Origin of the sequence: Streptomyces sp. NPDC050147 (assembly GCF_040660195.1) — a bacterium.
In the GTDB taxonomy this organism is placed as follows: domain Bacteria; phylum Actinomycetota; class Actinomycetes; order Streptomycetales; family Streptomycetaceae; genus Streptomyces.
In genome coordinates this window covers 1-57,671 of record NZ_JBFALJ010000011.1, presented here as the reverse complement: position 1 = coordinate 57,671, position 57,671 = coordinate 1, and the positions used below count along the sequence as shown (strand labels likewise).

45 protein-coding genes (1 of these 45 running past the window's edge) are annotated in these 57,671 nt (G+C 70.2%); 29 read left to right on the top strand and 16 right to left on the bottom strand.

Annotated elements, in window-relative coordinates; all coding sequences use genetic code 11:
* Positions 1-417: the 5' portion of a phosphatase PAP2 family protein gene (locus AB0I94_RS18515; RefSeq protein ID WP_363310630.1), read on the bottom strand. The gene continues 324 nt to the left of window position 1, outside the view; 417 of the gene's 741 nt are visible here — the first part of the coding sequence; it begins with the start codon at positions 415-417; its stop codon lies beyond the left edge, outside the window.
* Between the two features lie 379 nt (positions 418-796).
* A complete protein-coding gene (gabT, locus tag AB0I94_RS18510; RefSeq protein WP_363310629.1) occupies positions 797-2,131 on the bottom strand; it encodes a 4-aminobutyrate--2-oxoglutarate transaminase in 1,335 nt (444 codons plus the stop codon).
* 301 nt (positions 2,132-2,432) lie between these two features.
* Here gabT and AB0I94_RS18505 point away from each other — a divergent pair, with 301 nt between their 5' ends.
* The 10 genes from AB0I94_RS18505 (at position 2,433) to AB0I94_RS18460 (ending at position 18,013) form a co-directional block, all read left to right on the top strand.
* Positions 2,433-4,619 (top strand): ATP-binding protein, encoded by a 2,187-nt coding sequence (locus AB0I94_RS18505; protein WP_363310628.1) that lies wholly within the window; start codon positions 2,433-2,435, stop codon positions 4,617-4,619.
* A gap of 222 nt (positions 4,620-4,841) precedes the next feature.
* A complete protein-coding gene (locus AB0I94_RS18500) occupies positions 4,842-6,428 on the top strand; it encodes a PucR family transcriptional regulator (protein WP_363310627.1) in 1,587 nt (528 codons plus the stop codon).
* Between the two features lie 145 nt (positions 6,429-6,573).
* Positions 6,574-8,019 carry an aldehyde dehydrogenase family protein gene (locus AB0I94_RS18495; protein WP_363310626.1) on the top strand — a complete coding sequence of 482 codons (1,446 nt, stop codon included), beginning with the start codon at positions 6,574-6,576 and terminating at the stop codon, positions 8,017-8,019.
* Between the two features lie 235 nt (positions 8,020-8,254).
* Entirely contained in the window at positions 8,255-10,201 is a 1,947-nt protein-coding gene (locus AB0I94_RS18490; RefSeq protein WP_363310625.1) for an acyl-CoA dehydrogenase family protein, read from the top strand.
* A 110-nt stretch (positions 10,202-10,311) separates the two neighbouring features.
* The gene (gene dxr, locus AB0I94_RS18485) at positions 10,312-11,568 is read left to right on the top strand and encodes a 1-deoxy-D-xylulose-5-phosphate reductoisomerase (protein WP_363310624.1); all 1,257 of its coding nucleotides are present in this window, start codon (positions 10,312-10,314) and stop codon (positions 11,566-11,568) included.
* Positions 11,565-12,866, top strand: coding sequence for a site-2 protease family protein (locus AB0I94_RS18480; RefSeq protein WP_363310623.1), 1,302 nt, complete (start codon positions 11,565-11,567; stop codon positions 12,864-12,866). The genes dxr and AB0I94_RS18480 overlap by 4 nt, the downstream gene beginning before the upstream one ends.
* A 163-nt stretch (positions 12,867-13,029) precedes the next feature.
* Positions 13,030-14,187: a flavodoxin-dependent (E)-4-hydroxy-3-methylbut-2-enyl-diphosphate synthase gene (ispG, locus tag AB0I94_RS18475; protein WP_363310622.1), complete on the top strand. Its 1,158-nt coding sequence runs from the start codon at positions 13,030-13,032 to the stop codon at positions 14,185-14,187.
* A gap of 571 nt (positions 14,188-14,758) precedes the next feature.
* Positions 14,759-15,607: a GNAT family N-acetyltransferase gene (locus tag AB0I94_RS18470; RefSeq protein ID WP_363310621.1), complete on the top strand. Its 849-nt coding sequence runs from the start codon at positions 14,759-14,761 to the stop codon at positions 15,605-15,607.
* Between the two features lie 60 nt (positions 15,608-15,667).
* Positions 15,668-16,213: a GNAT family N-acetyltransferase gene (locus AB0I94_RS18465; RefSeq protein ID WP_363310620.1), complete on the top strand. Its 546-nt coding sequence runs from the start codon at positions 15,668-15,670 to the stop codon at positions 16,211-16,213.
* Between the two features lie 105 nt (positions 16,214-16,318).
* A complete protein-coding gene (locus AB0I94_RS18460; protein ID WP_363310619.1) occupies positions 16,319-18,013 on the top strand; it encodes a proline--tRNA ligase in 1,695 nt (564 codons plus the stop codon).
* A 178-nt stretch (positions 18,014-18,191) separates the two neighbouring features.
* Here the strand turns inward: AB0I94_RS18460 and AB0I94_RS18455 are convergent, their stop codons facing one another.
* Genes AB0I94_RS18455 through AB0I94_RS18445 form a run of 3 tightly spaced genes read right to left on the bottom strand, consistent with a single transcriptional unit; the run spans position 18,192 to position 20,146 of the window.
* A complete protein-coding gene (locus tag AB0I94_RS18455; protein ID WP_363310618.1) occupies positions 18,192-19,085 on the bottom strand; it encodes an aminoglycoside phosphotransferase family protein in 894 nt (297 codons plus the stop codon).
* Between the two features lie 54 nt (positions 19,086-19,139).
* Positions 19,140-19,598 carry a ferritin-like domain-containing protein gene (locus AB0I94_RS18450; protein ID WP_363310617.1) on the bottom strand — a complete coding sequence of 153 codons (459 nt, stop codon included), beginning with the start codon at positions 19,596-19,598 and terminating at the stop codon, positions 19,140-19,142.
* Positions 19,595-20,146: a hypothetical protein gene (locus tag AB0I94_RS18445; RefSeq protein ID WP_363310615.1), complete on the bottom strand. Its 552-nt coding sequence runs from the start codon at positions 20,144-20,146 to the stop codon at positions 19,595-19,597. Before AB0I94_RS18445 ends, AB0I94_RS18450 begins: the two co-directional genes overlap by 4 nt.
* A gap of 259 nt (positions 20,147-20,405) precedes the next feature.
* Here AB0I94_RS18445 and rimP point away from each other — a divergent pair, with 259 nt between their 5' ends.
* The 9 genes from rimP to AB0I94_RS18400 all read left to right on the top strand — a co-directional run bounded on the left by rimP (position 20,406) and on the right by AB0I94_RS18400 (position 32,750).
* Positions 20,406-20,906, top strand: a complete 501-nt coding sequence (gene rimP / locus AB0I94_RS18440) for a ribosome maturation factor RimP (protein WP_363310614.1) — start codon at positions 20,406-20,408, stop codon at positions 20,904-20,906.
* Positions 20,907-20,908: 2 nt separating this feature from the next.
* Positions 20,909-21,907, top strand: coding sequence for a transcription termination factor NusA (gene nusA, locus AB0I94_RS18435; protein WP_363310613.1), 999 nt, complete (start codon positions 20,909-20,911; stop codon positions 21,905-21,907).
* Between the two features lie 123 nt (positions 21,908-22,030).
* Positions 22,031-22,321, top strand: coding sequence for a YlxR family protein (locus tag AB0I94_RS18430; protein ID WP_351165619.1), 291 nt, complete (start codon positions 22,031-22,033; stop codon positions 22,319-22,321).
* 145 nt (positions 22,322-22,466) lie between these two features.
* Positions 22,467-25,658: a translation initiation factor IF-2 gene (gene infB, locus AB0I94_RS18425; protein WP_363310612.1), complete on the top strand. Its 3,192-nt coding sequence runs from the start codon at positions 22,467-22,469 to the stop codon at positions 25,656-25,658.
* 139 nt (positions 25,659-25,797) lie between these two features.
* Complete coding sequence (locus tag AB0I94_RS18420) at positions 25,798-26,091, top strand: DUF503 domain-containing protein (RefSeq protein WP_363310789.1); 294 nt, start codon at positions 25,798-25,800, stop codon at positions 26,089-26,091.
* A 32-nt stretch (positions 26,092-26,123) separates the two neighbouring features.
* Positions 26,124-26,588, top strand: coding sequence for a 30S ribosome-binding factor RbfA (gene rbfA / locus AB0I94_RS18415; protein WP_363310611.1), 465 nt, complete (start codon positions 26,124-26,126; stop codon positions 26,586-26,588).
* Entirely contained in the window at positions 26,585-27,493 is a 909-nt protein-coding gene (gene truB / locus AB0I94_RS18410; RefSeq protein WP_363310610.1) for a tRNA pseudouridine(55) synthase TruB, read from the top strand. The genes rbfA and truB overlap by 4 nt, the downstream gene beginning before the upstream one ends.
* A gap of 283 nt (positions 27,494-27,776) precedes the next feature.
* A complete protein-coding gene (locus AB0I94_RS18405) occupies positions 27,777-31,679 on the top strand; it encodes a trypsin-like peptidase domain-containing protein (protein ID WP_363310609.1) in 3,903 nt (1,300 codons plus the stop codon).
* Positions 31,680-31,802: 123 nt separating this feature from the next.
* Complete coding sequence (locus AB0I94_RS18400; protein ID WP_363310608.1) at positions 31,803-32,750, top strand: bifunctional riboflavin kinase/FAD synthetase; 948 nt, start codon at positions 31,803-31,805, stop codon at positions 32,748-32,750.
* 24 nt (positions 32,751-32,774) lie between these two features.
* Here the strand turns inward: AB0I94_RS18400 and AB0I94_RS18395 are convergent, their stop codons facing one another.
* Positions 32,775-32,975 (bottom strand): hypothetical protein, encoded by a 201-nt coding sequence (locus tag AB0I94_RS18395; protein WP_363310607.1) that lies wholly within the window; start codon positions 32,973-32,975, stop codon positions 32,775-32,777.
* A 249-nt stretch (positions 32,976-33,224) separates the two neighbouring features.
* On the opposite strand from AB0I94_RS18395, the gene AB0I94_RS18390 reads away from it, so the two are divergent.
* The gene (locus AB0I94_RS18390; protein WP_363310803.1) at positions 33,225-33,449 is read left to right on the top strand and encodes a hypothetical protein; all 225 of its coding nucleotides are present in this window, start codon (positions 33,225-33,227) and stop codon (positions 33,447-33,449) included.
* Between the two features lie 84 nt (positions 33,450-33,533).
* Here AB0I94_RS18390 and AB0I94_RS18385 read toward each other — a convergent pair whose 3' ends face one another.
* The 8 genes from AB0I94_RS18385 to AB0I94_RS18350 all read right to left on the bottom strand — a co-directional run bounded on the left by AB0I94_RS18385 (position 33,534) and on the right by AB0I94_RS18350 (position 44,887).
* A complete protein-coding gene (locus tag AB0I94_RS18385; RefSeq protein ID WP_363310606.1) occupies positions 33,534-33,731 on the bottom strand; it encodes a hypothetical protein in 198 nt (65 codons plus the stop codon).
* Between the two features lie 174 nt (positions 33,732-33,905).
* A complete protein-coding gene (locus AB0I94_RS18380; protein WP_363310605.1) occupies positions 33,906-34,922 on the bottom strand; it encodes an ABC transporter ATP-binding protein in 1,017 nt (338 codons plus the stop codon).
* A gap of 35 nt (positions 34,923-34,957) precedes the next feature.
* A complete protein-coding gene (locus AB0I94_RS18375) occupies positions 34,958-35,983 on the bottom strand; it encodes an ABC transporter ATP-binding protein (protein WP_363310604.1) in 1,026 nt (341 codons plus the stop codon).
* 29 nt (positions 35,984-36,012) lie between these two features.
* Entirely contained in the window at positions 36,013-36,951 is a 939-nt protein-coding gene (locus tag AB0I94_RS18370; protein ID WP_363310603.1) for an ABC transporter permease, read from the bottom strand.
* Positions 36,948-38,030 carry an ABC transporter permease gene (locus AB0I94_RS18365; protein WP_363310601.1) on the bottom strand — a complete coding sequence of 361 codons (1,083 nt, stop codon included), beginning with the start codon at positions 38,028-38,030 and terminating at the stop codon, positions 36,948-36,950. Before AB0I94_RS18365 ends, AB0I94_RS18370 begins: the two co-directional genes overlap by 4 nt.
* 3 nt (positions 38,031-38,033) lie before the next feature.
* On the bottom strand, positions 38,034-39,935 hold the full coding sequence (locus tag AB0I94_RS18360) for an ABC transporter substrate-binding protein (RefSeq protein WP_363310600.1): 1,902 nt from the start codon (positions 39,933-39,935) through the stop codon (positions 38,034-38,036).
* A gap of 639 nt (positions 39,936-40,574) precedes the next feature.
* Complete coding sequence (locus AB0I94_RS18355; protein WP_363310599.1) at positions 40,575-44,096, bottom strand: SCO5717 family growth-regulating ATPase; 3,522 nt, start codon at positions 44,094-44,096, stop codon at positions 40,575-40,577.
* Positions 44,097-44,554: 458 nt separating this feature from the next.
* Complete coding sequence (locus AB0I94_RS18350; RefSeq protein WP_363310598.1) at positions 44,555-44,887, bottom strand: DUF397 domain-containing protein; 333 nt, start codon at positions 44,885-44,887, stop codon at positions 44,555-44,557.
* A 321-nt stretch (positions 44,888-45,208) separates the two neighbouring features.
* Here AB0I94_RS18350 and AB0I94_RS18345 point away from each other — a divergent pair, with 321 nt between their 5' ends.
* The 6 genes from AB0I94_RS18345 (at position 45,209) to AB0I94_RS18320 (ending at position 52,610) form a co-directional block, all read left to right on the top strand.
* Positions 45,209-46,807 (top strand): PQQ-binding-like beta-propeller repeat protein, encoded by a 1,599-nt coding sequence (locus AB0I94_RS18345; protein WP_363310597.1) that lies wholly within the window; start codon positions 45,209-45,211, stop codon positions 46,805-46,807.
* A 305-nt stretch (positions 46,808-47,112) separates the two neighbouring features.
* Positions 47,113-47,400 carry a 30S ribosomal protein S15 gene (gene rpsO, locus AB0I94_RS18340; RefSeq protein ID WP_160507553.1) on the top strand — a complete coding sequence of 96 codons (288 nt, stop codon included), beginning with the start codon at positions 47,113-47,115 and terminating at the stop codon, positions 47,398-47,400.
* 359 nt (positions 47,401-47,759) lie between these two features.
* Positions 47,760-49,979 (top strand): polyribonucleotide nucleotidyltransferase, encoded by a 2,220-nt coding sequence (locus AB0I94_RS18335; RefSeq protein ID WP_363310596.1) that lies wholly within the window; start codon positions 47,760-47,762, stop codon positions 49,977-49,979.
* Positions 49,976-51,355, top strand: coding sequence for a pitrilysin family protein (locus AB0I94_RS18330; protein WP_363310595.1), 1,380 nt, complete (start codon positions 49,976-49,978; stop codon positions 51,353-51,355). The genes AB0I94_RS18335 and AB0I94_RS18330 overlap by 4 nt, the downstream gene beginning before the upstream one ends.
* A 30-nt stretch (positions 51,356-51,385) precedes the next feature.
* The gene (gene dapB / locus AB0I94_RS18325; RefSeq protein ID WP_363310594.1) at positions 51,386-52,138 is read left to right on the top strand and encodes a 4-hydroxy-tetrahydrodipicolinate reductase; all 753 of its coding nucleotides are present in this window, start codon (positions 51,386-51,388) and stop codon (positions 52,136-52,138) included.
* Between the two features lie 19 nt (positions 52,139-52,157).
* Positions 52,158-52,610 carry a hypothetical protein gene (locus AB0I94_RS18320; protein WP_363310593.1) on the top strand — a complete coding sequence of 151 codons (453 nt, stop codon included), beginning with the start codon at positions 52,158-52,160 and terminating at the stop codon, positions 52,608-52,610.
* Between the two features lie 9 nt (positions 52,611-52,619).
* Here AB0I94_RS18320 and AB0I94_RS18315 read toward each other — a convergent pair whose 3' ends face one another.
* Together AB0I94_RS18315 and AB0I94_RS18310 are read right to left on the bottom strand one after the other, a co-directional pair.
* The gene (locus tag AB0I94_RS18315; protein WP_363310592.1) at positions 52,620-53,180 is read right to left on the bottom strand and encodes a hypothetical protein; all 561 of its coding nucleotides are present in this window, start codon (positions 53,178-53,180) and stop codon (positions 52,620-52,622) included.
* Positions 53,181-53,323: 143 nt separating this feature from the next.
* Complete coding sequence (locus AB0I94_RS18310) at positions 53,324-53,563, bottom strand: hypothetical protein (protein ID WP_363310591.1); 240 nt, start codon at positions 53,561-53,563, stop codon at positions 53,324-53,326.
* Between the two features lie 200 nt (positions 53,564-53,763).
* On the opposite strand from AB0I94_RS18310, the gene thyX reads away from it, so the two are divergent.
* From thyX to AB0I94_RS18295, 3 genes are all read left to right on the top strand, one after another.
* On the top strand, positions 53,764-54,504 hold the full coding sequence (gene thyX / locus AB0I94_RS18305; protein WP_363310590.1) for an FAD-dependent thymidylate synthase: 741 nt from the start codon (positions 53,764-53,766) through the stop codon (positions 54,502-54,504).
* 190 nt (positions 54,505-54,694) lie between these two features.
* Positions 54,695-55,594: a 4-hydroxy-tetrahydrodipicolinate synthase gene (gene dapA / locus AB0I94_RS18300; RefSeq protein ID WP_363310589.1), complete on the top strand. Its 900-nt coding sequence runs from the start codon at positions 54,695-54,697 to the stop codon at positions 55,592-55,594.
* Between the two features lie 135 nt (positions 55,595-55,729).
* Complete coding sequence (locus AB0I94_RS18295; RefSeq protein WP_363310588.1) at positions 55,730-57,415, top strand: ribonuclease J; 1,686 nt, start codon at positions 55,730-55,732, stop codon at positions 57,413-57,415.
* Positions 57,416-57,671: the final 256 nt, after the last annotated feature.

Here is a 57,671-nt window from a genome sequence, read left to right as displayed (position 1 = left end):
GTAGCCGCTGCCGTCCATGCCGGGCGGACCGGTGCGGCCGATGAGTTCCTTGAGCGGGATCACGAGCACCGGGACCACCGTCATGGCCACGGCGGCGACGGCCGGGGCCAGCCACCAGCGGAACGTACCGGCCCGGTGGCCGCGCCAGGCCGCGTAGGCGATGGCGGCGGCGAGGAACGGCACGGCGACGGCGACCCCGCCCAGATCGGCGAGGAGTTCGGCGGCGCCGTCCGGCAGGCGGCTTCCGGTGATCCAGGGGCCGAGCCGCTCGTCCGCGTCGCGGAGGGGGCCGTCGGCGATCACTTGCCAGGTGATGAGCGCGAAGAGCAGCGCGCAGAGGCAGAAGAGGAGAGTGGTCGGCCGCCCCGGAACAGGGGGGGTAGTTCCGAGGCGGCCGTCCTGACCGGTGTGCCGCACGCCCCGGGGGGTTTGGAGCGGGCGGCCATCCGATCGGTGAGGAGTTCCAGAGCCAGTGACTCCGGGTGTGTGCGCGAGGGCACGACCAAGACGGGGCTGGGGAGGCTCCGTCCCGGTGTCGCCCACAGTCCCCTGTGGGCGGGGTGTTTCTCTCATCTGCAGAAACCGTACGTCAGCCGGTGGCGGCCCGACAGACGGAATGGCAACCCGGCATGGGTCCCGCACACGTTCTTCACATGCCCTGACGGTCACCCCAGGTCACGGCTCTCGCACCGTGCGCCGTACATACACGTCAGGGCATGTACGGATACATGCGGAGCCGGGATCTTCCCTGTATGGGGTGATCCCGGCTCCTTCAGGTGCTGTACGCCGTAGGCGGTCAGATGCGCGAGAAGGCCGCCTCGATGATGTCCAGGCCCTCGTTCAGGAGGTCGTCGCCGATGACCAGCGGCGGCAGGAAGCGCAGGACGTTGCCGTACGTGCCACAGGTGAGGACGAGCAGGCCCTCCGCCTGGCAGGCCTTGGCGAGCGCGGCCGTCGCCTCGGGGTTCGGCTCCTTGGTGGCGCGGTCCTTGACCAGCTCGATGGCGATCATCGCGCCACGGCCGCGGACGTCGCCGACGATGTCGTACTTCTCCGCGATGGCGTTGAGGCGGGCCTTCATCGTGGCCTCGATCGCCTTCGCCTTGCCGTTGAGGTCGAGCTCCTTCATGGTCTCGATGGCGCCGAGCGCACCGGCGCAGGCCACCGGGTTGCCGCCGTAGGTGCCGCCGAGGCCGCCGGAGTGCGGGGCGTCCATGATCTCGGCGCGGCCGGTGACGGCGGCGAGCGGCAGACCGCCCGCGATGCCCTTGGCGGTCGTGATCAGGTCGGGGACGATGCCCTCGTCCTCGCACGCGAACCACTGACCCGTGCGGCAGAAGCCGGACTGGATCTCGTCCGCGACGAAGACGATGCCGTTGTCGTTGGCGAACTTCACGATCGCCGGCAGGAAGCCCTTCGCGGGCTCGATGAAGCCGCCCTCGCCGAGGACCGGCTCGATGATGATCGCGGCGACGTTCTCCGCGCCGACCTGCTTGCTGATCTGGTCGATGGCCTGCTTGGCGGCCTCGGGTCCGGCGTTCTCCTCGCCCGTCGGCCAGCGGTAGCCGTACGCCACCGGGACGCGGTAGACCTCGGGCGCGAACGGACCGAAGCCGTTCTTGTACGGCATGTTCTTGCTGGTCAGGGCCATCGTGAGGTTGGTCCGACCGTGGTAGCCGTGGTCGAAGACGACGACGGCCTGGCGCTTGGTGTGCGCACGGGCGATCTTGACGGCGTTCTCGACGGCCTCGGCGCCGGAGTTGAAGAGCGCGGACTTCTTCTCGTGGTCACCCGGGGTCAGCTCCGCGAGCTGCTCGGCGACGGCGACGTACCCCTCGTACGGAGTGACCATGAAACAGGTGTGCGTGAAGTCGGCGAGCTGTGCGGTCGCACGGCGTACGACGGCCTCGGCGCTGGCACCGACGGACGTCACGGCGATGCCGGAACCGAAGTCGATGAAGCGGTTGCCGTCGACGTCCTCGATGATGCCGCCACCCGCGCGCGCCGCGAAGACAGGCAGCACGGAACCCACGCCACCGGCGACCGTGGCGGTACGGCGGGCCTGCAGTTCCTGAGACTTCGGCCCGGGAATGGCGGTGACGACGCGGCGCTCCTGCGGAAGTGCGGTCATGGGGTGCTCCTGGGGGTGGGGCGAGGCGGACGCTCGATGCTTGTTTTCGTTGCTGCTTTCTTTCGCAGGTTAGGGGCGGAGGAAGGGGGCGGGCATGCTCCACGGGGGAGTTGTTCGGCGTGGCGGTTGTCCGTGGTGGACATAGAGGGGGTGGGCGGGGTGCGGCTTTCGTCCCGGTCGTGGGGCCGGGCCGGGCAGGGTGTTGCCGCGGGCCCCGGGCGCGTATTCGGTGAACTGCCCCTGTGGGGGCACTAGATTGACGGCTGAACCGACAGACCGGCAGGTCAGGGGGGCAAGGGCCATGGACTCCGAAGGCACGCACGACGCTCGCGGTACGCACGCCACACCGGTGCCGCGTCCGGCAGGGCCTTCAGGCTCCGCCGGGCAGCGGGGCGTGCCGTCCGGCCACGCCGGTTCCGCCGGGGTGCCCGTCACTCCGCCCCGGCCCGTGCGGGCGCCGGGGACCGCCTCCGGTGAGGTGCCGCCGCAGCCGGACGGTTCCTCCTTCCTGTCCTGGCTGCGTACGCCGCGGCCGGGCGCGCAGCCGGGGGTGTGGCGGTTCGGGCATGTGCCGAGGCCTGAGCAGGAGCCGGAGGTCACCCCCGTGCGTCAGCTCTTCAGCGGGGCGCTGATCGCGCTGCTCGTGGGGTGGCTGATCTGGTCGCTGCTGTGGAACGGCTATCTCGGCGGCTGGTGGGTCCTGCCGTTGGAGCTGTTCCTGCCCGACGAGTGGGTCTACTCGGACGACCGGGTGGGCAACGCGGTCGTCTGGTACAGCTACTACACCCTCATCGTGCTCGCCATCATGACGGGAGTCGGCAAGCTCGGCCGCTGGGACGAGATCTGGCGCCGCTACGTCGCCCCCCGCTTCCGCCGCCCCGCCCCGCTGCAAGCGCCCCCCACCCCCGCCGAGGACCCCGCCCAGTGGCCCCAGCTGAGGGAAGCCGGGGCGGACGCCGCCGCCGAGCGGCTCGCCGCCGACGCTCGGGCCGGGCTCATGCGGGACGTCGACCATGCCCGGATCACACGGGCCTGGCGGTCCGTGCGAGCGGGGCGCAACAGCCTCTCCGCGTTCAGCGAGTCCGTCGTGCGGGACGGGGCCGCCGCTTGCGCCCACCCCTCCGGGGACCGGGACCTGCCCGCGCGCGCCGCCCGTCACGACCTCGCCACGGCTCAGGTGCGGCTCGGGACGACGGTCGATGATCCGCGTAATCCCTATGCCTACCGGGGGACGGGGCTCGGGGTCGGGCCCGAGCTGCTCGGGACCTCGCTGCTCGCCGTGGGGCCCGCCGGGTCCGGCAAGACGAGCGGTGTGGTGTGGCCGGTCGCCGAGTCGCTGTGCCTGGGCGCGCTCGCGGGGCGGGCCGCCGTGGTCGTGGTCGGGGCCGCGGGCGCCGGGCTCGGACCCGCCGACGACTACGACGTGGTGGTGCGGATCGGACACCCCGACTCCGTGTACGACCTCGATCTGTACGGCGGCACGAACGACCCGGACGAAGCGGCCGCCGTCCTCGCCGAAGCCCTCGTGGGCGACCTCGTCGACCCGCACCCCGGAGCCGACAGCCGCCGCTCGACGACCGTGCTCGCCCAACTGCTCGGCCCCTACCACGCGGTGCACCGGCGCTTCCCCTCCGTGCCCGAGCTGCGCGCCCTGCTCGACGGCGCCCCCGGCCCGCTCGGCGCGCTGCGTACGGCGCTCCAGGAGTCGGGGCAGGAGGCGATGTTGCGGGAACTCGACGCCCGCGAGCGGCAGTTGGGCCACCCCGGCGACCCGGGGGCCGTCATCGCCGACCGCATCGCGCTGCTCGACCGCCCGGCCTTCGCCTCCTTCTTCGACACCTCGGGTCAGAGCACACCCTTCTCGCTGCGGGCCCTGGACCATCCCGTACGCGTCCGCGTCGATCTCCCCGAGCGCGGTCACGCCGACGCGTCGCGGATCCTCGCCCGGCTGATGCTTGCCCAGTTCATGGCGAGCGCCGCCGCCCGCGAGGACCGCTCACTGTTCGCCTGTCTCGTCCTCGACGACGCGACGGGGACGGTCACCCCGGAGTCCGTACGCCGACTGCAGCGGCTGCGGTCCGCGAACGCCGGAGTCGTGCTGACCCTGCGTACGCTCGACGACGCGCCCCGTCCACTGCGCACCCCGCTGCTCGGTTCGGTCGGCTGCCGCATGGCGCTGTCCGGGCTCACCCCGTGGGACGGGCAGGACTTCGCCGAGGTCTGGGGCAAGGAGTGGATCGAGGCGCGGGACGTCACCGACCGGCAGATCATCGCCGAGACCCCGCTCGGCAAGACGGTGCACATGCTCCGCCGGGTGATCACCGGCAACGCCCCGACCGCGCGCGCCGTGACCGTCCGCCAGGTCGAGCGCGAGCGGTGGTCCGCCTCCGAGCTCGCTCACGCCGTGCCCGCCGGGCACGCCGTGCTCTCCCTGACCGACGTACGGGGCGAGCACGCGCCGCCGCTCCTGGTGGACCTTCGCAGTTAGGGGGCCGGCCGCGGGGAGCGGGGCAGGGGTGTGCGTACGGGGTGTTCGGTCCCGTACGTACCGTACGGTGAGGCAGAATCGGCACAGGTCGTTCATACGTAGCGGCCAAAAGATCCACATCTTGTCCGGGATTCCATGGCCGACCGGGACGCGTGCCTTGTCCGCCGCTGCCAGGTCTGCCGGACCTGCCGTCCTGACCTGCTGACCAGACCTGAAGGTCCCATGCCGCCCACGCTCGCCTCCCTCGTCCACCACTCCGCGCTCAAGCTCACCGTGCGCGCGGGTGAGGAACATCTGGACGCGCCCGTGCGCTGGGCGCACGCCAGTGAGCTCACCGACCCCGTGCCCTACATGGAGGGCGGCGAACTTCTCCTGATCACCGCGCTCAAGCTGGACGCGGAGGACCCGGAGGCCATGAGCCGGTACGTGAAGCGGCTCGCGGCGGCGGGCGTCGTCGGGCTCGGGTTCGCGGTCGGGGTGCACTACAAGGACATTCCGGAGGCCCTGGTCGCCGCAGCCGCGGACGAAGGGCTTCCGCTTCTGGAGGTGCCGCGCCGCACCCCGTTCCTCGCCATCAGCAAGGCCGTCTCCGCGGCGATCGCCGCCGACCAGTACCGCGCGGTGACGGCGGGCTTCGCCGCCCAGCGCGAGTTGACCAAGCAGGCCCTGAGCGACGGCCCCGAAGGGCTGCTCGGCGCCCTCGCCGCACAGGTCGACGGCTGGGCCGCGCTGTACGACGCGTCGGGCGCCGTCGTCGCCACGGCCCCCGAGTGGGCGACCCGCCGGGCCGCCCGGCTCACCTCCGACGTGGAGCGGCTGCGCGACCGGGCGGCCCCCGCGAGCGCGGTCGTCGCGGGCGCCGAGGACCGGGTGGAGCTGCACTCGATCGGCACGGGACGCCGGCCCCGCGCCGCGCTCGCCGTCGGCACCGCATCCACCCTCGGCACCGCCGAGCGGTACGCCCTGCACTCCGCCATAGCGCTGCTCACCCTCACCACGGAGCGCAACCGCTCGCTGCAGGCCGCCGAGGCCCGGGTCGGCTCCGCGGTGCTCCGGATGCTGCTCGCCGGGGAGCCGGACCACGCCCGCACGGTGGCGGGGGAGTTGTACGGGAGCCTGCTCGACGCGCCGTTCCGTCTGGTGGTGGCGGAGGTGCCCGCCCCCGCCCCGGAGGACGGCGACCCCTTCGCCGAGCTCACCGACGCCGTCGAGTCGGCCGCGGCGCGCGCCGGCGAGGCACTCCTGGTCGTCCCCTACGGCGAGCGGCTCGTGCTGCTCGTCGTGGACGGCGGCGCGGGCGCGGCGGCCTGCGTCGCCTACGCGCGGACGCTGGAGGCAGGACGCTCCGAGGCGGCGGAGAGCGGTGCGGGCGACGGTGCGACCCTCCTCCTCGGTCTCTCCGCGCCCGCAGGACCGATCGCGGCGGCCACCGCGTACAAGCAGGCCGACCAGGCGCTGTCCATCGCCCGGCGCCGTGGCCGCGCGATGGTCGAACACGAGGACCTCGCGGCGGGCTCGGTCCTGCCGCTGCTCGCCGACGACGCGGTGCGGGCGTTCGCCGACGGTCTGCTGCGCGCCCTGTACGAACACGACGCCACCGGCCGGGGCGACCTGATCGCCTCCCTGCGTGCCTGGCTCTCGCGCCACGGCCAGTGGGACGCGGCCGCGGCCGACCTGGGCGTCCACCGCCACACCCTGCGCTACCGCATGCGCAGGGTCGAGGAGATCCTCGGCCGCTCCCTGGACGACCCGGACGTCCGGATGGAGCTGTGGCTTTCGCTCAAGGCGACTTCGAGCGGTACGGAGTAGCCGCGCGCGAAACGCGCCCCTGCCAAAGAGGCGCGGGGGCCCCCGTCAGTACTCCGCGTCGGACAAACGTCGTCCACCCTTACCGCCCCTACGGTGGGGAACGTACCCCCCAAGACACACCTTCGCGGAAGGGCCGGGAATCGACATGACTTCCATCCACGCCTTCTGGCTCGCCGGTCGCCAGACCACCGGTGAGACCACTCTCGACGTCACCTCGCCCTGGGACGGGCGGATCGTCGGCAAGGCGGCCGTCCCGACCGACGCCCAGGTCGAGGAGGCCGTCGCCGCCGCGTACGCCGTGCGCGACGAGTTCGCCGCGACCCCGGCACACGTGCGGGCCGCCGCCCTCGACCACGTGAGCCGCAGGCTCGTCGAGCGGACGGAGGGGATCGCCCAGCTCATCTCCGCCGAGAACGGCAAGCCGATCAAGTGGGCCCGTGGCGAGGTCGGCCGTGCCGTCTCCGTCTTCCGGTTCGCCGCCGAGGAAGCCCGCAGGTTCAACGGCGGCGAGGCCCAGCGCCTCGACACCGACGCCGGTGGCCAGGGGCGTCTCGCCTTCACCCGGCGCTTCTCCAAGGGTGTCGTCCTGGGCATCGCGCCGTTCAACTTCCCGCTGAACCTCTGCGCCCACAAGATCGCCCCGGCCATCGCGTCCGGCACGCCGATCATCCTCAAGCCGGCGCCCGCGACCCCCCTCTCCGGTCTCCTCATCGGCGAGCTGCTCGCCGAGACGGAACTGCCCGCCGGGTCCTGGTCGGTCCTGCCGGTCGCGAACGAGAAGATGCCCGCCCTCGTCCAGGACGAGCGCCTTCCCGTCATCTCCTTCACCGGCTCCGAGAAGGTCGGCTACGCGATCATGGACTCGGTGCCGCGCAAGCACTGCACCCTGGAGCTGGGCGGAAACGGCGCCGCCGTCGTCCTGTCCGACTTCTCCTCCGACGAGGACCTCGACTGGGCCGCCTCGCGCATCGCGACCTTCTCCAACTACCAGGGCGGCCAGTCCTGCATCTCGGTGCAGCGCGTCATCGCCGACGCCTCCGTGTACGACCGGCTCGTGCCGCGCGTCCTCAAGGCCATCGAGGGTCAGGTCACCGGCGACCCGTCCGACCCGAAGACCGACGTCGGCCCGCTCGTCAACGAGGACGCCGCCAAGCGCGTGGAGTCCTGGGTCGACGAGGCCGTCCAGGCGGGTGCGCAGCTGCTCGCCGGCGGCAAGCGTGACGGCGCCTCGTACGCGCCGACCGTCCTCGCCGACGTACCGGCCGACGCCACGATCGCCTGCGAGGAGGTCTTCGGACCCGTCCTCACGCTCAAGAAGGTGGACGGCGAGGCGGAGGCGTTCGCCGCCGTCAACGACTCCAAGTACGGCCTTCAGGCGGGCGTCTTCACGCACGACCTGCAGACCGCCTTCCGCGCGCACCGCGCCCTTGAGGTCGGCGGCGTGGTCATCGGCGACGCCCCCTCCTACCGCGCCGACCAGATGCCGTACGGCGGCGTCAAGCAGTCCGGCGTGGGCCGCGAGGGCGTCCGCTTCGCGATGGACGACTACACGTACGAGCGCGTCATGGTCCTGACGGGCCTCGCCCTCTGACCTGAAACGCCGAGGACCACGGCCGGAGCCCACTGTGCGGGGGCTCCGGCCGTTCTCGTGTCCGCGGGCCGCACGGACCCCGATGCGGCCGAACGCTGCGCGAAGACTGGTGGGCGCGGGACGAATCGGGTACATACGATCCATACGATCGAGTAGCACCAGTCAGTAACCGACCGGGTCAAGATCGGGTCAACCGGAGCCGATCGGCCCCCTGCGCGGCGAGGTGAGCTCCTCAATGTCCGCACCAACCCCACCCCCTTCCGGGGCGTCCGTCAGTGAACGCGAGGCCCGGCAGGTCGCCGAGGCCGCCCGCGAACAGGACTGGCGCAAGCCGAGCTTCGCCAAGGAACTCTTCCTCGGCCGCTTCCGGCTCGACCTGATCCACCCCCATCCCATGCCCGCGGACGAGGACGCCCGGCGCGGCGAGGAGTTCCTCGCCAAGCTCCGCGACTTCTGCGAGACGAAGATCGACTCGGCCCGCATCGAGCGTGACGCGAAGATCCCCGACGAAGTGATCAACGGGCTCAAGGAGCTCGGCGCGCTCGGCATGAAGATCGACACGCAGTACGGCGGGCTCGGGCTCACGCAGGTCTACTACAACAAGGCCCTGGCCCTCGTCGGCTCCGCGAACCCGTCCATCGGCGCGCTGCTCTCCGCCCACCAGTCGATCGGCGTGCCCCAGCCGCTCAAGCAGTTCGGCACCCAGGAGCAGAAGGACGCGTTCCTGCCGCGCTGCGCCCGCACGGACATCAGCGCGTTCCTCCTGACCGAGCCGGACGTCGGCTCCGACCCCGCGCGCCTGGCCACCACGGCGGTGCCGGACGGCGACTCGTACGTCCTGGACGGCGTGAAGCTCTGGACCACGAACGGCGTCGTCGCCGACCTGCTGGTCGTCATGGCGCGCGTGCCGAAATCGGAGGGCCACAAGGGCGGCATCACGGCCTTCGTGGTGGAGGCCGCGGCTACGGGCGTCACCGTCGAGAACCGCAACGCCTTCATGGGCCTGCGCGGCCTGGAGAACGGCGTGACCCGCTTCCACCAGGTCCGCGTTCCGGCGGCGCACCGCATCGGCCCGGAGGGCGCGGGCCTGAAGATCGCCCTGACCACCCTCAACACCGGACGCCTCTCGCTGCCCGCGATGTGTGTCGGCGCCGGCAAGTGGTGCCTGAAGATCGCCCGCGAGTGGTCGGGCGCGCGGGAGCAGTGGGGCAAGCCCGTCGCGCTGCACGAGGCGGTCGGCGCGAAGATCTCCTTCATCGCGGCGACGACCTTCGCCCTGGAGGCCGTACTCGACCTCTCCTCCCAGATGGCCGACGAGAACCGCAACGACATCCGCATCGAGGCCGCGCTCGCCAAGCTGTACGGCTCCGAGATGGGCTGCCTGATGGCCGACGAGCTGGTGCAGATCCGCGGCGGCCGCGGCTTCGAGACCGCCGAGTCCCTCGCCGCCCGCGGCGAACGCGCGGTCCCGGCGGAACAGGTCCTGCGCGACCTGCGCATCAACCGCATCTTCGAGGGCTCGACCGAGATCATGCACCTGCTCATCGCGCGCGAGGCGGTGGACGCGCACCTGAAGGTGGCGGGCGACCTCATCGACCCGGACAAGTCCCTGACCGACAAGGCGAAGGCGGGCGCGAAGGCAGGCGGCTTCTACGCCCGCTGGCTGCCCAAACTGGTCGCGGGGCCCGGCCAACTGCCGCGCTCGTACGCGGAGTTCCACCCCAGTGGCCACGCGGACCTCTCCCCGCACCTGCGCTACGTGGAACGCAATGCCCGCAAGCTGGCCCGCTCGACCTTCTACGCGATGTCGCGCTGGCAGGGAAAGATGGAGACCAAACAGGGCTTCCTGGGGCGCGTGGTCGACATCGGCGCCGAACTCTTCGCGATGAGCGCGGCGTGCGTACGCGCCGAGCTGCTGCGCACGACGGAGGACCACGGCCGCGAGGCCTACCAGCTGGCCGACACGTTCTGCCGCCAGTCCCGCATCCGCGTCGACGAGCTGTTCGACCGCCTGTGGACCAACACGGACGACGTCGACCGCAAGGTGGTCAAGGGTGTCCTGAACGGCATGTACACCTGGCTGGAGTCGGGCATCGTCGACCCCAGCGGCGAAGGCCCCTGGATCGCCGACGCGACACCGGGCCCGACCCAACGGGAGAACGTCCACCGCCCGATCCGTTGACACGCTTTCCGGGGCGTTCCCTCCCGCGGGAGCGCCCCGGAACGCGTTTGAGGCCCACCGGATCGGGGCGCAGTGTCTCCTCACGCCGCCGCCCAGGCAAGAATGGGGGGATGAGCGACAGTCCAGCCCCCCTCGCCGACCCGCATCTCGTCTTCGACCCCGTCGTGACGGACGGTCCTCGGGACATCGTCATCCTCGGCTCGACCGGCTCGATCGGCACCCAGGCCATCGACCTCGTCCTGCGCAACCCCCGTCGCTTCCGCGTCACCGCGCTGTCCGCCGCGGGCGGCCGTGTCGGACTCCTCGCCGAGCAGGCGAGGAAGCTGCGGGTGCGGACCGTGGCCGTGGCCCGCGAGGAGGTCGTACCGGCGCTGCGCGAGGCGCTTGCGGGTCAGTACGGCGGCGAGCCGCTGCCCGAGATCCTCGCCGGGCCCGAGGCGGCCACGCGGCTCGCCGCGTCCGACTGCCACACGGTCCTGAACGGCATCACGGGGTCCATCGGGCTCGCTCCCACCCTGGCCGCGCTCGAGGCGGGCCGCACCCTCGCGCTCGCCAACAAGGAGTCGCTGATCGTCGGCGGGCCCCTGGTCAAGGCGCTCGCCAAGCCGGGGCAGATCATCCCCGTCGACTCCGAGCACGCCGCCCTCTTCCAGGCGCTCGCGGCGGGCACCCGCGGCGATGTGCGCAAGCTGGTCGTCACGGCCTCCGGTGGCCCGTTCCGGGGCCGTACGAAGGCCGACCTGGCGAACGTCACACCGGACGACGCCCTCGCGCACCCCACCTGGGCCATGGGCCCGGTCATCACGGTCAACTCCGCGACGCTCGTCAACAAGGGCCTGGAGGTCATCGAGGCGCACCTCCTCTACGACATCCCCTTCGAGCGCATCGAGGTCGTCGTCCACCCGCAGTCCTACGTGCACTCCATGGTCGAGTTCACCGACGGATCGACGCTGGCCCAGGCCACGCCGCCCGACATGAGCGGCCCGATCGCCATCGGCATCGGCTGGCCCGAGCGGGTGCCGGACGCCGCGCCGGCCTTCGACTGGACGAAGGCGTCGAGCTGGGAGTTCTTCCCCCTCGACGACGACGCGTTTCCGTCGGTCGGGCTCGCCCGGCACGTGGGGAAGCTCGCGGGCACGGCCCCGGCGGTGTTCAATGCCGCCAACGAGGAGTGCGTGGACGCGTTCTTGAACGGCGCCCTGCCGTTCAACGGGATCATGGAGACCGTCACGAAGGTCGTCGCCGAACACGGCACACCGTCCGCGGGAACTTCCCTGACCGTCGCGGACGTCCTCGAAGCGGAGACCTGGGCGCGCGCCCGGGCCCGTGAACTGACGGCGAAGGCGACCGCGGAGGCCCGCGCATGACGACCTTGATGATGATCCTCGGCATAGTCGTCTTCGCGGTCGGGCTGCTGTTCTCGATCGCCTGGCACGAGCTGGGCCACCTGTCGACCGCCAAGCTGTTCGGCATCCGCGTGCCGCAGTACATGGTCGGCTTTGGTCCGACGATCTTCTCGCGCAAGAAGGGCGACACCGAGTACGGCATCAAGGCCATCCCCCTCGGTGGATACATCCGCATGATCGGCATGTTCCCGCCGGGCCCGGACGGCCGCCTGGAGGCACGCTCGACGTCCCCCTGGCGCGGCATGATCGAGGACGCGCGGTCGGCGGCCTTCGAGGAGCTGAGGCCCGGCGACGAGACCCGCCTCTTCTACACGCGCAAGCCGTGGAAGCGCGTGATCGTGATGTTCGCGGGCCCGTTCATGAACCTGATCCTCGCCGTGGCGATCTTCCTCGGCGTGATGATGACCTTCGGCATCAGCACGCAGACGACGTCCGTCGGCAAGGTGTCCGACTGCGTCATCCAGCAGAGCGAGAACCGCTCCAAGTGCGAGAAGGGCGACACCCCCGCGCCCGCCAAGGCGGCGGGTCTGCGGGCGGGCGACAAGATCGTGGCCTTCCAGGGGCAGCCCGTCGGCGACTGGTCCGCGCTCCAGGGCAAGATCCGCGAGACGATCGGCCCGGCCACCCTCACCGTCGAGCGCGACGGCAAGCAGGTGGACCTGCACGCCAACCTCATCAAGAACCAGGTCAGCAAGACCGACGGCGAGGGCGGCTACGTGGAGGGGAAGTACGTCTACGCGGGCTTCCTCGGCTTCACCCCGGCCACCGGCATCGTCCAGCAGGGCTTCGGCGACTCCGTGAGCCGCATGGGCGACATGATGGAGAACGGCGTCGAGTCGCTCATCGCGCTGCCGTCCAAGATCCCGGACCTGTGGGACGCGGCCTTCGGTGACGGCGACCGCAAGCAGGACTCCCCGATGGGCGTCGTCGGCGCGGCCCGCGTGGGCGGCGAGGTCTTCACGCTGGACATCCCGCCGGAGAACCAGATCGCGATGATGCTGTTCCTGGTGGCGGGCTTCAACCTCTCGCTGTTCCTGTTCAACATGCTGCCGCTGCTGCCACTGGACGGCGGGCACATCGCGGGGGCTCTGTGGGAGTCGGTCCGTCGCAAGGCGGCCAGGCTCCTGAAGCGGCCCGACCCGGGCCCCTTCGACGTCGCGAAGCTGATGCCCGTCGCCTACGTGGTGGCCGGGATCTTCATCTGCTTCACGATCCTCGTCCTGATCGCGGATGTGGTGAATCCGGTGAGAATTTCCTGACAATGCGGAGTTTGCGGCGGCCGGGCACTCTATGTGTCCGGCCGCCCACCATTGGGTGGACTTGGGGACGGGATGTGTCCGGGCCCGGTGGGGTGCCGTAATCTCGAAGCCTGGAGCCCGCCGATCTCGGGACCTTGATCCACACCTTGGGGATGCACGCCAGATGACTGCCGTTTCTCTCGGAATCCCGTCCGTACCGACCAAGCTCGCCGACCGCCGTGTCAGCCGCAAGATCCAGGTCGGTACGGTCGCCGTCGGCGGGGACGCACCGGTGTCGGTGCAGTCGATGACGACGACGCGTACGTCCGACATCGGGGCGACGCTGCAGCAGATCGCCGAACTCACGGCGTCCGGCTGCCAGATCGTGCGGGTGGCGTGTCCGACGCAGGACGACGCGGACGCCCTCGCGACGATCGCGCGCAAGTCGCAGATCCCCGTCATCGCCGACATCCACTTCCAGCCGAAGTACGTCTTCGCCGCGATCGACGCCGGTTGCGCCGCTGTCCGTGTGAACCCGGGCAACATCAAGCAGTTCGACGACAAGGTCAAGGAGATCGCGCGCGCCGCGAACGACGCCGGCACCCCGATCCGGATCGGCGTGAACGCCGGCTCCCTGGACGCGCGCCTCCTCAAGAAGTACGGCAAGGCCACCCCCGAAGCGCTGGTCGAGTCGGCGCTGTGGGAGGCGTCGCTCTTCGAGGAGCACGGCTTCAGGGACATCAAGATCTCGGTCAAGCACAACGACCCGGTGGTCATGGTCAACGCCTACCGCCAGCTCGCCGCGGCGTGCGACTACCCGCTGCACCTCGGCGTGACGGAGGCCGGTCCGGCCTTCCAGGGCACGATCAAGTCGGCGGTCGCCTTCGGCGCGCTGCTCTCCGAGGGCATCGGCGACACGATCCGCGTCTCCCTCTCGGCCCCTCCGGCGGAGGAGGTCAAGGTCGGCATGCAGATCCTGGAGTCCCTGAACCTCAAGCAGCGCCGCCTGGAGATCGTCTCCTGCCCGTCCTGCGGCCGCGCCCAGGTCGACGTCTACAAGCTGGCCGAAGAGGTCACCGCGGGCCTGGACGGCATGGAGGTCCCCCTCCGCGTCGCCGTCATGGGCTGCGTCGTGAACGGCCCCGGCGAGGCCCGCGAGGCCGACCTCGGCGTCGCCTCCGGCAACGGCAAGGGCCAGATCTTCGTCAAGGGCGAGGTCATCAAGACCGTGCCCGAGTCGAAGATCGTGGAGACCCTCATCGAAGAGGCGCTGAAGATCGCGGAGCAGATGGAGAAGGACGGAATCCCCTCCGGGGAACCGACGGTGGCCGTCGCAGGCTGACCCACGTCACGCGGGCCCCGCCACCGGGTTGGTGGCGGGGCCCACGTGCGTGTGGGGGCCCTGCGCGCCCGCGCCATGCCCGCGGTCGCCATGACGCGCCTGCGTCTTTGCCTCCGGGGGTGGGTAGCGTGGCCTGCCTGTTGTGCGGGGGCGGCGGCTGTGCCTTTGCCCGCGGACCGGCGCCGCCCTGAACCGCCGCTTCGCGGCGGCTGTCTCCCTCCCGCCCACGCGATCGCCCAGGGGCAAACCCGGCCCTACGGCACGGGGTGATACGGGGCAATCGAGCGGGTGGGCGGGAGACCCTGCCGCGAAGCGGCGAAGAAGTGTCGAGCCCCCACCGGCCCGCGGAGGAGAAGACGCCCCAGACGCCCCGGCCCGAGCCGCCTCTACGGCACGGGATGGTGCGGGGCAATCGGGCGGGTGGGCGGGAGACCCTGCCGCGAAGCGGCGAACAAGCCCGGCCCGCCGCAGGGGGAGGAGACAAAGCCCCCTCCAAGCCACCCCACGGCACAAGGCGCCCCCGCCAGGTACAGTGCGGAGATCAGCAGACCGTATGGTGAGGCCCCCGCACGTGTTGACTCAGACCACCACCAGGGTCCTCGAACCGAGTGACCTGGACGCCGCACTCGCCGTGCTCGACCGTGAGCCGGTGGCCAACGCCTTCGTGACCTCGCGGGTGCGCGTCGCGGGCCTCGACCCGTGGCGGCTCGGTGGCGAGATGTGGGGCTGGTACCAGGACGGAATGCTGGAATCGCTCTGCTACGCGGGCGCCAACCTCGTCCCGATCTGCGCGACCCCGCGAGCGGTCCGCGCCTTCGCCGACCGCGCCCGCAGGGCAGGCCGCCGCTGCTCCTCCATCGTCGGCCCCGCCGAATCCACCGCCCAGCTGTGGCGGCTCCTCGAACCGTCCTGGGGACCCGCCCGCGAGGTCCGCACCCAGCAGCCCCTGATGGTCACCGACCGGCTGCCACGGGACATCGCCCCCGACCCTCACGTCCGTCGCGTCCGCAAGGACGAGATGGAGACGATCATGCCCGCGTGCGTGGCGATGTTCACCGAGGAGGTCGGCATCTCGCCGCTCGCCGGCGACGGCGGCCTGCTCTACCAGGCGCGGGTCGCCGAACTCGTCGGCGCGGGAAGGTCCTTCGCGCGCCTCGACCGCGAGGGCAAGGTCATCTTCAAGGCCGAGATCGGCGCGGCCACCGCACATGCCTGCCAGGTGCAGGGCGTCTGGGTGGCCCCCGAGTACCGCGGGCAGGGCTACGCGGCACCCGGCATGGCGGCCGTCCTGCGCTACGCCCTCGCGGACGTCGCCCCCGTGGTCAGCCTCTACGTCAACGACTTCAACACCGCGGCCAGGGCGGCGTACCGGCGGGTGGGGTTCCAGGAGGTCGGGGCGTTCATGAGCGTCCTGTTCTAGCTCCCCGCGTCTCGCACCGCACTCCTCACGCACCCCCGTCCGCGCGTTAAAGTTCGGCGCATGACTGACGACGTCGTGATCGGGCCGCTGGACCTCGCCACGCACGTGGACGAAGCGCTGCGGGTGCAGGCCCACGCCTTCGGGCTCAGCGACGACGAGGTGACCGTGCGGCGGCAGATCGTGCTGCGGCACATCACCTACCCCGGCGCCCGAGCGCTCGGCGCCACCACCCCCGAGGGGCGGCTCGTCGGCTTCGTCTACGGCATGCCCAACGACCGCGGCCACTGGTGGTCCACCGTCGTGGAGCCTTACCTGCGCGTCCGCGGCATGGAGGACTGGCTCGACGACTCCTTCGTGATCACCGAGCTCCATGTGCAGCCGGGCCACCAGAACCGCGGAGTCGGCCGCACGCTCATCACCACCATCACGGACGCCGTCGACCAGCCCCGCTCGATCCTCTCCGCGATCGACGTCGAGAGCCCCGCGCGGGGCCTGTACCGCTCCCTCGGGTACGCCGACCTGGCCCGCGACGTCCAGTTCCCCAGCGCGCAGAAGCCGTACGCGGTGATGGGCGCGCCCCTGCCGCTGAGGCGGCCGGGCGCCTGACCGATTTCCGCCCGCGCCCGCGCCCCGGCTAACCTCCTGACATCACCCTCCCCGAGCTCTCGGCTTCGCTCGAAGCAGGGGGACCACCTTTCGCAGGAGTTCACCATGGCCCAGGTCCAGCGCATGTCCCGATTGATGATCAAGACACTGCGCGACGACCCGGCGGACGCCGAGACGCTCAACCACAAGCTGCTCGTCCGGGCCGGATACGTCCGCCGCACCGCCGCCGGCATCTGGTCCTGGCTGCCGCTGGGCAAGAAGGTCCTGGAGAACATCACCCACGTCGTGCGCGAGGAGATGGACGCCATCGGCGCCCAGGAAGTCCTCCTGCCCGCCCTCCTGCCCAAGGAGTCGTACGACGCGACGGGCCGCTACGACGAGTACGGCGACCTGCTCTTCCGCCTCAAGGACCGCAAGGGCGCCGACTACCTCCTCGGTCCCACGCACGAGGAGATCTTCACCCAGATCGTCAAGGACCAGTGCTCGTCCTACAAGGACCTGCCGGTGATCCTCTACCAGATCCAGACGAAGTACCGCGACGAGGCCCGCCCCCGCGCCGGTGTGCTCCGTGGCCGCGAGTTCCAGATGAAGGACTCGTACTCCTTCGACACGACGGACGAGGGCCTCGCCGAGTCGTACGCCCTGCACCGCGCCGCGTACATCAAGATCTTCGAGCGCCTCGGCCTTGACCACCGCATCGTCTCCGCCGTCTCCGGCGCGATGGGCGGCTCCGCGTCCGAGGAGTTCCTGGCGCCCGCGCCGGCCGGTGAGGACACGTTCGTGGACTGCCCCGCGTGTGACTACGCGGCCAACACGGAGGCCGTCTCCTTCGTCGCCACGGCGGTGGACGGTTCGGCGCACGGCCCCGTCGAGGAGCTCGACACCCCCGACACCCCGACCATCGAGACGCTCGCGGCCCACCTCGGTGTGCCCGCGTCCGCGACCCTGAAGAACCTCCTGGTCAAGGTCGACGGCGAGATCGTCGCCGTGGGCGTCCCCGGCGACCGCGAGGTCGACCTCGGCAAGCTCGGCGAGCACCTGTCGCCCTCCGTCGTGGAGCTGGTGACGGCGGAGGACTTCGAGGGCCGCGACGATCTCGTACGTGGATACGTCGGTCCGCAGGGCCTGGAGAAGGTCCGCTACATCGCCGACCCGCGGGTGGCGGCGGGCACCGCCTGGATCACCGGCGCCAACAAGATCAACACGCACGCGAAGAACGTCGTCGCGGGCCGTGACTTCGAGGTCGACGACTACCTCGACGTCGTGGTCGTCGAGGAGGGCGACCCCTGCCCCAAGTGCGGCACCGGCCTGAAGCTGGGCCGCGCCATCGAGATCGGCCACATCTTCCAGCTGGGCCGCAAGTTCGCCGACGCCTTCCAGCTCGACGTACTCGGCCAGCAGGGCAAGCCGGTCCGCGTGACCATGGGCTCGTACGGCATCGGCGTCTCGCGCGCGGTGGCGGCGCTCGCCGAGCAGACGGCGGACGACAAGGGTCTGTGCTGGCCCAAGGAGATCGCCCCCGCCGACGTCCACGTGGTGGCCGCGGGCAAGGCGCTCCAGACGGAACTGGCCCTCGACGTCTCCGAGCAGCTGAACGCGGCGGGCGTGCGGGTCCTGGTCGACGACAGGGCGGGCGTCTCGCCCGGCGTGAAGTTCACGGACGCGGAACTGATCGGTGTGCCGCAGATCCTGGTGGCGGGCCGTCGCTCCGCCGAGGGCGTGGTGGAGCTGAAGGACCGCAGGACCGGGGAGCGCGAGGAGCTCACCGTGGCTGAGGCGATCGCGCGTCTTACGGCCTGAGCCGGGCTGGGGTTGGGCCGGCGTAATTTTCCCCGACCCCGCCCCTTCCCGAAAACCCGCTGGCGCGGGGGCCCTCATTCAGCCCGTCCGGCGTTTGAGGACCGGGGTCTGGGGCGGAGCCCCAGTTTCGGGTGGGGGCGGGATCGGGGAAAGCCCCGCAGGGACCGCCCCTACCCCCCTACAACCACCCCGCGAACTCCAACAACAGCTCCGCATCCTGCTCCCGCCCGACCCGCCGCGCCCGGATGCCCGACTCCACGGCCCGGAACAAGGTCCACCCCCGCAGCCTCTCCTGATCCACATCCAGAGACTCGGCCAGCTTCTTCACCCGGCGGCGGGTGATCGCAGACCCCGAGGGGGAAGCGATCAGGTCCTCCACGCGGTCACGTACGAGCCGCGCCAGATCGAAGGCGGGCTCCCCGACCACCGGGTCCGGGCCCACGGCGAGCCACGGCACGCGATCCCCCTGAAGCACCTTGCTCTGCCGGAACGTGCCGTGCAGCAGCCGGACCTCCGCGTCCCCGGCGAGCAGCTCGTCCCGGGCGCCGAGCGCCGCCTCGACCAGCGGTGCGACCTCCGCGTCGGCGGACGCCCGCATCGCGTCGGCCTGCCGCCCCGTCCGCTCGGCGACCGTCTCGAAGCGGTGCCCAGCGGGCGGCTCCACCCACAGGCGGCGCAGTGTGCCCGCCGCTTCGAGCAGAGCCTTGGCCTCGGGCAGCGAACGTACCGACACATCGCGGTGCAGCCGCTCGAGGAGGAGGGCGCCGTCCGCGGCGGACGGGTCCAGGAGCCGCACCGCGCCGAACCCGCCCCAGTGCGCGAGCGCGGCCCGCTCGCTCTCGGGGCGTGACCTCGGCGGCACCAGCTTCAGCACCGCGGGCGTGCCGTCCGCGAGGCGCACCATGACGACGAGGCCGCTGCGCCCGCCGGGCACGTGGACCCGCTCGACGGTCAACTCGCGCAGGGCGACGGCCTGTTCGGCTGCCGCAGGCAGCTTCTGAAGCCAGTCGTCGCCGTCCTGCGCCGTCTCACCGAGTGCGGTGACCAGACGCTGGGGCGGTTCGAATGCCATGCGCGCGTTGTTCCTTCCTGAGCTTCCTGAGCCTGCTCGACTTCGCCGAACCGGTTATGCCTTGGGTGGCTCGGAGGCCGCCCCGGCGGCCCGCTCGGCGAGCCCAGGGAAGGTTACGCTCCCGCCGCGCCACCGCGCCGCACGGACCGCCGCCTCCCGGAGCGCCTCGGCGGCGCTTCGGCGCCGGGCGCCCGTCGAGGCCCGTACGAGATCCGCGTACACCCCGGCGACCCGCTCCTCCAGTTCGGTCGCGAGCCGCACCGCCGCCGCGGAGTCCGGCACCGCGAACGGCAGCGCGTAGGCGGCCGCCGACGGCTCCGGCTCGCCGCCGAGGTCCCGTACGGCGCGCTGGAGCTCGTCGCGCCGTGCGCGATGCGCGTCGTACGCCGTGCGCGCCTCTGCCCTGCGGCCCTCGCCGGTCCGGCCGCCGACGACCCCATAGCCGTACACAGCCGCGTGCTCGGCACCCAGCGCGGCCTGCACCGCCTCCAACTCGTCCTTCGAATCGCTCACTTGTCGCCCTCCGTCAGCAGATACGCGTGCGCGGCGCCCGCCGCCGCCACCGACGCCAGGAGCCTGGCCAGCTCGTCCGGCGCGTCGAGCAGCGCGCTCCCGCGTCGCTTGGCCAGCTCCCGCTCGGCCTTGGCGAGCTCGCGCACGGCGTCCTTCTCGTCCGTGGGCACCGGGGGAGCCGAGGGCGACGACGAGGGAGAGGCCGCCGATGCGGGGGACGCGGAGGCGGAGGGGGTGGCGAGCCCGTCGGCGAACGCCGTCTTGTGCCGCTTCACCTCCGCCCGCAGCGGATCGAGCCGTCCGGCCAGCGAGGGATGCGCGGCGAGGACGGCGTCGTACCGCCCCAGCAGCTCACCGCTGTCCCGGGCGGCACCCGCGCGCAGCCGGTCGGCGGCGGACGAACGCTCGTCCTCGGCGGAGCCGGAGTCCGAACAGCCCGAGAGCAGCACGGCCCCGGCCGTCGCGGCGGCCCCGGTCAGCAGAGTCCTCCGGCGCGGCCCCGAGCGGGCGTACGAGGAGGCGTACGAGGGGGTGGGATACGACGGCACGGCAGACGTCCTCGGCAGGAAGGCCAGAAAGGCAGGCAGTCAGAAGGTGGGCGAGCGGTCAGAAGGCGGGCGAGCCGGGCGCGAGCCCGGTGATCACCGTACCTGCGGCCTGCCCTCGTACGCGTGAGCGGCTCGGTGGAGGCTCGGTGGAGGGCGTGCGGCGGCCGGACGGCGGCGGCAACACGTCCCGGGACCGGATACCCTTTGACCTGACACGCGACGAACCCACAACAGCACACGCGGCCGAGGAGTCACCCGGATGAGCACCACCCAGAGCGAGAGGCTGCGAGAACTGCTGGAACCGCTCGTCAGCTCGAAGGAACTGGATCTCGAAGAGATCGAAGTGGCCTCGGTCGGACGTAAGCGTGTGCTGCGAGTCGTCATCGACTCCGACGACGGCGTGGACCTGGATCAGATCGCGGAGATCAGCCGCGAAATCTCGGAGAAGCTCGACGAGAGCGACGCGATGGGCGAGGGGGAGTACACCCTCGAAGTCGGCTCCCCGGGCGCCGAGCGCCCGCTGACGGAGCACCGCCACTATCTGCGCGCCGTCGGCCGCCTGGCGAAGTTCCAGCTGACGGAGGGCGGCGACGAGCTGATCGCCCGCATCCTCGAAGTGGACGACGAAGGCGTGGATCTTGAAGTACCGGGCGTGAAGGGGCGCAAGCCCACCGCCCGCAGGCTCACCTTCGACGAGATCGCCAAGGCGCGCGTCGAGGTCGAGTTCAACCGCAAGGACAAGAAGGAAGAGGAGGCGTAGCCGTGGACATCGACATGAGTGCCCTGCGGGGTCTGGTCCGGGAGAAGGAGATCTCCTTCGACCTGCTGGTCGAAGCGATCGAGTCGGCCCTCCTCATCGCCTACCACCGCACCGACGGCAGCTTCCGTCGCGCACGCGTGAAGCTGGACCGCGAAAGCGGCCATGTGACGGTGTGGGCGACCGAGGACCCGGCTGACCTCGAAGAGGGTCAGGAAGCCAAGGAGTTCGACGACACCCCGTCCGACTTCGGCCGTATCGCCGCGTCGACCGCCAAGCAGGTCATCCTGCAGCGCCTGCGCGACGCCCAGGACGACGCGACCCTCGGCGAGTACGCGGGCCGTGAGGGCGACATCGTCACGGGCGTCGTCCAGCAGGGCCGCGACCCGAAGAACGTGCTCGTCGACATCGGCAAGCTCGAGGCCATCCTGCCGGTGCAGGAGCAGGTGCCGGGCGAGGAGTACTCCCACGGCCTTCGCCTCCGTTCGTACGTCGTCCGGGTGGCCAAGGGTGTCCGCGGCCCTTCGGTCACGCTGTCCCGTACGCACCCGAGCCTCGTCAAGAAGCTCTTCGCGCTCGAGGTGCCGGAGATCGCCGACGGCTCCGTCGAGATCTCGGCCATCGCCCGTGAGGCCGGTCACCGGACCAAGATCGCGGTGCGCTCGACCCGCTCGGGCCTGAACGCCAAGGGCGCCTGCATCGGTCCCATGGGCCAGCGTGTGCGCAATGTCATGGCCGAGCTCAACGGCGAGAAGATCGACATCGTCGACTGGTCGGACGACCCGGGCGAGATGGTCGCCCACGCGCTCTCCCCGGCCCGGGTCAGCAAGGTGGAGATCGTCGACCTCGCGGCCCGTTCCGCGCGGGTCACGGTCCCCGACTACCAGCTGTCCCTTGCGATCGGCAAGGAAGGCCAGAACGCCCGCCTCGCCGCGCGGCTCACGGGCTGGCGCATCGACATCCGCCCGGACACCGAGCAGTCGCAGGACTCCCCGGAGGCCTGAGCGGGGCGTTGGTCGCGCAGTGATCGCCTACTGAGCGCCTACAGATCGCGTACTGATCAAGACAACAACCGTTCGATTTTTGCCCCAAAGGGGTGAGGTCGGTGCGGGGAGGTAGACTTAATCGTGTCTGGCCGGACGCAAGCCCGAGCATGCCCTGAACGCACCTGTGTGGGGTGCCGGGAGCGAGCGGCCAAGAGCGATCTGCTGCGCATCGTGGCGAAAGAGGGCGCTTGCGCCCCCGATCCAAGCGGTACGCTGCCCGGCCGGGGTGCGTATATCCACCCCGTCCCGGTCTGTCTCGACCTGGCGGTCCGACGCAGAGCGTTCCCGAGGGCCTTCCGGGCCCCGGGCCCGCTCGACACGGCGGACTTGCGCCGAGTCGTCGAGACAGTTGCCCAGCAGGCAACACCGTAAGGAAGGTCGCGTGGAACCCCGCGCGGCCCTGGTATTCCGCGAGTTGGAAGTAGGTCGAGATTGCGATGAGCACTCGATGAGCACGCGATGAGTACGCCCATGAAGTAGCGACGGTCCGGCGTAACCCGGACCTAAAAGGAGCGAAGTGGCTAAGGTCCGGGTATACGAGCTCGCCAAGGAGTTCGGCGTAGAGAGCAAGGTCGTCATGGCCAAGCTCCAAGAGCTCGGTGAATTCGTACGTTCGGCGTCCTCGACCATCGAGGCGCCCGTTGTACGTAAACTGACTGACGCATTGAACACGGGTGGCGGCAACGGCAAGTCCGCCGCCAAGCCCGGGGCGCCGCGCAAGCAGGCCGCCCCCAAGCCGCCGGCCCCCTCGGGCTCGGCGACCCCCTCCCCCGCGCAGGCCGCCCGTCCGGGTCCGGCCGCGCCCAAGCCGCCGGAGGCCAAGCCCGCCGCGGCTGAGCAGCCCGCGGCCGAGAAGCCCGCGGCCTCTCCGGCTGCCCCGGGCCCGCGCCCGGGTCCCAAGCCGCCGACGCCCAAGCCGGCTCCGGCAGCTCCGGCTGCCCCGGCCGCGCCCGCGGCGCCGGTCACCCCGGCTCCGGCCGCCCCGGAGTTCACCGCTCCGCCGGCCGCTCCGGCTGCTCCGGCCGCCTCCTCGGCTCCGGCAGGCCCCCGTCCGGGCGCTCGCCCGGGTGCCCCGAAGCCCGCGAGCCGTCCGGCCCCCGGCCAGGGTGGTCAGGGTCAGGGCGGTCGTGGCGACCGCAACGACCGACAGGGTGGCGCTCCGCGCCCCGGCGGCCAGGGTGGCGCTCCGCGTCCCGGTGGCCGTCCGGCCGGACCGCGTCCGGGTAACAACCCCTTCACCTCTGGTGGCTCCACCGGTATGGCGCGCCCGCAGGCGCCCCGTCCGGGCGGCGCCCCGCGTCCCGGTGGCCAGGGTGGCCCCGGCGGTCCCGGCGGCGCCCCGCGCCCGCAGGGCCAGGGCGGCGGCCAGGGTGCTCCTCGTCCGCAGGGTCAGGGCGGCGCTCGCCCCAGCCCCGGCGGCATGCCTCGTCCGCAGGGGGGCGCTCCGCGCCCCGGTGGCGGTGCTCCCGCCGGCGGCGGTAACCGTCCCAACCCGGGCATGATGCCGCAGCGTCCCGCTGCCGGCCCGCGTCCCGGTGGTGGCCCCGGCGGTGGCCGTGGTCCCGGTGGCGGCGGCGGTCGCCCGGGTGGCGGCGCCGGTGGCGGTCGTCCCGGTGGCGGCGGCTTCGCAGGCCGTCCGGCCGGTCCCGGTGGCGGCGGTGGCGGTTTCGCCGGTCGTCCCGGTGGTGGCGGTGGCGGTTTCGCCGGTCGTCCCGGTGGCGGCGGCGGTTTCGCGGGTCGTCCCGGTGGCGGTCGTCCCGGTGGTCCCGGTGCCCGTGGTGGTACGCAGGGTGCCTTCGGCCGTCCCGGCGGGCCCGCCCGTCGTGGTCGCAAGTCGAAGCGGCAGAGGCGCCAGGAGTACGAGTCGATGCAGGCTCCGTCGGTCGGCGGCGTCATGCTGCCGCGCGGCAACGGCCAGGCGGTCCGCCTGTCCCGTGGTGCCTCGCTGACCGACTTCGCCGAGAAGATCAACGCCAACCCGGCGTCGCTCGTCGGCGTGATGATGAACCTCGGCGAGATGGTCACTGCCACGCAGTCCGTCCCGGACGAGACGCTGAAGCTCCTCGCGGACGAGATGAACTTCGTCCTGGAGATCGTCAGCCCGGAGGAGGAGGACCGCGAGCTGCTCGAGTCCTTCGACATCGAGTTCGGCGAGGACGAGGGCGGCGAGGAAGCGCTCATGGCGCGTCCGCCGGTCGTCACCGTCATGGGTCACGTCGACCACGGTAAGACCCGACTGCTTGACGCGATCCGCAAGACGAACGTCATTGCGGGCGAGGCCGGCGGTATTACGCAGCACATCGGTGCGTACCAGGTCTCCTCCGAGGTCAACGGCGAAGACCGCAAGATCACCTTCATCGACACCCCCGGTCACGAGGCGTTCACCGCCATGCGTGCCCGTGGTGCGAAGTCCACCGACATCGCGATCCTCGTGGTCGCGGCGAACGACGGTGTGATGCCGCAGACGATCGAGGCGCTGAACCACGCCAAGGCGGCAGAGGTGCCGATCGTGGTCGCGGTCAACAAGATCGACGTCGAGGGTGCCGACCCGACCAAGGTGCGCGGTCAGCTCACCGAGTTCGGTCTGGTGGCCGAGGAGTACGGCGGCGACACGATGTTCGTCGACATCTCCGCCAAGCAGGGCGAGAACATCGAAGCCCTTCTCGAGGCCGTGGTCCTGACCGCGGACGCCTCGCTCGACCTGCGGGCCAACCCGGAGCAGGACGCGCAGGGTATTGCGATCGAGTCCCACCTGGACAAGGGCCGCGGCGCCGTCGCGACCGTCCTCGTCCAGCGCGGTACCCTCCGCGTCGGCGACACGATGGTGGTCGGCGACGCGTACGGCCGAGTCCGCGCGATGCTCGACGACAAGGGCGAGAACGTGGAAGAGGCGGGTCCGTCGACTCCGGTCCTCGTCCTCGGTCTCACCAACGTGCCGGGTGCCGGCGACAACTTCCTGGTTGTCGACGAGGACCGTACGGCCCGTCAGATCGCCGAGAAGCGTGCCGCCCGTGAGCGCAACGTCCGCTTCGCCCGCAAGGGTGTTCGGTTCTCCCTGGAGAACCTGGACGAGGCCCTCAAGGCCGGTCTGGTGCAGGAACTCAACCTCATCATCAAGGGCGACGCGTCCGGTTCGGTGGAGGCTCTCGAGTCCTCGCTGCTCCAGCTCGACGTCGGCGAAGAGGTCGACATCCGCGTCCTGCACCGCGGCGTGGGTGCGGTCACCGAGTCGGACATCGACCTGGCGACCGGCTCCGACGCGATCGTGATCGGCTTCAACGTCCGTGCGGCCGGTCGTGCCGCCCAGATGGCCGATCGCGAAGGCGTGGACGTCCGGTACTACTCGGTCATCTACCAGGCGATCGAAGAGATCGAAGCGGCCCTCAAGGGCATGCTCAAGCCGGAGTACGAAGAGGTCGAGCTCGGCACGGCGGAGATCCGCGAGATCTTCCGCTCGTCCAAGCTGGGCAACATCGCCGGTGTTCTTGTCCGCTCGGGCGAGGTCAAGCGCAACACCAAGGCGCGCCTCATCCGCGACGGCAAGGTCATCGCGGAGAGCCTCAACATCTCCGGTCTGCGCCGCTTCAAGGACGACGTCACCGAGATCCGCGAAGGGTTCGAGGGCGGTATCAACCTCGGCAACTTCAACGACATCAAGATCGACGACGTCATCGCGACGTACGAGATGCGCGAGAAGCCGCGAGGCTGATCAAGGCAGCTCGAACCGGGGCCGGTCGAGGGGAGGTAAATCCCGTCGATCGGCCCCGGCCGTTCCGTGTACGGTTCTTGTGTCCCTGCCAAGTGGTTGGCGGGGCATGACCCCGAACCGGCGGGACATCCGGACACACATGTATGTGGGGACACTGTCCTTCGATCTGCTCCTCGGCGACGTTCACTCGCTGAAGGAGAAACGCTCCGTCGTCCGTCCGATCGTCGCCGAACTCCAGCGCAAGTACGCGGTGAGTGTGGCGGAGACCGGCAACCAAGACCTCCACCGCAGGGCCGAGATCGGCCTGGCGCTGGTCGCCGGGGAGACGGGGCACCTCACCGACGTACTGGACCGGTGCGAGCGCCTGGTCGCCGCCCGTCCCGAGGTGGAGCTGCTCTCCGTTCGACGCAGGCTCCACAGCGACGAAGACTGATTGCACAGCAAGGCGAAGAAGGAGACGGAGCAGTGGCCGACAACGCGCGGGCGAAAAGGCTGGCGGACCTCATTCGAGAGGTGGTTGCCAAGAAGCTGCAGCGCGGGATCAAGGACCCGCGGCTCGGTACGCATGTGACCATCACGGACACCCGGGTCACGGGTGACCTGCGGGAGGCGACCGTCTTCTACACGGTCTACGGGGACGACGAGGACCGCGCGGCGGCCGCCGCCGGTCTGGAGAGCGCCAAGGGCGTCCTGCGTTCCGCGGTCGGCCAGGCCGCGGGCGTGAAGTTCACCCCGAGCCTCGCCTTCGTGGCGGACGCGCTGCCGGACAACGCCAAGGCCATCGAGGACCTCCTCGACAGGGCCCGGCTTCAGGACGAGAAGGTGCGCGAGGTGTCCGCGGGCGCCGAGTTCGCCGGCGGGGCCGACCCGTACCGCAAGCCTGAGGACGACGAGTCCGACGAAGAAACGGACGGCGACGCCCGAGCATGAGCAACACCAGCAACAAGACGCCGGACGGCCTTGTCATCGTCGACAAGCCGTCCGGCTTCACTTCGCACGACGTGGTGGCCAAAATGCGCGGGATCGCCAAGACCCGCCGCGTCGGCCACGCGGGCACCCTCGACCCCATGGCGACGGGCGTTCTCGTCCTCGGGGTGGAGCGGGCGACCAAACTCCTCGGCCATCTCGCGCTGACGGAGAAGGAGTATCTGGGCACGATCCGCCTGGGCCAGAGCACGCTCACGGACGACGCCGAGGGCGAGCTCACCTCGTCCGCCGACGCGTCCAGGATCAAGCGGGACGCGATCGACGCGGGCATCGCCAAGCTCTCCGGCGACATCATGCAGGTGCCGTCGAAGGTGAGCGCCATCAAGATCGACGGCAAGCGGTCGTACGCGCGAGCGCGCGAGGGCGAGGACTTCGAGATCCCGGCCCGGCCGGTGAAGATCTCCGCGTTCACCGTGTACGACGTCAGGGACGCCGTCGCCGAAGACGGCACCCCCGTCCTCGACCTGGTCGTCTCCGTCGTCTGCTCGTCGGGGACGTACATCCGGGCCCTCGCCCGGGACCTGGGCGCGGACCTCGGGGTCGGCGGCCATCTGACGGCACTGCGCCGCACCCGCGTCGGGCCGTACAAGCTGGACGCGGCGAAGACCATCGACCAGCTCCAGGAGGAGCTGACGGTGATGCCGGTGGGCGACGCCGCCGCTGCCGCGTTCCCGCGCTGGGACGTGGACGAGCGGCGGGCGCGACTGCTGCTCAACGGCGTCCGGATCGAGATGCCGGGGGAGTACGCCGGTGTCGGCGCCGTCGCGGTCTTCGACCCGGACGGCCGGTTCCTGGTCCTGGCCGAGGAGCTGAAGGGCAAGGCCAAGAGCCTGGCCGTCTTCGCCTGAGCGGCGTCCTCGCCTGAGCCGTGTCTTCGCCTGAGCCGTGTCTTCCCGTACGCGGGATCTCCGTCGTGGAGCGGCGGACAGCTGTGCGCGTTGCCGCGCGCCGCTCCACGACGAAACCCCCCACCCCAAGATGTATCCACCGCGCCCTGCCGATTCACCCCATCGGGCAGGCGCTCGGAGTGAACCGAGGGGGCGGAAGGGGGCGCGTTCGCGACGCGTTCTGTCCCGCTGATCACCGCCGACCTACCGTCGAAAGGGACGGGGCGTCGCGGGAGGTTCGGGCATGGCGGGACAGGGGGACCCGACGGCGCTCGAAGGTGCCCTGGTGCGGATCTGTGATCTGGCCGGGCGCCCACGGGGGATGGGCTTCGCCGCCGACGACCACGGCACGGTGATCACCAGCCATGAAGCCGTCGACGGCCTGGCACGCCTCGTCCTGCACGCGGCGGGGGAGCGCGTCTGCGTGGTGACCGCGGACTCCGTGGTGGCCCTGCCCGAGGCCGACCTGGCCCTCGTCCGCACCGAAGGTCTCGAACTGCGGCCGCTGCCCGTCACGGCCCGCGCGAGTGTTCCCGTCGGCGCCTATGTACGTATCGTCGCGCGCGGCCGGCGCGAGGCGCGGGTCCTCGGTCTCGCACCGGTGACATACACGGCGACAGACCGCTTCCACCTTCTCGGCGCCGCCATGGAGCTGGCGATCGGCACGGACGGAGCCGACGCGCTGCGGCTCGGCGGCGGGGCGGCGGGCGGCCCGGTCGTCGACGCCTCCTCCGGAGCCGTGCTCGCCGTGCTCGGCACCGCGCTGCACGGCGAGCACCGCGCGGCGGGGTTCGCCGTGCCGCTGCGGCAGGCGGCCGCCGCCGACCCGGGCGGGCCGCTCGCCGAGCTGCTTGCGCGCAACGCGGCGACCGTCCCCGCGTACGGCTGCGATCTGAATCTGGCGGGCGCGCTGCACCTGGCCGCTACGTCGCTGGGCTCCGACGGGCCACGCCCCGCCCTCCTCGAACCGGTGGAACGTCCGGATACGGCAAGGGAGTTGGCCCGATTCGCGGCAGGGCCCGCGCAGGTGCTCGGCCTGGTCGGCGATCCCGGTACGGGCCGGACGACGGAACTCGCCTCCCTCGCCGCAAGCCGTGCGCGAGGCGCCGAACCGGCCCCCACGTTGTGGCTGCGCGGCGCCGATCTCCAGGGCACGGACAGGGGCGTGGGTGACGCGGTGGAGCGGGCGCTCGAACGGGCGGGACGGATCCTGGAGGCCTCCGAGGCATCGGAGTACTCGCTCGCCGAGGCGGACGACGGGCTCGGAGACATCTCCGCCGGGCGGGTCGCACGGCTCGTGCGGGACGAGGGGCGGGCGTTGCTGCTGCTGCTCGACGGCCCCGAGGAGATGCCGCCGGCTCTCGCGCACCGGCTCGCGGAGTGGAGCGGGGGGACGGCCGAGTTTCTGCGGGAGACGGGCGCGCGGCTCGTGGTGGCCTGCCGCGCGGAGTACTGGGAACAGGCTGGGGAGCACTTTCCCGCGGAGCTCCTGCCGGGGCGCGTGCGCCTGGGGGATCTGCCCGAGCGGCAGGCGCGGATCGCCCGCGTGCGGTACGGCATCCCGGACGGGGCGCTCGCCGCGGCCGACGCACGGCATCCCCTTGCCCTGCGGCTGCTCGCCGAGGTGCGGGCGGCTCTGCCGGAGGAGCCGCCGCCGGGCCGTCCGGACCGGGACGCGATCTTCGAGGCCTATCTGGATGTGCTGTGCCTGCGGGTGGCGGTGCGGCTGGCGGCGGCGAACGGCCTGCGCGGCACGGCCGTACGGCGCCTCGCGGCGAAGGTGTCCGGACAGGTGCACGAGGCTGCGCGGCGTTGCCTGGGGCCGGGCCAGGGGGAGTTGGACCGGGCGTCCTTCGAGGAGGTGTTCCCGTGGGGGACGGGCTGGGCCTCCGCGATCCTGACGGAGGGGCTGCTCGTCCCTGCCGGGGACGGTTACCGGTTCGCGCACGAGGAGCTCGCGGACTGGATCCAGGGGACGCACCTGGACGTGGACGGTGCCTTGTGGTCCCTGGTCTTCCGCCATGGGTCGGCCGGCCCGGGGGCCGAGGTCTCCCTGCCGGTGCCCCGGCACCGGATCGGCCCCGTGATCCAGGCGTTGCTCCTCCTGGGCCGACAGGGCGGGGCTGCTGAACTCGAGGCCAGGCTGAGGCAGTTGGCCAGGTTCGGGGAACTTCACGCATCGCCCACGGACCCACTCCCCGGCATCCAGGGCTGTGCCCACCCGTCCTATCCGTCCCACCAGTCAGGCTCGTCTCACCCGTCCTACCCTCCGGGCCGATTGCGCACAGCGGCGGGGACTGCGGGGGACGGTGAGGGCGAGACCGTTCCCGATGCGGGAAGGCGCTCCGCAAGGCTATGGGGCTCACCCCCGCTGGAACGGAGCCGAGCCCACGGGGAAGAGCCCGCCCAGGCCCCGCCACCGGGTGCCGGGGCGCGTCGGTGCGCGGGTGAGGTGCCCACACAAGGGGGTGCGGGCGACGGGCCTGCGCCGCCGGGTGCGGGTGCGCGTGGGGGTGTGAGTGGCGTGTTCGCAGCGTCGGGTGCTGGGTCACAAGGAGATGCGGGTGAGCTGCCTGCGCCGCCGGGTGCCGGGACACGTGGGGGCAGGGGTGGCGTGCCTGCCCCGCCGAGAGCCGGGTCACAAGGGGGCAGGGGTGAAGTGCCCGAAGCGTCGCGTGCCGCGGCACAAGGCGGCGCAAGTGACGTGCCCGCAGCCTCGGGTGCCGGGGGGCAGGAAGGTGCCCGGTGGTGGGCCGTTCATCTGTTGAGGGAGACGCTCTCGCGGGTGCCCGACGCGCGCCCCTACCGAGCCGTGCTCGAAGACCTCGCCCAGCAGGGCGAGCACCCCGCGGAGTTCTGGCTCGGCCTGCCCCTCGACGACGACGACCGCTTCGACCTGCTGCGGATGGCCGTGGTCCACGACCCCCCGCCCGGCACCCCGCAGGGGCGCTGCCTCGACGCCGTCGCCGAGCTCCTGGCCACCGCGCCCGCGACCGCGCGCCCGCAACTGACCCGCTGGTTCACCGACGAACGCCCTCTCGAAGCCACCCCGCACGCCACCGTCGCGTCCGCCGCCCAGGCACTCCTCCACACCCACCGCCACCGCGCCATCGACGACCTCACCGAGCTCCTGGTCGACTGCGCCCACCCCCGCGCCGACGAACTGCTCGTCGCGCTCGCGGAGGAGGAGCCGTCGGCCATCTGCCGGGCCGTCGACCGCTGGACCCGCGACACGCGCCCCGCCCGCCGGGTCGCCGCCGTCGCCTACGGCCTGCGTGCCGCCCCGCACGCCACCACGGACGCCGACCGCAGGCTCCTGCGGTACGCGGCCTTCGCCCTGCTCGCCCGCCCCGCCGACGAGTCCCTGCACGGCGCCGCCCTCGCTCTCCTCGTACGCGACCCGCAGACCCGCGCACGTCACTTGCAGCCCGCGCTGAAGCGCTTCACCGCCGGTGACCCACAGGTGCCCGCGAGCGCGCTCGTCGCCGCCCTCGACACCCACCCGGAGCAGGTACTCGCCGCTTTCCGGACCCGGCTGTACGGCCCCGGGCCCGCACCCGGTGACGTACTGCGCGCGCTGGCGGACGTGACGGCGCCCGTGCTCGCCCGGCGGGTGGCCGATCTCGTACGCGACGTGCTGGAGCTGCGCCCTGACCTCGCGGGACACGTGGCCGCCTATCTCGACGTGCGGTTCGAGCAGGGGCCCGGCGTCCGTGCCGTCCTGCTCCCGCTGGTCACGGGGCTTCTGCACAACCGCCCGCCGGCGGTACGCGCCGCGCTCGCCACGGCCCTCGCCGCCCCCGGGACCGACGCCTCGCAGGCCCTGCGCTGTGAACTCCTGGAAGTGCTGCTCACCCAGGAGCGGGAGCCCGAGGTCCTGGACGCGGTGCTCTGCGCGGTGGCGGTGGGCGACGACAAGGAACGGGTCCGCGAACTGGTGCACCGTACCGGCGGTCTGCTCGTCCGCACGCCGGAAGGCGCGACCTGCTTCGACCGGCGCCTGGTCGAGCTGGCCCGCTCCGTGCCGGGCTTCTCCACACAGGTCGCCCGGTGGATCTGCGCGGCCCCGCAGGACTGGTCCGCCCTCGTCGGTCCCAGCTCCCGCCGCATGATCGAGAACCTCGCCGGAGTACGTGTCCCGGCGTGACCCCCGCCACCCCCTCCGATGCGATCCGGATGGCGCGGGCATGGCAGTCTTAGACCTGCGCAATGGGCAATGGGACGTACACGCACGTACACACGTACACAGGTTCGGCGAGGAGCAAAGACAGTGCAGCGCTGGCGTGGCTTGGAGGACATCCCCCAGGACTGGGGGCGCAGCGTCGTCACCATCGGTTCCTACGACGGCGTACACCGCGGACACCAGCTGATCATCGGCCGCGCGGTGGAGCGCGCCCGTGAGCTCGGCGTGCCCGCCGTGGTCGTCACCTTCGACCCGCACCCCTCCGAGGTCGTGCGCCCCGGCAGCCACCCGCCGCTGCTCGCCCCGCACCACCGGCGCGCCGAACTCATGGCGGAACTCGGTGTGGACGCGCTCCTGATCCTGCCGTTCACCTCGGAGTTCTCGAAGCTGTCGCCCGCCGACTTCGTCGTGAAGGTCCTGGTCGACAAGTTGCACGCGCGCCTGGTCGTCGAGGGCCCCAACTTCCGCTTCGGCCACAAGGCCGCGGGCAACGTCGCCTTCCTGACCGAGCTCGGCGCCACGTACGACTACGAGGTCGATGTCATCGACCTGTTCGTGAGCGGGGAGGCCGGGGGCGGCGAGCCCTTCTCCTCCACCCTCACCCGGCGCCTGGTCGCCGAGGGGGACGTGCAGGGCGCGGCGGAGATCCTCGGCCGCCCGCATCGCGTCGAGGGCGTCGTCGTACGGGGCGCGCAGCGCGGGCGTGAACTGGGCTTCCCCACCGCCAACGTGGAGACGCTGCCGCACACCGCCATCCCAGCCGACGGCGTCTACGCCGGGTGGCTGCACGCCCAGGGCGAGGCGATGCCCGCGGCGATCTCCGTCGGGACGAACCCGCAGTTCGACGGGACGGAGCGGACCGTCGAGGCGTACGCGATCGACCGCGTCGGGCTCGATCTGTACGGGCTGCACGTGGCCGTGGACTTCCTCGCCTTCGTGCGCGGGCAGGCGAAGTTCGACTCGATCGACTCGCTGCTCGTCGCCATCGCGGACGACGTGAAGAAGTCCCGCGAGCTGATCGAGGCCGCCGAGTAGGTTTGCCGGCCCGGCCCTCCGCGCCTACAACAGGTGAGGAAGGGCGACGCTGTTGACCAGTGGCCCTTCGACGGTCACCCCTTCGGTGATCAGCGACTCGACGTGCGGCAGCGGTGAGGGGTTCGCCGCCGTGTGCTGTGCCGCCGACGCCGGAGCGGCGATCGCGGTGAGGGACACGGCGAGTGCGGCGAGCAGGGTGAAGGTACCGACGCGGCGATGGCGCATACGATCTCTGCTTTCTTCAGGTTCTTCAGGTTCTTCAGGTTCTTCCGGCTCTTTCGGTCTTCGGGTTCTTCCGGTGGCCGCAGAGCGGCTGACGTCGCCGAGTTAGCCCACACGGGCGACGAACGGGCCGCGGCGTCCGACGACCCGTTCGTATGATCGTCGGTGACTTCCTCGGCGTCGTGGGGGTTAGCCACGGAAGAAGTGGGACGCGACCGGCGGCCCGCACACGCACGGGCCAAGGAGGCTGCTGTGAACGGCAGTTGGATGCAGAGAACGTCCCGGTGGTTGCTGGTCGCGGCGATGGCGGCAGCGCCGTCCGCCCTGTGCTCCGGCGCGGCGCACGCGGACGAGACGCACAAGGACTCGCACAACGCCCCCAGGGTCGCGTTGATCAACACCGGGCAGATCGACGACCCGATGGAGGACGTGCTCGAGCACACCCTCAACTTCGGGGACGGATACAGGTGGGACTGACAGGCTGAACCGCTCGCGGTCGTTCCGTACTTGCGCGGGTCCCGGGCAGCCGCGCAAGTACGTCACGATGCGGAGGCGCTCAGGTCACGGTGCGAGGCACGCCGCCCCCGGCACCTCGGAGGGAAGGCCGGGGCTGGCCGGATCGACGAGCGAGGTGACGTCACCTGCCGCCTGCGCCACGCAGTCGACGGTCGCGACGGGGTCCGGGACGGCACTGGCGGGCACGGCCATGACCCCCAGGAGAGCGACGGCCCCGAGGATGACGGCGGCGGAACGGCGCATGGAAAGCTCCTTCACTTCGGTGGAGTTGACTACGGTCCGTGTGCGATCCGGACCTCTCTGTAACTCCCCAGCGTCCACACCCGATAGGCCCCGCGTCACCCGTACGTGGAAGAGGTAACGATCCGCCACGACGGCACCCCGCTCCTGCCCCGCCGTCCCGCTCCGTGGCCTCGGTCAAACGCCGGACGCGCCGACGTTGACCGCCGCCCAGTGACACGCCACCTGCGTCTCGCCGCCACCCGCAAGGACCGGCAGATCCTCCGTACGGCAACGGTCCGCCACGCCCGCACGCTCCGCCTCGCCCGAGGCGAGCACCTGGCAGCGCGCGTGGAAGCGGCAGCCGCCGGGGATGCGGGACGGGTCCGGCGGCTCGCCCGTGAGGACCACCGGATCGCCCGGGGCCTCCGGAAGCACCGACAACAGCGCCTGGGTGTACGGGTGCTGGGGTGAGGTCAGAACCTCCTCCACCGTCCCCGTCTCCACGATCCGGCCCAGGTACATCACCGCGACACGGTCGGCGATGTTCCACGCCAGGCCCAGGTCGTGCGTCACCACCAGCGCGGAGAGGCCGAGTTCGTCGCGGAGCCTGAGCAGCAGGGCCAGGATCTCACCGCGTACGGACGCGTCGAGCGAGGCCACCGGCTCGTCCGCGACGATCAGTTCGGGATCGAGCACCAGCGCGCCCGCGATGACGACACGCTGACGCTGGCCGCCCGACAGCTCGTGCGGATAGCGCAGGAAGAACCGCTCGGGCGGCCGGAGCCCGGCGCGGGACAGGGCGTCGGCGACCGTGGCCTGCTCGTCGCCGCCGTACCCGTGGATGCGCAGGCCCTCCGCCACGGCCTCGTACACCGTGTGGCGGGGATTCAGCGACCCGCTCGGGTCCTGGAGCACCAGTTGGACGCGCTTGCGATACGCCTTCAGGGCGCGGCCCGAGTAGTCGAGGGGCTTGCCGCCGAAGGTCACCTTGCCGGACGTGGGTGCCACCAGGCCGAGCAGCGAACGGGCCAGGGTCGTCTTGCCGCAGCCCGACTCGCCGACCAGGGCCACGATCTCGCCCGGCTTGATGTCGAGGTCGACGCCGTCCACGGCCCGTGCGGGCGGCGCGCCGCGGCGGCCGGGGAACGTGATGTGCAGGTCGCCCGCCGAAAGGAGCGGATCAGCGGACAGCGGGGTGTCGTCGGTGGTCATGCGTCGCTGCTCCTCGGTGCGTGTTTCGTCGGGGCTCACGGCGTACGCTCCGCCGTCGCCGGCGGGGATGTCGGCTGCGCCGGAAGCTGCGCGCCCGCGTGCACGCACGCCGCGCGGTGCCGGGGGCCCGCGTCCCGCAACGCCTGGTCCTCAGTGGTGCAGACATCGAGGGCGACCGGGCAGCGCGGGTGGAACGTACAGCCCGTGGGAAGCAAGGACGGGTCCGGCGGGTCACCGGGCAGCCCGCGCGGCGCGAAGCGGGACGCTGCGTCGCCGATGCGCGGGAAGGCCGCCGAGAGGGCCTTGCCGTAGGGGTGCCGGGCGTTCTCGTAGACCTCGGAGGCCGGGCCCTCCTCGACGACGCGGCCCGCGTACATCACCGCGAGCCGGTCGCAGGTGTCGGAGAGCACCGCGAGGTCATGGCTGATCATGATCAGGCCCAGGTCCTGCTCGGCCACCAACTGCTCGATGAGGCGCAGGATCTGAGCCTGGATCATCACGTCCAGGGCCGTGGTCGGCTCATCGGCGATGATCAGACGTGGATCGCAGGCCAGCGCCATGGCGATCATCACGCGCTGCCGCTGCCCGCCCGAAAGCTCGTGCGGGTACGCCTGCGCGCGGGCGGCAGGCAGCCCCACCTGCTCGAGGAGCTCACCGACCTTCTTCTCCGCCCCTGCCTGCGTCGCCTTCTTGTGCAGCAGGATCGGCTCGGCGATCTGGTCGCCGATGCGTTGCACCGCGTTGAGCGAGTGCATCGCGCCCTGGAAGACGATCGACGCCCCCGCCCAGCGGACCGCACGGACCTGGCCCCACTTCATGGTGAGGACGTCCTCGCCGTCGAGCAGGACCTCACCGGTCACCTTCGTCCCCGCAGGCAGCAGCCGCAGCAGCGCGAGCGCGAGCGTGGACTTGCCGCAGCCCGACTCGCCCGCGACGCCGAGCTTCTGACCCGCGTCGACCGAGAGGTTCACGCCGCGCACGGCGGCCGCCCCGGAGGCGTACGTCACTTCGAGATTTCTTACGTCGAGCAGGCGCGGTTCCGTCACGTTGGTCTCTGCCACCTTGGTCTGCGTCACCTTGTCCGAACCACTCACCGGGAGACCCCCAGCCTGGGGTTGAGCACGGACTCCACGGCGCGTCCGCACAGCGTGAACGCGAGGGCCACGACGGCGATCGCGAGTCCGGGCGGAGCGAGGTACCACCAGTTGCCCGCGCTGACCGCGCCCGCCTCGCGCGCGTCCTGGAGCAGCCCGCCCCAGGAGACGACGGTCGGATCGCCGAGGCCGAGGAAGGCGAGCGTGGCCTCGGTGAGGATGGCGTTCGAGATGACGAGGGTGGTCTGCGCGAGCACCAGCGGCATGACGTTGGGCAGGACATGCCGGCCCATGACGTGGCCGTGGCCGCCGCCCAGCGCCTGCGCGCGTTCGATGTACGGGCGTGACTCCACGGCCAGCGTCTGGGCGCGGACGAGCCGCGCGGTCGTCGGCCAGGTGGTCACGCCGATCGCCAGGATGATCGTCCAGATGGACTTGGACATCACCGAGGCCAGCGCGATGGCGAGCACCAGCGTCGGCATGACGAGGAACCAGTCGGTGACCCGCATGATGACGGTGGAGTACCAGCCCTTGAAGTGCCCCGCGGTGATCCCCACGACCGTGCCGATGGCCACCGAGAGCACCGCGGCGAGCAGCCCGACGGTGAGCGAGATCCGCGCGCCCCACACAAGCAGGCCGAGCAGATCACGTCCGAACTGGTCGGTGCCGAGGGGGAATTCGCCGCTCGGCGACTCCATCGGCTTGCCCGGCGCGTCGGTCACGCTCTGCGCGTCCGAGCCGACCAGGAGCGGTGCGAAGACGGCGACGAGTGCGATGACGACGAGTGCGGCGAGGCCGAAGAGACCGGCCCGGTGGGTGCGGTATTCGCGCCAGAAGCGGGCCACGGAGTGCCGCCTGCGGGTCCAGGCGAGCGCCCGGGGGCTCTTCACGACCGGGGCCTCGGGGACCTCGGGCTTCGTTGCTTCGGTCGTCATCGGCCCACCCTCGGGTCGAGCAGCGGATAGATCACGTCGGCCAGGGTGTTCATCAGGATCACCGCGGCGGCGAACACGAAGAACAGCCCCTGCACGAGGGGCAGGTCGGGCACGCTGAGCGCGGCATAGAAGAGCCCGCCGAGCCCCGGCCAGGAGAAGACGGTCTCGACGAGGATCGCGCCCGCCACCACCGTGCCGAGGTTCACGAACATCAGTGTGACGGTGGGGAGCATCGCGTTCGGGACGGCATGACGACGGCGTACGAGATCGTCCCGCAGCCCCTTGGCGCGAGCGGTGGTCAGATAGTCGCTCCCCATCTCGTCGAGCAGGGACGACCGCATGACGAGGAGCGTCTGCGCGTACCCCACCGCCACCAGGGTGATGACGGGGAGCACCATGTGGTGCGCGACGTCGAGGATGTACGCGATGCCGGTCTCGCCACCGGATTCGAGCCCGCCGGTCGGGAAGAGTCCGGGAATCGGACCGACCCCCACCGAGAAGGTGATGATGAGCAGAAGCCCGAGCCAGAAGGACGGCACGGAGTAGAGGGTGAGCGCCAGGCCGGTGTGGACACGGTCCCCGAGCCCGCCGTTGCGCCAGGCCGTGCGGGTGCCGAGCCAGATGCCGATGAGGGTGTAGAGCACGAACGCGGTGCCGGTGAGCAGGAGCGTCGCGGGCAGCGCGTCGGTGATCTTCTCCATCACCGGGGCGTGGAACTGGTAAGAGGTGCCGAAGTCGCCGGTCAGCGCGTTGCCGCAGTAGTCGAAGAACTGCGTCATGACCGGCTGGTCGAGGCCGAACTCCTTGCGCATCGCCGCCAGCTGCTCGGCCGACACGCGCTTTCCTCCTGTCATCTGCTTCACCGGGTCACCGGGGATGAGGCGGAACAGGAAGAAGCTGGTGACGAGGACGGCGAACAGCGAGACGGCGGCGCCGCCCACCTTGCCCGCCACGTACTGGAGATAGGCGCGGGTGTTACGGGCCCGGGGGCCGCGGGCCGACGGCCCGGCGTAAGCCGGATCGTCGGTCGCCGCGGCGCCCTCGGTGTCGAGGAGTGCGGGATTGCTGTCAGCGGTCATGCGTTACTCGCGGTCCTCTGCGGTCGAACGGCGGCGCAGGGCGAACAGGACTCCACCGCCGACGAGCACCACCGCGGCGGCGGCGATACCGATGATGACACCGGTCGAGCTTCCATCCTTGGAGGAACTCTTCCCATCCGCGGGCACCGCTGACCACCAGGACCAGTAACCGTCCTGGCCGTAGATGTTGCCCGCGGCCGTCGGCATGGTGGTGATGGACTTGATCTGGTCGGTGCGGTAGGCCTCGACGGCGTTCGGGTACGCCAGGATGTTCATGTACCCGGAGTCGTAGAGCCAGGACTGCATCTCCTTGACGGTCTGGGCGCGCTTGGCCGGGTCGTACTCGGCCAGCTGCTTGTCGTAGAGCTCGTCGTACTTCTTGTCGCAGATGAAGTTGTCGGTCGCGGCGCTCTCCTTGGCCTTCTTGGGCAGCGCGGCGCAGGAGTGGATGCCGAGGACGAAGTCCGGGTCGGGGTTGACCGACCAGCCGTCGAACGCGAGATCGTACTCACCCGCGTACCAGGGCACGGACACGTCATCGAGGCAGTTGACCTTGAGCCCGATGCCGAGATCCCCCCACCACTCCTTCAGGTACTTTCCGACGGCCTTGTCATTGGGGTCGGTGGCGTGACACAGGATGCGGAAGTCGAGCGGCTTCCCGTCCTTGCCGACGCGCTTGCCGTCGCCGTTCTTCTTGTAGCCCGCGTCGTCGAGGAGCTGGGCGGCTTTCTTGGGGTCGTACGACAGCTTCTGGTCGGCTGAGGGCTTCCACGCGTACTCGGAGAAGCGAGGCGGAATGTATCCCTCGCCCTCGACGGCCTGCCCTTGGAAGACCTTGTCGACCAGTGCCTCACGGTCCACGGAGAGGAAGAGCGCCTGGCGCACCTTCTTGTCCAGGAGCGCCGGATGGCCGTCACCGAACTTCTTGCCGTCCAGGGTCTTGGCGCCGGGGTTGGTGGCGATGGCGAAGAAGCGGCGCCCCGGCCCTTCGTTCACCTTGACGTTCTCGGTGCCCTTGAGCTCGTTGGCCTGAGCGGGCGTCAGCGCGGGCTGGCCGGCCACGAAGGAGACCTCGCCCTTCTTGAGCGCCGCGACGGCCGCGTCCTGGTCCTTGTACGTCTTGAAGACCAGCTCGTCGAACTTGGGCGCGCCGCGCCAGAAGTCCTTGTTGGCCTTCAGCTTCACGTACTGGTCGGTCTTGTAGTCGGTGAGGATGAAGGGCCCGTTGCCGACGACGGGGAAGTCCTTGTCGTTGTTGAACTTGGAGATGTCGTCGACCTTCTCCCAGACGTGCTTGGGAACGATCGGCACGTCGAGGGCGGCCATGGTCGCCTGCGGCTTCTTCAGCTCGATGACCAGCTTGGTGGGGCTGGGAGCCGTCACCTTCTTGAAGTTGGTGACGAAGTTGGAGTTCGACGTGGCGGTGCCCTCCTTGGACATCACCTTGTTGAACGTCCACGCGGCGTCCTCGGCGGTCGCCTTCTTGCCGTCCGACCACTTCGAGTCGTCCCGGATGGTGTAAGTCCAGGTCAACTTGTCGGCAGAGGGCTCCCACTTGGTGGCGAAGCCGGGGATCGCGTGGTTGTCCTTGGCGTCGTAGTTGGTGAGGTACTCGTACGTCAGGCGGTGGATGCTGGTGCTGAGCAGCCGCTGGGCGAGGAAGGGGCTGAGCGAGTCGACGCTCTGGGCCACCGCGACGGTGAGGGTCTTCTTGCCGTCAGCCTTGGCCTCGGCGTTGTCCGGGGCCGGGTCGAGGGGGGTGGCAAGGCCCGCGGTCAGGGCGAGGGCTCCGGCGCCGGCCGCCAGGAGGAGCCGGAGGCGTGCGGGTGCCTTCGGGGGTGCCTCCGGGGGCGCCTTGGTGGTGGGGTGAGACCGTGTTCTGCCGTGCTGATCTTGTGTGTCCATGGGTCGGTGACCTCGCGTCATCGCTCGCGCAGAGATGGCTAGTTGATCAAGGAACGCCAGCTGGTTGATGTGTGTGTCTACCAGCGCCAGTCTGCGTCAGTCAACGGCAGGTGAACCCCATGTGGCCTGCGGAAATAACGAGTTGACCCGGATTTCATCCGCATTGGTCAAGACCTGTGACGCGTGGCTGGTCGGGGGATGACGGTGGGGGGAGGGGCAGGTGAGGGCGGTCTGGGACGAGGGACTGATGCCGACCCGCCTGCCTGCCCCTGCGTTCGGCGTTCGGCGTTCCGGTGGGGCTGCGCGCCGGCCTGCTCACCGGCCTGTTTTCGGCCGGGTGTTCCTTGGTCGGGTGTTCGGTTGGGGTTGTGCGCTAGCCCGCCCCCCCAGGCGTCCGTCCTTGCTGGGGTGTTCGGCAGGGCTGTGCGCGGTAGCCCGCCCGCGCCCGCGCGTTCCGGCTGGGCTACGCGCTAACCCACCCACCCACCCTCCCGGTCCCTTCGGTGCTGGGGCGATGCTGCGGGGTAATCGGGTGGGTGGGCGGGAAAGTCTGTTCGTCAGCGGAGGCTACGGAGCCGGGACAACAAACTGGGCCCGCACCAGGGATTGGTGCGGGCCCAGTCGAGAAGGCAGCGGAGACTACTGCTGGGGCGCTTCCGGCGCCGGAGGCTGCGGCTGGTAGGGCGCACCAGGCTGGAACGGCTGTCCAGGCTGAACGGGCGGCGGCGGCGCCTGCCCATCCTGAGGCTGACCAGAAGGCACCTGCCCCGGCTGCGGCTGCCCCTGAGGCGCCTGGAACGGCTGCCCCGGCCCCGGAGCCGCAGGCGCCTGCGGCGGTGCGGCGTTCTGCCACCCCTGGGGAGCCCCCGGCTGGGGGTAGGGCTGCCCGCCGGGCTGCTGCTGATGCGGCTGCGGCTGAGGCTGCTGAGGAGCGTAAGGCTGCTGAGGTACCTGCCCGGGCTGAGGCACCTGCCCAGGCTGAGGCGCCTGCCCCGGATACGGCGCCTGCCCACCGTACGGCTGCTGCCCCGGCACGGGAGCCTGCTGACCAGGAACTTGCTGACCAGGAACCTGCTGCGCCTGACCGGGATAGGCCCCCTGGCCAGGCAGAGGCGGAGCCACGACCGGCGGCGGATTCCCGTCCGAAGTCCAGAGCCCCTGCTGCTGCTGAGCCCGCACAAAGTCCTCCGCGACCATCGCGGAGAGATTGAAGTACGCCTCCCGCACCTTGGGCCGCATCATGTCGAGATCGACTTCCGCACCAGCAGCAAGATGCTCATCGAACGGAATGACGACAACACCCCGGCACCGCGTCTCAAAGTGCGACACGATGTCATCAACCTTGATCATCTTCCCGGTCTCACGCACCCCCGAGATGACGGTGATGGAACGCGAAACAAGGTCGGCGTACCCATGCGCGGACAACCAGTCCAACGTCGTCGACGCGCTGCTGGCACCATCCACGGACGGCGTGGAGATGATGATCAGCTGATCAGCAAGGTCGAGAACCCCCCGCATGGCGCTGTAGAGCAGCCCCGTACCGGAGTCGGTCAGGATGATCGGATACTGCTTCCCGAGCACATCGATCGCGCGCCGGTAGTCCTCGTCATTGAAGGTGGTCGACACGGCCGGATCGACGTCATTGGCGATGATCTCGAGCCCGGACGCGGCCTGCGAGGTGAAGCGCCGGATGTCCATGTACGAGTTGAGGTACGGGATCGCCTGCACGAGGTCACGGATGGTGGCCCCGGTCTCGCGGCGCACGCGGCGCCCGAGCGTACCGGCATCGGGGTTGGCGTCGATGGCAAGGATCTTGTCCTGCCGCTCGGTGGCAAGAGTCGAGCCGAGCGCGGTGGTGGTCGTGGTCTTGCCGACACCACCCTTCAAACTGATGACGGCGATGCGATAGCAGGACAGCACCGGAGTCCGGATCAGCTCCAACTTCCGCTGCCGCTCGGCCTCTTCCTTCTTGCCGCCGATCTTGAACCGGGACCCACCGGCAACGGGCCGACTGCTCTTGGCCTTGGGCTTGTTGTTGCGCAACAACCGGTCGGAGGAAAGCTCGACGGCGGCGGTGTACCCGAGGGGCGCCCCGGGATTGGTCCGCTCACGCTGATCATGCTGCACAGGCTGCGGCCATGCGGCACCGGTACGGGGATCGACGGGCGGCTGCGGCTGAGCCGGAGGCTGGGCTTGCGGCTGCGGCTGAGCCTGGGGTTGCTGCTGGGCCGGAAGCGGCTGCGGCTGTTGCTGCTGCGGCTGTACGGGAGCAGAGGACTGCGGCATGGCCTGCGGCGCCGGCTGCTGCTGCGCAACGGCGGGCGGAAGCGGCTGCTGGGCCTGAGGCGCGGGCGGTTGAGGGAAGCCGTAACTTCCCTGGGGCGCCTGGGCGTTGGGGTCGGCCGGAGCGGGCGCACCCTGCTGGGGGAACCCATAACCGCTCGGCGGCAAGGGAGCGCCCCCTTGCTGTGGGAAGCCGTAACTGCCCTGCTGCGAAGGCGCGACGGGAGCAGGCGCCTGAGGACCGGCCTGCGGGAACCCATACCCGGCGGGCGGAACAGGCGCTTCGGGTGCCGGTGCCGGTGCCGGAGTTGGAGCCGGAGCAGGCGTCACAGGAGCCGGAGCCGGAGCCGGAGTCGGGGCGGGAGCTTGGGCGGGCGCACCGGCCTGCGGGAACCCGTACCCACTCGGCGGCGGCGCCGGAGCATCGGCAACGGGCGAGGGAGCCACGGGCCCGGTGGGCGAGGGCCACGCCGGAGGCGCGGGCTGCTGCGGAGCCTGCGGCTGGACAGGAGCAGGAGCAGGAGCCGGGGCCTGCGCGGCCTGAGGCTGCGCCTGCACGGGTTCGGCGGCCTGTGCTGGTGCCGGTGCAGACTCGGCGGGAGGCGTCACGGCCTGGGAAGGCGCGGGCCACTGCGGCGCAGACGTGGGCGCGGCGGGCTGGAAGGCGGGCGGCAGCGGCGGAAGCCCACCGTGCGGCGCGGGCGGCGGAGTCCAGGAGGGCGGCACGGAGTCCTGGACGTCATCGGCGGGCGCGGCAGGCACGGCGTCCTGCGGAACGGCATCACGGACGCCATCGGCACCGTCAGCACCAGCGACGGAGTCCTCGACATCATCAGCCGAGGCGGAATCACCCTCGCCCGAGTCGGGCTCTCCACCAGCCTCACCAGAAGGCGGCGCGTCATCGTCGTGGCTGTCACCGACGGAGAGGCCGGCTGCCGCGAGAAGAGACGACTCAGGCCGCTCATCATCAAGCCCAAGGTCACCCTCGTCCGACGCATCCGCATCCGCATCCGCATCCGAGGCTTCCGCAGACTCTGAGGAGAGGAGATCAACCTCTTCGCCCTCGCCCTGGCCCTCGCCCTCGCCCTGGCCCTCGCCCTTGACCTCGTCATCGGCATCGTCCTGCGGAGCCTCCGCGGCGGCCCGCTCCTCGATCTCCCGCTTCAGGGCGGCAGAGGAGAACCGCATGGTGGCGCCACTCTCCAGATCGCCACTGTCATCGGCGAAAGGCTCGACGCCGGCAGGAGGCGCGGCGACAGGCTCAGCCTCCGGCTCTGCCTCAGCTTCCGGCTCTGAAGCAACCTCAGGCTTAGGCACAACGCCGGTCACATGCACAGAGGAGGCGACACCGGCAACGGCACCACTCCAGTCGGCAGCGCCCCCCGAAGGCGAACCAGCCTCAGGATCAGGGTCAGAGGAAGAGGAAGCCGGACCCGGCGCGGCGGGCGTGGGCGCCGACGCGGAGGACTCAGGCTCAGGTGCAGACGCAATCGGCGGGACCGGCGCAACCGGCGCAGCCCAATCCGCCCGAGGCTGAAACCCGCCTCCCACCGGCAGCTTCGGCACAGCAGTGGGCTGCGCTACCGGCGGAGCCGGAGGCTCAGGAGCGACGGGAGGAGCGGCGGGCTCAGCAGAAGCCGCAGGCGGAGAAGCGGGCGAAGAGACCGGCGGCGATGCGGGCGCGGCAGCCGAAGCCGAAGCCGAAGCCGAAGCCGAAGGAGTCTCCCCAGCACTACCGGACGCATTCTGCGTATACCAGGCAGGCGGGGCGTAGTCGATGGTGAACTCGCCCGTCGTCTCGGCAGCGGACTCCGCGTCGGACTGATCATCGACGGGTGTGTCCCAGCCCCCGCGGATCTCGTCCCGATCGCTGTTCACAATGCCTCCTGGTGTGGTCGAGCACCCTCGTGCCGTGGTGGGGGGCGACCGTTCCTGTCGTCCGATCCGCCTTGGCTCTCCCCGTGATGGACGCGAACCACCCACTCGCGGGTTCTGGCGACGCGCCCAGTCCCAGCCTAATCACCAAAAGCACCAGCACGGCAGGGCAGCCCACCCCACGAATCCTGTCCTTTGTGTTACTCCGCACCCTCAAGCTCCGCACACTCGCGAAACAGCATGGCCAAATCACCGCAACAAGCGACAAGAATCCGCAAATTGGAGAGCTGGGGGAGCAGTGTGCTCGGTCGCGAGAGAAGGGGTGGCTGGAAGCTTTCGCGGTCCAGCCACCCCTGTGACTCCTGGCCGGCCCTGCGACGCTCGACGTATCCGACAGCATCGACGCTGACGGTGGCTGCACGAGCGACCGCCGCGGGGTCACCCGAGTGGCGACACCCGGCTCACTCCGTGGCTCCGGGGGCGGGGGCCGCGTTCGTGTCGTCCGCAGGGACCCCGCCGTTGTGAGGCGCCGGCTCCAGGTCGAACTCGCCGTCTCGTGCGCCGAGCACGAAAGCGGTCCACTCCGCTTCGGTGTAGCGAAGTACGGTTTCGGGGTTGAGCGACGACCGCATCGCGACTGCGCCCTGCGGAAGGTAGGCGATCTCGACCCGCTCCTGCGCCTCTTCCGTGCCGGGCGCGCTGTGCCATTCGACGCCGGAGATGTCGAGGGCATAAAGCTCGTCCTTCTCGCGCTCTTTGCGAGCCTTGACGTCCTCGTCCTGTGCCTCGGCCATGGTGAGACAACCCCTTCCCCGCGCGCGAACCAACCGTTGGCTCAGCCTACTTGGAGGCGCATACGCACGCAGCGCAATGAGTCGGTCACCAGGGGTTCTTATCGGGTTCGCGTCGGTCACCCGTTCCCACCGCGACGCATGCATCCGCCGATCTCGCTCCCCGCCCCGCTCTGCTCTGCCCTGCCCTGCCCTGCCCTGCCCTGCCCTGCCGTGCCGTGCCGTGCCGAGTGGTGCCGTGCCGATCATGTTCAATAAGGCTCGCTTACCGGCCAGTTGGTGCTGCGTTCCCGGCATCTCTCAGATCAAGGAAGGCTCTCCTGCATGAGCTATGGCCCGCCCCATTCACCCTTCACCCAATCCGCGTTGACCGCGGACCGGGTGAACAAGAAGAAGCGTCGTACGAGGGTGCTGGTTGTTCTGCTGGCGCTCGTCCTGTGTATGGGCAGCGGCATCATCTGGGCGGCGGCCGGCAGCGACGATGAGCAACAGGGGAAGAACCCGACGGCTGCCCGGCAGGCACCGGACGACATCCGGGACACCGTCGAGAAGCTCCCCCGGACCCCTGAGGGCCGCCTGGCCGTCGACTACAACGAGGACGAGTTCGAGAAGAAGTTCAAGAAAGAGTCCGTGCGCGCCCCCGGTGCGTGGGCCACGGACAAGAACTTCGTCAGGGGCATCGGCAGCACCCTCAAGAGCTTCAAGTTCGGCACGTTCGAGGAAGACTGGTCCAAAGAGCTGACCGGTCCGATCTGTGACACCACCCGCCACGTCACCGCTGACGGCCGCACGGCTGTCCTCCTGCAAGAACGTGTGGGCAGGGGAGTCAAGGACGACGAGGACAGCAAGGGCAAGAAGCCCAAGGACAACAAGGGCAAGGACAACAAGGGCAAGAGCAAGAAGGGCAAGAGCAAGAAGGGCGACGGCAAGAAGGACAAGAAGGACAAGGGCAAGGGGACCGAAGCCGAGGACAAGTACTCCTGCACCCAGCTGGCCTTCTTCGACCTGAACACCGGCGAGAAGCTCTGGCAGGTGAAGCTGCCCGACGCCAAGGGCGCCTACGCGCCGAACACCAACGTCACCATGACGCGTGGCACCGTCGCCGTGGCGTGGGGCTACGGCTCAGTCGCGTACGACATGAAGCGCGGACGGGAGCTGTGGTCGACCTCGGCTTCGACGGAGTGCCGGGACCTCGGCTTCGCGGGAGGCCGCGACCTGCTCGCACTGGCCCAGTGCGGAGACGCCTCGGAGCCCCGGTTCAAGGTCCAGAAGGTGAGGCCCCGGACGGGTGAGGCGGAGTGGACCTACAAGGTGACTCGCGGGGTGGGGCGCGTCTACTTGGTTTCGTCCGACCCCGTGGTGCTTGCCGTTTCAGCCGGGGACATCACTGTCACGGACTTGATCACCCTCGATGATCAGGGTGAGTACCAAGCCACGATTGACATGCCGGAAGACCGCTTCCTCGACAATTGCCACAGGCAGCTCTTCGGCAATGTGGAGACGTGTGACGCCATCGTGGTCGGGCGTGATCAGCTGTTCGTCGCGACCGACGAGGGAAGGCTCGCGGACAACTGGATCGTCTCGTACGACCTGAGTACGGGGAAGACGGTCAGGAAGTTCGACTCGAAGCCGGATCTCCCGATCCATCCCTTGCGAATGAGCGGCGGCAAGCTGCTCGCGTTCCGGCCGAGCAGCGACAGCTTCGCACCGGCCGCCGTACTGAGCCTGGATCCACGTACGGGCAAGCAGACCCCGTATCTGTTCTTCAGCATGCCGGACCGCCTCAAGATGGAGGATCCACAGGAGACCGAGATCATCATCGAGGACGGCCGGATCTTCTTCGCCCCCAGGGAGCTGTTCGCGGAGAATGGTGGACCCTGGGAAGGGATGGCCTTCGGGGCCTTGGGCATCGAAGGGATCTGAGGCACCGCGGCCTGAGCCGCAGCGCCCCCGTCCCGCGGGGCGCCACGCACCGGCGCGGCGGCCTGGACAGGAGCCCTGTCAGTCAACGCGGCGGCCTGAGCACGAGCCCCGTCAGCCGCCCACAAGCCGACTGGTACGCTATGTAACGGCCGTATGTGTACGCGCCCCCGGACCCCCAAGGTCGACACCTCGACCAAGGACCTGAGGGCAGCGCCCAGCGGACCTCGCCTCCCGAGTTGTGGAAGCTCCCCTGCGATGTAGACCAGGGGCACTCGGTGGCCACGAAAAGACTACGAGGAGTAAGCGTGTCGCTCGACGCCGCTACGAAGAAGCAGATCATGACCGAGTTCGGCCAGAAGGAGGGCGACACCGGCTCCCCCGAGGTCCAGGTCGCCATGCTCTCCCGCCGTATCTCGGACCTGACCGAGCACCTCAAGACCCACAAGCACGACCACCACTCCCGTCGTGGTCTGCTGATCCTGGTCGGTCAGCGCCGCCGTCTGCTGCAGTACCTGGCCAAGAAGGACATCAAGCGCTTCCGTGCGCTGGTGGACCGTCTGGGCATCCGTCGCGGTGCGGCGGGCGCGAAGTAAGACATCGTGAAGGGAGCGGTTCCCACGCAAGAGGGAGCCGCTCCCTTTGCTGTACGTGCGCATTGTCACCGACGCTTTGTAGTCTGGTGACATAAGCACGTCCCCGCGGGCAGGGATCACCATGGTCCAGCGCCCGGGGGACACCCAGTACGACCTCACGAAGGAGAGGCGCACCAGCCGCCGCCGATCTTCGGTAGTGGCCCCCGGGCGAAACCCCCGGGAGCTTCGATCGAAGACCGGCCCGCACACACGGCGCGCTTCTCCACACAGTCCCCGTCCACGAAGGACGCATGGGACGCCGCTCCCGGGCCACACGGGCCCAGGGGCGAGAAGACGAAACGTAGACACGTAGGAGAACAGTGGAGAACGAGACCCACTACGCCGAGGCCGTTATCGACAACGGCACGTTCGGCACCCGCACCATCCGCTTCGAGACGGGCCGCCTGGCCAAGCAGGCCGCAGGCTCCGCCGTCGCATACCTGGACGACGACACCATGGTGCTGTCGGCCACCACCGCTTCCAAGCGGCCCAAGGACCAGCTCGACTTCTTCCCCCTCACGGTGGACGTCGAGGAGCGGCAGTACGCCGCCGGCAAGATCCCCGGTTCGTTCTTCCGCCGTGAGGGTCGTCCCTCCGAGGACGCGATCCTGACCTGCCGCCTGATCGACCGCCCGCTGCGTCCTTCCTTCAAGAAGGGCCTGCGCAACGAGATCCAGATCGTCGAGACGATCATGGCGCTCAACCCCGACCACCTGTACGACGTGGTCGCGATCAACGCCGCCTCCTGCTCCACGCAGCTGGCCGGCCTGCCCTTCTCGGGCCCGATCGGTGGCACGCGTGTCGCGCTGATCAAGGGCCAGTGGGTCGCCTTCCCGACGCACACCGAGCTCGAGGACGCCGTCTTCGACATGGTCGTCGCCGGTCGCGTCCTCGAGGACGGCGACGTCGCGATCATGATGGTCGAGGCCGAGGCCACCGAGAAGACCATCCAGCTCGTCCAGGACGGCGCCGAGGCGCCGACCGAAGAGGTCGTCGCCGCCGGTCTTGAGGCCGCGAAGCCCTTCATCAAGGCCCTCTGCAAGGCCCAGTCGGACCTCGCCGCCAAGGCCGCCAAGCCCACCGGCGAGTTCCCGGTCTTCCTGGACTACCAGGACGACGTCCTGGAGGCCCTGACCGCTGCCGTGAAGTCGGAGCTCTCCCAGGCGCTGACCATCGCCGGCAAGCAGGAGCGCGAGGCCGAGCTCGACCGCATCAAGGAGATCGCCTCCGAGAAGCTGCTCCCGCAGTTCGAGGGCCGCGAGAAGGAGATCTCCGGTGCCTACCGCGCGCTGACCAAGAAGCTGGTCCGCGAGCGTGTCATCAAGGACAAGGTCCGCATCGACGGCCGTGGCCTCACGGACATCCGTACGCTCGCCGCCGAGGTCGAGGCCATCCCGCGCGTGCACGGCTCGGCGCTGTTCGAGCGTGGCGAGACCCAGATCCTGGGCGTCACCACCCTCAACATGCTCCGCATGGAGCAGCAGCTCGACACCCTTTCGCCGGTGACGCGCAAGCGCTACATGCACAACTACAACTTCCCGCCGTACTCCGTCGGCGAGACCGGCCGCGTCGGTTCGCCGAAGCGCCGCGAGATCGGCCACGGCGCGCTCGCCGAGCGCGCCATCGTGCCGGTGCTCCCCTCGCGCGAGGACTTCCCGTACGCGATCCGTCAGGTCTCCGAGGCCCTCGGGTCGAACGGTTCGACGTCCATGGGCTCGGTCTGCGCCTCGACGATGTCGCTGCTGAACGCCGGTGTGCCGCTGAAGGCCGCCGTCGCCGGTATCGCCATGGGCCTGATCTCCCAGGAGATCGACGGCCAGACGCACTACGTCGCCCTCACCGACATCCTCGGTGCGGAGGACGCGTTCGGTGACATGGACTTCAAGGTCGCCGGTACGAAGCAGTTCGTGACCGCGCTCCAGCTCGACACCAAGCTCGACGGCATCCCCGCCTCGGTCCTGGCCGCCGCGCTGAAGCAGGCCCGTGACGCGCGTCTGCACATCCTCGACGTGATGAACGAGGCGATCGACGTTCCGGACGAGATGTCCCCGAACGCGCCGCGCATCATCACGGTCAAGATCCCGGTGGACAAGATCGGTGAGGTCATCGGCCCGAAGGGCAAGATGATCAACCAGATCCAGGAGGACACCGGCGCCGACATCACGATCGAGGACGACGGCACCATCTACATCGGTGCCCAGCAGGGCTCGCAGGCCGAGGCCGCCCGCGCCACGATCAACGGCATCGCCAACCCGACCATGCCGGAGGTCGGCGAGCGCTACCTGGGTACGGTCGTCAAGACCACCACCTTCGGTGCGTTCGTGTCCCTGATGCCGGGCAAGGACGGTCTGCTGCACATCTCGCAGATCCGCAAGCTCGCCGGCGGCAAGCGCGTGGAGAACGTCGAGGACGTCGTCGGCGTGGGCCAGAAGGTCCAGGTCGAGATCGCCGAGATCGACTCCCGCGGCAAGCTCTCCCTCATCCCCGTCATCGAGGGTGAAGAGGGCGACGACGACCAGAAGGACGACACCGACAAGTGACGTCACGTAGCACCACGACGACGGCCCGCCCCTCTTCGGAGGGGCGGGCCGTCGCCCGTACCCAAACCCTCCTCAAGGGCAAGGACGGCATCGGCACGGTCCGCCGTACGACGCTGCCGGGCGGCCTCCGTGTCGTCACCGAGACCCTGCCCTCCGTACGCTCCGCGACCTTCGGGATCTGGGCGAACGTCGGATCCCGTGACGAGACGCCGTCCCTGAACGGCGCCACGCACTACTTGGAGCACCTGCTCTTCAAGGGCACCAAGAAGCGCAGCGCCCTCGACATCTCGTCCGCGCTCGACGCGGTCGGCGGCGAGATGAACGCGTTCACGGCGAAGGAGTACACGTGCTACTACGCACGCGTGCTCGACACCGACCTGCCGCTGGCCATCGACGTCGTCTGCGACATGCTGACGGGCTCCCTGATCCGCCAGGAGGACGTCGACGCCGAGCGCGGCGTCATCCTCGAAGAGATCGCGATGACCGAGGACGACCCGGGCGACTGCGTGCACGACCTGTTCGCGCACACGATGCTCGGGGACACCCCCCTCGGCCGCCCCGTCCTCGGCACCGAGGAGACGGTCAACGCCCTCACCGCCGATCGGATCCGCCGCTTCTACAAGAAGCACTACGACCCGACCCACCTCGTGGTCGCGGCCGCGGGCAACGTGGATCACAACAAGGTCGTACGCCAGGTCCGCGCCGCCTTCGAGAAGGCCGGCGCCCTCCACCGCACCGACGCGATCCCGGTGGTCCCGCGCCAGGGCTCCCGCACCCTGCGCACGGCGGGCCGCGTCGAGATCGTCAACCGCAAGACCGAGCAGGCCCACGTCATCCTCGGCATGCCGGGCCTGGCCCGCACGGACGAGCGCCGCTGGGCCATGGGCGTCCTGAACACCGCGCTTGGCGGCGGCATGTCGTCCCGCCTCTTCCAGGAGGTACGGGAGAAGCGCGGCCTGGCCTACAGCGTGTACTCGTACACGTCGGGCTTCGCCGACACCGGCCTCTTCGGCGTGTACGCGGGCTGCCGCCCGAGCCAGGTGCACGACGTGCTGAAGATCTGCCGCGACGAACTCGACCAGGTCGCGCAGGACGGCCTGAGCGATGACGAGATCGGCCGCGCGATCGGCCAGCTCGCGGGCTCCACGGTCCTCGGTCTCGAGGACACCGGCGCGCTGATGAACCGTATCGGCAAGAGCGAGCTGTGCTGGGGCGAGCAGATGTCGGTCGACGACATGCTGGCCAAGATCGCGGCGGTCACCCCGGACGAGGTCCGAGAGGTCGCACGCGAGGTCCTCGGCCACCGTCCTTCGCTGTCGGCCATCGGCCCGCTCAAGGACAAGCAGGCCGCCCGCCTGCACGAAGCGGTCTCCTAACTCGCTCAACTCCCTTAAGGAATCAGGTACATGAGCAAGCTGCGCGTGGCGGTCATCGGAGCCAAGGGCCGGATCGGCTCCGAGGCCGTCCGAGCCGTCGAAGCCGCCGACGACCTGGAACTGGTCGCCGCGCTTGGCCGGGGCGACTCGCTGGACACGCTGGTGGAGACCGGCGCCCAGGTCGCGGTCGAACTGACCAACCCCGGCTCGGTGATGGGCAATCTGGACTTCTGCGTGCGCCACGGCATCCACGCCGTGGTCGGTACGACGGGCTGGACCGACGAGCGCGTCGCCCAGCTGGAGACTGCGCTGGCCGCTTCGCCCGAGACCGGTGTCCTGATCGCCCCGAACTTCTCCATCGGCGCGGTCCTCACCATGAAGTTCGCGCAGATCGCGGCGCCGTACTTCGAGTCCGTCGAGGTCGTCGAGCTGCACCACCCGAACAAGGCGGACGCCCCCAGCGGCACCGCCACGCGCACCGCCCAGCTCATCGCCGAGGCCCGTCGGGAGGCAGGCAGCGCCCCGCAGCCCGACGCCACGACGACAGCGCTCGACGGCGCCCGAGGCGCGGACGTCGACGGTGTGCCGGTGCACTCCGTGCGGCTGCGCGGTCTCCTGGCCCACCAGGAGGTGCTGCTCGGCGGCGAGGGCGAGACGCTCACCGTGCGGCACGACTCGCTGCACCACAGCAGCTTCATGCCGGGCATCCTGCTCGGCGTACGCCGTGTGGTGAGCACTCCGGGCCTGACGTTCGGCCTGGAACACTTCCTGGATCTGAACTGACACGGGCCGGCTGACCCTCATGCGAGCAAAGATCACTTACGCCGTCACGGCTGCCGTCCTGGTCGTCTACTTCGTCCTGGTCGGCAGCCGCGGCGTACTCCTGATACAGCACGGCACCGCGCTCACTGTCACTTTCGGTGTCGCGGTGCTGATCCTGCCGTTCATCGGCGTCTGGTTCCTCTGGAAGAACACCCAGTTCGTCCAGCGTGCCAACCGCCTCGCCGCCGAGCTCGAGGCCGAAGGCGGCCTGCCGGTGGACGAGTTGAAGCGCACGCCGAGCGGTCGCATCGACCGCGACTCGGCCGACGAGGTCTTCGCCCGGCGCAAGGCCGAGACCGAGGACTCGCCCGACGACTGGCGCTGCTGGTTCCGCCTCGCCGTCGCCTATCACGACGCCCGGGACACCCCGCGTGCGCGCCAGGCGATGCAGCGCGCGATCGCGCTGCACGCGGGCAGGCCGGTGAACGTCTAGCGTCGTGGGTCAGGCGGTTCGGCGGTACTCGTCCGCCCACACCTCGATGGAGTCGGCCGCCCGGTTGAACGCCTCGTACCGCGCCAGGAAGTCGGCGTTGCGGTCGGTGAGCAACGGCCGCTGCCCCTCCGCCTGCTGATCCCGGCGTACGAGGACGAGCGCCTGCCCCTGCACGGTGCGGGGCAGCCCGAGCCACCGCACGGGCTGCTGCGTCGTACGCACCGTCATGACTTGCGCCCACGGCACCGTCTGCGTCGTCAGGAAGGCCACACGGCGCAGCCCGTGCGCGCTCACCCAGGTACCCATGCGCAGCAGCCGCAGCGCGCTCACGATGACGGTCGCCGCGAGCCCCGCGCAGATCGCGGCACCCCCGAGTGAGTCCGTGAGCGCGATGATCACTGCGGCGACGAGGACGTACGAGGCGAGCAGCAGGAGCAGCGCCGCCGCCCCCACCCGCCACGGACCCGGCCGGTAGGGCCGACGCCAGTGGTCGCGGTCGTCGAACGGCAGCGCAGCGTCGTCCGCCGCCTCGTCAAAGGCACGGTCCGCCGTCAGGAAGGGCAGGGGCACGACTGAATCCTCACTCGATCCACGCACGGGCTGTGCCCGGTGAGGCTATCGAGCCCTGCTCCCGGCTACCACCCGTGGGGGCCATGGGGGTGCCTCCCACGCCTTCAGGGCAGTGGGGGAGAGTCAGGGGGCCAGGACGGTCGTCATCGACTGTTCGAGGCCTCGGACTGCTGGTTCTGTGCGGGTGACTGATCGGGCGACAGGGCGGGCATGCCGAACAGCAGGGAACCCGCGAGGCCGGCGACCACGACCAGGCCGACCAGGGTGCGGCCCATGACCTGAGAGGCCGAAGCCCGCTCTCGGGGTGGGGGAGTGACATTGCTGCGGAACTTGTCGGCTTCGGCGATGAAGGCGAACGGAACGGGCTCGCGCCGACGGAACATGGGGTGCGTTTCTCCTCACGCGACTCGAACGAAACTCTGTTGTCCAGTCAGACGCTCGAAACACCCAAAAGGTGCCCGCTTTCACCAAATTCGCTGAAGATTGCCGAAGATTGTCGCGGCGAGGCACCGAACGGCCGATTGTCAGTGCCGGGCCATAGAGTGGGCGCCGCCCGAGTGATGCACATGGAAGGACCCCGCCAGTGAGCGAGACCCCCACCGAAGACCTCAAGCCCAGCTTCCGCAGCGAGGTCACCGTCGAGTTGGTGAAGCATGCCGCGACCGACTCCGACGTCCTGTGGGCCGCGCGTGTCTCCACTGCCGGTGAGCAGTCCCTGGAGGAGCTCCAGAAGGACCCCGAGCGTTCCAAGGGCCTGATCAACTACCTGATGCGGGACCGCCACGGCAGCCCCTTCGAGCACAACTCGATGACGTTCTTCATCAGCGCCCCGATCTTCGTCTTCCGCGAGTTCATGCGCCACCGCGTGGGCTGGTCGTACAACGAGGAGTCGGGCCGCTACAGGGAGCTCCAGCCGACGTTCTACGTCCCTGACGAGTCCCGCAAGCTGGTCCAGGAGGGCCGCCCCGGGAAGTACGTCTTCGTGGAGGGCACCCAGGCCCAGCAGGAGCTCACGGGCCGCGTCATGGAGGACTCCTACCGCCAGGCGTACGAGGCGTATCAGGAGATGCTCGCCGCCGGCGTCGCCCGCGAAGTCGCCCGCGCGGTCCTGCCGGTCGGTCTCTTCTCGTCGATGTACGCGACGTGCAACGCCCGTTCGCTGATGCACTTCCTCGGCCTGCGTACGCAGCACGAGCTCGCCAAGGTCCCGTCCTTCCCGCAGCGGGAGATCGAGATGGTGGGCGAGAAGATGGAGGAGCAGTGGGCCAAGCTCATGCCCCTCACGCACGCCGCGTTCAACGCCAACGGACGTGTGGCTCCGTAAGGCACTGATGTACGGGTGGGCTGAGCGAGGTGTCCGTATTGCGGCATTTCGAGAAGTTCATCTAGCCTGATCAAACGGACCCGGCACTGCTTGAACCCCCGAGCAGGCAGTGCCGGGCTCCTCACTTGTCAGGTCCGCACACATCCCCCGAGGGGGGACCACGCGCTGAGCAGCGAGTAGCGTGTTACCCATGGCTCCGACCTCCACTCCGCAGACCCCCTTCGGCAGGGTCCTCACCGCCATGGTCACGCCCTTCACGGCGGACGGCGCACTCGACCTCGACGGCGCGCAGCGGCTCGCCGCCCACTTGGTGGACGCAGGCAACGACGGCCTCGTCATCAACGGCACCACCGGTGAGTCCCCGACCACCAGCAACGCGGAGAAAGCCGAGCTCGTACGGGCCGTAGTGGAAGCAGTCGGAGACCGCGCCCACGTCGTCGCGGGCGTCGGCACGAACGACACTCGCCACAGCATCGAGCTCGCCCGCGACGCCGAGCGTGTCGGCGCCCACGGTCTCCTGACCGTCACGCCGTACTACAACAAGCCCCCGCAGGAGGGCCTCCTCAGGCACTTCACCGCGATCGCCGACAGCACCGAGCTGCCGGTCATGCTCTACGACATCCCCGGCCGCAGTGGCGTACCGATCAACACCGAGACGATCGTCCGCCTCGCCGAGCACCCGCGGATCGTCGCCAACAAGGACGCCAAGGGGGACCTCGGCCGCGCCAGCTGGGCCATCGCCCGCTCCGGCCTCGCCTGGTACTCCGGCGACGACATGCTGAACCTCCCGCTGCTCTCCGTCGGCGCCTGCGGCTTCGTCTCCGTCGTCAGCCACGTCGTCACGCCGGAGCTGCGCGCGATGCTCGACGCGTACGCCACGGGGGACGTACAGAAGGCCACCGAGATCCACCAGAAGCTGCTCCCGGTCTTCACCGGCATGTTCCGTACGCAGGGTGTGATCACCACCAAGGCGGCGCTCGCCCTGCAGGGCCGCCCCGCGGGACCGCTGCGCCTGCCCCTGGTCGAGCTGTCGCACGCCGAGACGGCGCAGCTCAAGATCGACCTCTCCGCCGGCGGGGTACAGCTGTAGCCACAGACTTCACAACTGAATACGCGAAACACCGCAGGACCCCGTCCTGCACACACACAGACAACTGCTACTGCACGAACGTCATGCGCGCCACGTGCCCTGGAGGTACGTGGCGCGTCTGGTGAGGAGAGTCTTTTGAGTCATCCGCATCCTGAACTCGGCGCCCCGCCCAAGCTCCCGAAGGGCGGCCTGCGGGTCACCCCGTTGGGCGGCCTCGGCGAGATCGGCCGCAACATGACCGTATTCGAGTACAACGGTCGCCTGCTGATCGTCGACTGCGGAGTGCTCTTCCCCGAGGAGGAGCAGCCCGGAATCGACCTGATCCTGCCGGACTTCACGTCCATCAGGGACCGCCTCGACGACATCGACGGCATCGTGCTCACGCACGGCCACGAGGACCACATCGGCGGTGTCCCCTATCTCCTCCGCGAGAAGCCGGACATCCCGCTGATCGGCTCCAAGCTGACCCTCGCGCTCATCGAGGCGAAGCTCCAGGAGCACCGCATCCGTCCGTACACGCTCGAGGTCGTCGAGGGTGACCGTGAGCGCCTGGGCCCGTTCGACTGCGAATTCATCGCGGTCAACCACTCCATCCCGGACGCCCTGGCCGTCGCCGTCCGCACCCCCGCGGGCATGGTGGTCGCCACCGGCGACTTCAAGATGGACCAGCTGCCGATGGACGGCCGCCTCACCGACCTGCACGCGTTCGCGCGGCTGAGCGAGGAGGGCATCGACCTCCTTCTCTCCGACTCGACGAACGCCGAGGTCCCGGGCTTCGTCCCGCCGGAGCGCGACATCTCGAACGTGATCCGGGGCGTCTTCGCGGGCGCCCAGAAGCGGATCATCGTCGCGAGCTTCGCCAGCCACGTCCACCGCATCCAGCAGATCCTGGACGCCGCCCACGAGTACGGCCGCAGGGTCGCCTTCGTCGGCCGCTCGATGGTCCGCAACATGGGCATCGCGAGGGACCTGGGTTACCTGAAGGTCCCGCCGGGCCTGGTGGTGGACGTCAAGACGCTCGACGACCTCCCGGACAGCCAGGTAGTGCTCGTCTGCACGGGCTCGCAGGGTGAACCGATGGCGGCCCTCTCCCGGATGGCCAACCGCGACCACCAGATCCGCATCGTCCAGGGCGACACGGTGATCCTGGCGTCGTCGCTCATCCCCGGCAACGAGAACGCGGTCTACCGCGTGATCAACGGCCTGACCCGCTGGGGAGCGAACGTCGTCCACAAGGGCAACGCGAAGGTACACGTCTCCGGCCACGCGTCGGCCGGCGAGCTCCTGTACTTCTACAACATCTGCAAGCCCAAGAACCTGATGCCGGTACACGGCGAATGGCGCCACCTGCGCGCCAACGCCGAACTCGGCGCTCTCACGGGCGTTCCGCACGACCGCATCGTGATCGCCGAGGACGGCGTCGTCGTCGACCTCGTCGAGGGCAAGGCGAAGATCGTCGGCAAGGTCCAGGCGGGTTACGTGTACGTCGACGGCCTCTCCGTGGGCGATGTCGGCGAGCCCGCGCTGAAGGACCGCAGGATCCTCGGGGACGAGGGCATCATCTCGGTCTTCGTGGTGGTGGACTCCAGCACCGGCAAGATCACCGGGGGCCCGCACATCCAGGCCCGCGGCTCGGGCATCGAGGACTCGGCGTTCTCGGCGGTCATGCCGAGGGTCCAGGAGGTCCTGGAGAAGTCGGCCCAGGACGGCGTCGTCGAGCCCCACCAGCTGCAGCAACTCATCCGCCGCACGCTGGGCAAGTGGGTCTCGGACAACTACCGCCGACGCCCGATGATCCTTCCCGTCGTCGTCGAGGTCTGACCCCGACACTGCGTGAACTAGGAGCGGGGCGCCTCGATTTGCATCGGGGCGCCCCGCTCCAGTACGTTTACGTCTCCGCCGCAGAGGGAAGCGCCCGGCACTCACGTGCTCGGAGCAGACCCGAAGAGAGCGGGGGAATTCCGACTCAGAACTTCTGATAAAGTCGGAGCCGCCGGAAAGGGAAACGCGAAAGCCGAAAGGCCGGAGCGGGAACCGGAAAGGCGCCGAGGAAATCGGACACGAAAGAGTCTGATAG

What these genes read in the sequence shown, in the direction of transcription:
- AB0I94_RS18360 (WP_363310600.1), bottom strand. Translation starts at nt 39,935, where the DNA reads ATGGACACACAAGATCAGCACGGCAGAACACGGTCTCACCCCACCACC.
- dapB (WP_363310594.1), top strand. Translation starts at nt 51,386, where the DNA reads ATGAGCAAGCTGCGCGTGGCGGTCATCGGAGCCAAGGGCCGGATCGGC.
- AB0I94_RS18370 (WP_363310603.1), bottom strand. Translation starts at nt 36,951, where the DNA reads ATGACGACCGAAGCAACGAAGCCCGAGGTCCCCGAGGCCCCGGTCGTG.
- AB0I94_RS18420 (WP_363310789.1), top strand. Translation starts at nt 25,798, where the DNA reads ATGTATGTGGGGACACTGTCCTTCGATCTGCTCCTCGGCGACGTTCAC.
- AB0I94_RS18490 (WP_363310625.1), top strand. Translation starts at nt 8,255, where the DNA reads ATGTCCGCACCAACCCCACCCCCTTCCGGGGCGTCCGTCAGTGAACGC.
- dapA (WP_363310589.1), top strand. Translation starts at nt 54,695, where the DNA reads ATGGCTCCGACCTCCACTCCGCAGACCCCCTTCGGCAGGGTCCTCACC.
- AB0I94_RS18405 (WP_363310609.1), top strand. Translation starts at nt 27,777, where the DNA reads ATGGCGGGACAGGGGGACCCGACGGCGCTCGAAGGTGCCCTGGTGCGG.
- rimP (WP_363310614.1), top strand. Translation starts at nt 20,406, where the DNA reads ATGAGCACCACCCAGAGCGAGAGGCTGCGAGAACTGCTGGAACCGCTC.
- AB0I94_RS18480 (WP_363310623.1), top strand. Translation starts at nt 11,565, where the DNA reads ATGACGACCTTGATGATGATCCTCGGCATAGTCGTCTTCGCGGTCGGG.
- AB0I94_RS18380 (WP_363310605.1), bottom strand. Translation starts at nt 34,922, where the DNA reads ATGACCACCGACGACACCCCGCTGTCCGCTGATCCGCTCCTTTCGGCG.
- ispG (WP_363310622.1), top strand. Translation starts at nt 13,030, where the DNA reads ATGACTGCCGTTTCTCTCGGAATCCCGTCCGTACCGACCAAGCTCGCC.
- AB0I94_RS18460 (WP_363310619.1), top strand. Translation starts at nt 16,319, where the DNA reads ATGGCCCAGGTCCAGCGCATGTCCCGATTGATGATCAAGACACTGCGC.
- AB0I94_RS18365 (WP_363310601.1), bottom strand. Translation starts at nt 38,030, where the DNA reads ATGACCGCTGACAGCAATCCCGCACTCCTCGACACCGAGGGCGCCGCG.
- AB0I94_RS18455 (WP_363310618.1), bottom strand. Translation starts at nt 19,085, where the DNA reads ATGGCATTCGAACCGCCCCAGCGTCTGGTCACCGCACTCGGTGAGACG.
- AB0I94_RS18505 (WP_363310628.1), top strand. Translation starts at nt 2,433, where the DNA reads ATGGACTCCGAAGGCACGCACGACGCTCGCGGTACGCACGCCACACCG.
- dxr (WP_363310624.1), top strand. Translation starts at nt 10,312, where the DNA reads ATGAGCGACAGTCCAGCCCCCCTCGCCGACCCGCATCTCGTCTTCGAC.
- gabT (WP_363310629.1), bottom strand. Translation starts at nt 2,131, where the DNA reads ATGACCGCACTTCCGCAGGAGCGCCGCGTCGTCACCGCCATTCCCGGG.
- AB0I94_RS18395 (WP_363310607.1), bottom strand. Translation starts at nt 32,975, where the DNA reads ATGCGCCATCGCCGCGTCGGTACCTTCACCCTGCTCGCCGCACTCGCC.
- AB0I94_RS18385 (WP_363310606.1), bottom strand. Translation starts at nt 33,731, where the DNA reads ATGCGCCGTTCCGCCGCCGTCATCCTCGGGGCCGTCGCTCTCCTGGGG.
- AB0I94_RS18310 (WP_363310591.1), bottom strand. Translation starts at nt 53,563, where the DNA reads ATGTTCCGTCGGCGCGAGCCCGTTCCGTTCGCCTTCATCGCCGAAGCC.
- AB0I94_RS18465 (WP_363310620.1), top strand. Translation starts at nt 15,668, where the DNA reads ATGACTGACGACGTCGTGATCGGGCCGCTGGACCTCGCCACGCACGTG.
- AB0I94_RS18320 (WP_363310593.1), top strand. Translation starts at nt 52,158, where the DNA reads ATGCGAGCAAAGATCACTTACGCCGTCACGGCTGCCGTCCTGGTCGTC.
- AB0I94_RS18350 (WP_363310598.1), bottom strand. Translation starts at nt 44,887, where the DNA reads ATGGCCGAGGCACAGGACGAGGACGTCAAGGCTCGCAAAGAGCGCGAG.
- truB (WP_363310610.1), top strand. Translation starts at nt 26,585, where the DNA reads ATGAGCAACACCAGCAACAAGACGCCGGACGGCCTTGTCATCGTCGAC.
- AB0I94_RS18500 (WP_363310627.1), top strand. Translation starts at nt 4,842, where the DNA reads ATGCCGCCCACGCTCGCCTCCCTCGTCCACCACTCCGCGCTCAAGCTC.
- AB0I94_RS18345 (WP_363310597.1), top strand. Translation starts at nt 45,209, where the DNA reads ATGAGCTATGGCCCGCCCCATTCACCCTTCACCCAATCCGCGTTGACC.
- AB0I94_RS18495 (WP_363310626.1), top strand. Translation starts at nt 6,574, where the DNA reads ATGACTTCCATCCACGCCTTCTGGCTCGCCGGTCGCCAGACCACCGGT.